The sequence below is a fragment of the Terrimonas pollutisoli genome (genome assembly GCF_029360765.1).
Lineage (GTDB): Bacteria > Bacteroidota > Bacteroidia > Chitinophagales > Chitinophagaceae > Terrimonas_B > Terrimonas_B pollutisoli.
On sequence record NZ_JARKNA010000001.1, the window covers coordinates 980,418 to 1,038,088 of the forward strand.

40 protein-coding genes and 1 tRNA gene (2 of these 41 cut by a window edge) are annotated in these 57,671 nt (G+C 41.6%); 25 read left to right on the forward strand and 16 right to left on the reverse strand.

What is annotated here, in order from left to right; genetic code table 11:
* The 12 genes from P2W73_RS03795 to P2W73_RS03850 all read left to right on the forward strand — a co-directional run.
* A protein-coding gene (locus P2W73_RS03795) for a RagB/SusD family nutrient uptake outer membrane protein (RefSeq protein WP_276500654.1) crosses the window boundary here: on the forward strand, positions 1 to 614 show its 3' portion. Its footprint begins 1,120 nt before the window's first position; the window shows 614 of its 1,734 coding nt (coding positions 1,121-1,734); its start codon lies beyond the left edge, outside the window; its stop codon occupies positions 612 to 614.
* Positions 615 to 897: 283 nt separating this feature from the next.
* Positions 898 to 6,411, forward strand: coding sequence for a CBM96 family carbohydrate-binding protein (locus P2W73_RS03800; protein WP_276500655.1), 5,514 nt, complete (start codon positions 898 to 900; stop codon positions 6,409 to 6,411).
* Positions 6,412 to 6,581: 170 nt separating this feature from the next.
* Positions 6,582 to 8,807 carry a TonB-dependent receptor plug domain-containing protein gene (locus P2W73_RS03805; protein ID WP_276500656.1) on the forward strand — a complete coding sequence of 742 codons (2,226 nt, stop codon included), beginning with the start codon at positions 6,582 to 6,584 and terminating at the stop codon, positions 8,805 to 8,807.
* 61 nt (positions 8,808 to 8,868) lie between these two features.
* Positions 8,869 to 10,806, forward strand: coding sequence for a heparinase II/III domain-containing protein (locus P2W73_RS03810; protein WP_276500657.1), 1,938 nt, complete (start codon positions 8,869 to 8,871; stop codon positions 10,804 to 10,806).
* Between the two features lie 78 nt (positions 10,807 to 10,884).
* Positions 10,885 to 12,078, forward strand: a complete 1,194-nt coding sequence (locus P2W73_RS03815) for a glycoside hydrolase family 88 protein (protein ID WP_276500658.1) — start codon at positions 10,885 to 10,887, stop codon at positions 12,076 to 12,078.
* A gap of 136 nt (positions 12,079 to 12,214) precedes the next feature.
* On the forward strand, positions 12,215 to 13,399 hold the full coding sequence (locus P2W73_RS03820; protein WP_276500659.1) for a DUF2264 domain-containing protein: 1,185 nt from the start codon (positions 12,215 to 12,217) through the stop codon (positions 13,397 to 13,399).
* Positions 13,400 to 13,668: 269 nt separating this feature from the next.
* Positions 13,669 to 14,112: a 50S ribosomal protein L11 gene (gene rplK, locus P2W73_RS03825; protein ID WP_276500660.1), complete on the forward strand. Its 444-nt coding sequence runs from the start codon at positions 13,669 to 13,671 to the stop codon at positions 14,110 to 14,112.
* A gap of 25 nt (positions 14,113 to 14,137) precedes the next feature.
* Complete coding sequence (rplA, locus tag P2W73_RS03830) at positions 14,138 to 14,833, forward strand: 50S ribosomal protein L1 (RefSeq protein ID WP_276500661.1); 696 nt, start codon at positions 14,138 to 14,140, stop codon at positions 14,831 to 14,833.
* 28 nt (positions 14,834 to 14,861) lie between these two features.
* Positions 14,862 to 15,383: a 50S ribosomal protein L10 gene (rplJ, locus tag P2W73_RS03835; protein WP_276500662.1), complete on the forward strand. Its 522-nt coding sequence runs from the start codon at positions 14,862 to 14,864 to the stop codon at positions 15,381 to 15,383.
* A 115-nt stretch (positions 15,384 to 15,498) separates the two neighbouring features.
* Positions 15,499 to 15,873, forward strand: a complete 375-nt coding sequence (gene rplL, locus P2W73_RS03840; protein WP_276500663.1) for a 50S ribosomal protein L7/L12 — start codon at positions 15,499 to 15,501, stop codon at positions 15,871 to 15,873.
* A gap of 342 nt (positions 15,874 to 16,215) precedes the next feature.
* Positions 16,216 to 19,362 (forward strand): SusC/RagA family TonB-linked outer membrane protein, encoded by a 3,147-nt coding sequence (locus tag P2W73_RS03845; protein WP_276500664.1) that lies wholly within the window; start codon positions 16,216 to 16,218, stop codon positions 19,360 to 19,362.
* A gap of 28 nt (positions 19,363 to 19,390) precedes the next feature.
* On the forward strand, positions 19,391 to 20,950 hold the full coding sequence (locus P2W73_RS03850; RefSeq protein ID WP_276500665.1) for a RagB/SusD family nutrient uptake outer membrane protein: 1,560 nt from the start codon (positions 19,391 to 19,393) through the stop codon (positions 20,948 to 20,950).
* Between the two features lie 56 nt (positions 20,951 to 21,006).
* Here the strand turns inward: P2W73_RS03850 and P2W73_RS03855 are convergent, their stop codons facing one another.
* The gene (locus P2W73_RS03855; protein ID WP_276500666.1) at positions 21,007 to 21,966 is read right to left on the reverse strand and encodes a ComEA family DNA-binding protein; all 960 of its coding nucleotides are present in this window, start codon (positions 21,964 to 21,966) and stop codon (positions 21,007 to 21,009) included.
* Positions 21,967 to 22,232: 266 nt separating this feature from the next.
* Here P2W73_RS03855 and rpoB point away from each other — a divergent pair, with 266 nt between their 5' ends.
* The 5 genes from rpoB (at position 22,233) to P2W73_RS03880 (ending at position 33,991) form a co-directional block, all read left to right on the forward strand.
* Positions 22,233 to 26,036 carry a DNA-directed RNA polymerase subunit beta gene (gene rpoB / locus P2W73_RS03860; protein WP_276500667.1) on the forward strand — a complete coding sequence of 1,268 codons (3,804 nt, stop codon included), beginning with the start codon at positions 22,233 to 22,235 and terminating at the stop codon, positions 26,034 to 26,036.
* Between the two features lie 167 nt (positions 26,037 to 26,203).
* Positions 26,204 to 30,496: a DNA-directed RNA polymerase subunit beta' gene (rpoC, locus tag P2W73_RS03865; protein WP_276500668.1), complete on the forward strand. Its 4,293-nt coding sequence runs from the start codon at positions 26,204 to 26,206 to the stop codon at positions 30,494 to 30,496.
* A 194-nt stretch (positions 30,497 to 30,690) separates the two neighbouring features.
* The gene (locus P2W73_RS03870; RefSeq protein ID WP_276500669.1) at positions 30,691 to 31,296 is read left to right on the forward strand and encodes an OmpH/Skp family outer membrane protein; all 606 of its coding nucleotides are present in this window, start codon (positions 30,691 to 30,693) and stop codon (positions 31,294 to 31,296) included.
* 113 nt (positions 31,297 to 31,409) lie between these two features.
* The gene (locus tag P2W73_RS03875) at positions 31,410 to 32,858 is read left to right on the forward strand and encodes an APC family permease (RefSeq protein WP_276500670.1); all 1,449 of its coding nucleotides are present in this window, start codon (positions 31,410 to 31,412) and stop codon (positions 32,856 to 32,858) included.
* Between the two features lie 185 nt (positions 32,859 to 33,043).
* Positions 33,044 to 33,991 (forward strand): isoaspartyl peptidase/L-asparaginase family protein, encoded by a 948-nt coding sequence (locus P2W73_RS03880; protein WP_276500671.1) that lies wholly within the window; start codon positions 33,044 to 33,046, stop codon positions 33,989 to 33,991.
* A 421-nt stretch (positions 33,992 to 34,412) separates the two neighbouring features.
* On the opposite strand, the gene P2W73_RS03885 is transcribed toward P2W73_RS03880, so the two are convergent.
* Both P2W73_RS03885 and P2W73_RS03890 read right to left on the reverse strand, forming a co-directional pair.
* A complete protein-coding gene (locus tag P2W73_RS03885) occupies positions 34,413 to 35,033 on the reverse strand; it encodes an outer membrane beta-barrel protein (RefSeq protein ID WP_276500672.1) in 621 nt (206 codons plus the stop codon).
* A 50-nt stretch (positions 35,034 to 35,083) separates the two neighbouring features.
* Positions 35,084 to 35,758 carry a DUF4136 domain-containing protein gene (locus P2W73_RS03890; protein WP_276500673.1) on the reverse strand — a complete coding sequence of 225 codons (675 nt, stop codon included), beginning with the start codon at positions 35,756 to 35,758 and terminating at the stop codon, positions 35,084 to 35,086.
* Positions 35,759 to 35,897: 139 nt separating this feature from the next.
* On the opposite strand from P2W73_RS03890, the gene P2W73_RS03895 reads away from it, so the two are divergent.
* Positions 35,898 to 36,584: a 2-C-methyl-D-erythritol 4-phosphate cytidylyltransferase gene (locus P2W73_RS03895; RefSeq protein WP_276500674.1), complete on the forward strand. Its 687-nt coding sequence runs from the start codon at positions 35,898 to 35,900 to the stop codon at positions 36,582 to 36,584.
* Between the two features lie 75 nt (positions 36,585 to 36,659).
* Here the strand turns inward: P2W73_RS03895 and P2W73_RS03900 are convergent, their stop codons facing one another.
* The 4 genes from P2W73_RS03900 to P2W73_RS03915 form a co-directional block, all read right to left on the reverse strand.
* Entirely contained in the window at positions 36,660 to 37,583 is a 924-nt protein-coding gene (locus tag P2W73_RS03900) for a GNAT family N-acetyltransferase (RefSeq protein WP_276500675.1), read from the reverse strand.
* Positions 37,583 to 40,474 carry a M1 family metallopeptidase gene (locus tag P2W73_RS03905; protein ID WP_276500676.1) on the reverse strand — a complete coding sequence of 964 codons (2,892 nt, stop codon included), beginning with the start codon at positions 40,472 to 40,474 and terminating at the stop codon, positions 37,583 to 37,585. The genes P2W73_RS03900 and P2W73_RS03905 overlap by 1 nt, the downstream gene beginning before the upstream one ends.
* An 89-nt stretch (positions 40,475 to 40,563) precedes the next feature.
* Entirely contained in the window at positions 40,564 to 41,973 is a 1,410-nt protein-coding gene (locus P2W73_RS03910) for a sugar transferase (protein WP_276500677.1), read from the reverse strand.
* Positions 41,970 to 42,947, reverse strand: a complete 978-nt coding sequence (locus P2W73_RS03915; protein WP_276500678.1) for a Gfo/Idh/MocA family oxidoreductase — start codon at positions 42,945 to 42,947, stop codon at positions 41,970 to 41,972. Before P2W73_RS03915 ends, P2W73_RS03910 begins: the two co-directional genes overlap by 4 nt.
* 171 nt (positions 42,948 to 43,118) lie before the next feature.
* Between P2W73_RS03915 and P2W73_RS03920 the strand changes: the two genes are divergently transcribed.
* The 3 genes from P2W73_RS03920 (at position 43,119) to P2W73_RS03930 (ending at position 45,617) form a co-directional block, all read left to right on the forward strand.
* Positions 43,119 to 43,192: transfer RNA gene (locus P2W73_RS03920), tRNA-Asp, on the forward strand.
* Positions 43,193 to 43,510: 318 nt separating this feature from the next.
* Positions 43,511 to 44,734: a site-specific integrase gene (locus P2W73_RS03925; protein WP_276500679.1), complete on the forward strand. Its 1,224-nt coding sequence runs from the start codon at positions 43,511 to 43,513 to the stop codon at positions 44,732 to 44,734.
* A 130-nt stretch (positions 44,735 to 44,864) separates the two neighbouring features.
* Complete coding sequence (locus P2W73_RS03930; protein ID WP_276500680.1) at positions 44,865 to 45,617, forward strand: hypothetical protein; 753 nt, start codon at positions 44,865 to 44,867, stop codon at positions 45,615 to 45,617.
* 18 nt (positions 45,618 to 45,635) lie between these two features.
* Here P2W73_RS03930 and P2W73_RS03935 read toward each other — a convergent pair whose 3' ends face one another.
* From P2W73_RS03935 to P2W73_RS03965, 7 genes are all read right to left on the reverse strand, one after another.
* Positions 45,636 to 47,057 carry a hypothetical protein gene (locus P2W73_RS03935; protein WP_276500681.1) on the reverse strand — a complete coding sequence of 474 codons (1,422 nt, stop codon included), beginning with the start codon at positions 47,055 to 47,057 and terminating at the stop codon, positions 45,636 to 45,638.
* Between the two features lie 172 nt (positions 47,058 to 47,229).
* Positions 47,230 to 48,459, reverse strand: a complete 1,230-nt coding sequence (locus P2W73_RS03940; RefSeq protein WP_276500682.1) for a HipA domain-containing protein — start codon at positions 48,457 to 48,459, stop codon at positions 47,230 to 47,232.
* A complete protein-coding gene (locus P2W73_RS03945) occupies positions 48,456 to 48,782 on the reverse strand; it encodes a HipA N-terminal domain-containing protein (protein WP_276500683.1) in 327 nt (108 codons plus the stop codon). The genes P2W73_RS03940 and P2W73_RS03945 overlap by 4 nt, the downstream gene beginning before the upstream one ends.
* Positions 48,782 to 48,991, reverse strand: coding sequence for a helix-turn-helix transcriptional regulator (locus tag P2W73_RS03950; RefSeq protein ID WP_276500684.1), 210 nt, complete (start codon positions 48,989 to 48,991; stop codon positions 48,782 to 48,784). The genes P2W73_RS03945 and P2W73_RS03950 overlap by 1 nt, the downstream gene beginning before the upstream one ends.
* A gap of 149 nt (positions 48,992 to 49,140) precedes the next feature.
* A complete protein-coding gene (locus tag P2W73_RS03955) occupies positions 49,141 to 49,803 on the reverse strand; it encodes a hypothetical protein (protein ID WP_276500685.1) in 663 nt (220 codons plus the stop codon).
* Positions 49,800 to 50,852 carry a cyclic GMP-AMP synthase DncV-like nucleotidyltransferase gene (locus tag P2W73_RS03960; RefSeq protein ID WP_276500686.1) on the reverse strand — a complete coding sequence of 351 codons (1,053 nt, stop codon included), beginning with the start codon at positions 50,850 to 50,852 and terminating at the stop codon, positions 49,800 to 49,802. The genes P2W73_RS03955 and P2W73_RS03960 overlap by 4 nt, the downstream gene beginning before the upstream one ends.
* A gap of 2 nt (positions 50,853 to 50,854) precedes the next feature.
* Positions 50,855 to 51,862, reverse strand: coding sequence for a CBASS cGAMP-activated phospholipase (locus P2W73_RS03965; protein WP_276500687.1), 1,008 nt, complete (start codon positions 51,860 to 51,862; stop codon positions 50,855 to 50,857).
* 107 nt (positions 51,863 to 51,969) lie between these two features.
* On the opposite strand from P2W73_RS03965, the gene P2W73_RS03970 reads away from it, so the two are divergent.
* From P2W73_RS03970 to P2W73_RS03985, 4 genes are read left to right on the forward strand one after another with little or no spacing between them, the layout of a single operon-like run.
* Positions 51,970 to 52,572 (forward strand): hypothetical protein, encoded by a 603-nt coding sequence (locus P2W73_RS03970; protein WP_276500688.1) that lies wholly within the window; start codon positions 51,970 to 51,972, stop codon positions 52,570 to 52,572.
* Positions 52,573 to 52,575: 3 nt separating this feature from the next.
* Complete coding sequence (locus tag P2W73_RS03975; RefSeq protein ID WP_276500689.1) at positions 52,576 to 52,977, forward strand: hypothetical protein; 402 nt, start codon at positions 52,576 to 52,578, stop codon at positions 52,975 to 52,977.
* Complete coding sequence (locus tag P2W73_RS03980) at positions 52,970 to 53,734, forward strand: ImmA/IrrE family metallo-endopeptidase (protein WP_276500690.1); 765 nt, start codon at positions 52,970 to 52,972, stop codon at positions 53,732 to 53,734. Before P2W73_RS03975 ends, P2W73_RS03980 begins: the two co-directional genes overlap by 8 nt.
* A 26-nt stretch (positions 53,735 to 53,760) precedes the next feature.
* Positions 53,761 to 54,492, forward strand: a complete 732-nt coding sequence (locus P2W73_RS03985; protein WP_276500691.1) for a hypothetical protein — start codon at positions 53,761 to 53,763, stop codon at positions 54,490 to 54,492.
* Positions 54,493 to 54,534: 42 nt separating this feature from the next.
* Here P2W73_RS03985 and P2W73_RS03990 read toward each other — a convergent pair whose 3' ends face one another.
* Positions 54,535 to 55,383, reverse strand: a complete 849-nt coding sequence (locus P2W73_RS03990) for a DUF7281 domain-containing protein (RefSeq protein ID WP_276500692.1) — start codon at positions 55,381 to 55,383, stop codon at positions 54,535 to 54,537.
* Positions 55,380 to 57,671, reverse strand: partial view of an ATP-binding protein gene (locus tag P2W73_RS03995; protein WP_276500693.1) — the 3' portion only. Its footprint extends 1,365 nt past the window's final position; 2,292 of the gene's 3,657 nt are visible here — the last part of the coding sequence; the start codon falls outside the window, past its right edge — the gene reads right to left on this strand; the stop codon is at positions 55,380 to 55,382. Before P2W73_RS03995 ends, P2W73_RS03990 begins: the two co-directional genes overlap by 4 nt.

Consider the following 57,671-nt stretch of genomic DNA (forward strand, 5'->3'; position numbering starts at 1 on the left):
CCTATGTTTCTATCAATAGCAAGAATGTTACGTATGGTAATACCTACTATTATCAGCAACAAAAATATTGGTCAGGGCCGGATGATTTTTTTAATTCAGGCAATGTATTCCTGGATTTTATAATTATCAGGTATGGTGAAGTGTTGTTGAATTATGCAGAGGCTTTATATGAGCTGAATGAATCGATCACAGACGACGACCTGAATGCAACGATAAATCTTCTACGAAAAAGAGCTACCAACAACAACACAGCCTTGCTTCCTCTTCTTACCAATGAATTTGTGACAACAAATGGTTTAGATATGAGAGAAGAAATCAGAAGGGAAAGGACTATTGAGTTGGCTTTTGAAGGTTTCAGATACTGGGATTTACTAAGATGGAAGACTGCTGAAAATGAGCTTCCCAAACCTTTGTTACAGCGTAAATATTTTCCTGCTGAAAACTATGGTACTGGCACTGCCGCGCCGAAAGTTTTATTGGATGGGTATATTGTTTTGGAACCCGCATCGGCCAGGAAGTTTGATGCAAGCAAGGATTATTTATGGCCAATTCCGACAACACAGATTGGACTTTACCCACCAGGAGTATTAACACAAAATCCCGGGTGGCAATAACAAGCATCAAAGAGACCCAGCCTTGGGGAAATGAGGAATGGGTTGATGAATGTTTTATTTAAATCAGATCCGTAATACTCATGCTTTACTTTTTAAAATTATCAATGATTGTCTCATAAGCATTCGTTAAGCAGTCAGAACCCCGGTTTGGCCGGGGTTCTTTAAAAAAAATGATACTTGCCTGGCAGGATTTTTTAAGAATCACATGGTACATCGAAGTTTTGAAAAGTGCTTACTCCGCGAAGATCATACAGCAAAAAAATTACAACTAAAACAAAAGTTTATGAAACAATTTCTACATATAGCAATGTTTCTCACCTTGATACTTTCTTCATTAGCGATGCCCGCCCAGGAAGTAGAAGATCAATTTAAACGGACAAAGACCGATCATTCCAATACGGAGTGGTACAAAGAACTTAATTCTGCACGGCCTAATTACTGGAAGGTAAAAGCGGAATATGAGCAATTCTTTTCTGCACACAAAACAGAGAGAAGCAGCCAGGAAAAGATCTGTCGCCGCTGGCTGGAAATTAATGCCGGCAATATAGATAAAGATGGTTACCTCCTGCCCCAGCCAGGCGCTGAAGAACAAGTAGCCGCTTTTACCAAGCAGCAAAAAATAAAAATGAAAGATGCCGCAAGGACCAGTGCCCGGACACCTGAAACCTTTGCTGGCGAAACTGTTGGTAGCTGGCGCATGATTGGCCCTTTTCATGCAGCAAAAACCAGATGTGGTACGAGCTCTGTATTATCAGGCGGATTTACAGACCGTGTATACATCAACCCGTATAATACCAATAATATGTTTGCCGGCACTTCTTATGGTGGTCTGTGGGTAAGCCAGGATGCCGGTACTAGCTGGCGCCTGACGGATGGCAATTTTCCCAACGGTACCAACACCTATGCTAACCGCGATTATTATTATGGAGACTTTGAAGCCTCATCACAAAACGCCCAACTTGTTTATGCCGCAACAGAAGCAGGGTTGCTGAAGTCAACGGATGGCGGAAATAACTGGGCTTATTGTAATGAACTCAACCGTACCGTTAATCCAACTACCCGACCTTATTTTATTGCAGTAGCTCACGATGATCAAACCACGGTGTTATCCAGTTTTGGTAGAAAAATATATCGATCCACCGATGGCGGAAATAGCTGGTCGGTAGCTTTTGATAACAGTGCAGGCGGGGCAAATAAAAAATTCGGGAATGTGCATTCAGCTCAGCCACTGGGCATACACGACCGTACGTATAATTTCTGGGGTCTTGACTTTCACCCTGCCGATCCCAATATCGTTTATATCGGTGTATGGAATGCGGCTAACGAGCCCTGTATTTATAAATCAACCGATAAAGGCGCCACATTTAGTTTTTTGATGAATATTATACAGGCTTCCGGCCGTACTACTGTTTACGGCAACCAGGGTCTTGAAATGATTGTAGTGCCTGCAGCGCCTGACAAGATATTTGTTCGTCCTTATTTTAACCAGGATACCATTTACCATGCAGACGTTAACGGCAGCATTGTAAATAAGATAAAGCCCGGCACACCATTGGAAGGCTTTGCAGTGGACTGGAGAAATGAAAACATTGTTTATGCGGGTTTCTATGGTAGCTCTCCTAATGGCAGTATTGTAAAAAAATCAACCAATGCCGGTGTCAGCTTTACCGACATGACCAATGGCTATGGCGGTTGCCCCAAATATGTGCACCCGGATCTTCGCGGCTTTAGTGCTGTGGGAGATACCGTGCTGGTGGCACATGATGGTGGCTTGTCGCGGTCATTCAATGGAATGACGACCATTGAAACAATCGGCTATGATATTTCTTCCATTGACCTGTGGGGATTTTCTTCTTCGTTTAAAGGAGATATCGTTGCAGCCGGTTGCGACCATGGCCCCACAAAGGTTCGTCGCTACGATGGCGACGGCGGATGGCTGGAGAAAGGTGGCGGTGATGCCAATGACTGTATGGTGAATCCCGCCAACGACAGTTTGTTTTATTATAACACCGGCTACGGATCATTTATTGGCCGGGTAAATGCTGATAATACCGTTAGCAGTTCGGCCATCACAGGCATTTATCCTAAGTTGAACCTGTTGGAAGTACATCCCAATCTTTACACAACTATTTACGGTATCAAAGGCAATGAGGTAAAAGTATCAACCGAGAACATAAATAATGCAACTGTTTTTAAGGATTTTGGCCAGGCAGTTACCCGTTTTCGTATTGCCCGCAAAGATCCCAAAACCATGTACGTGTTATTGAAGAACCAGGCTGTACAAAAATCTACAGATGGAGGCGCTACCTGGACAACCATTACTCCAACATCCGTTCAAAGCAATGGCCAAACAACTATCAGTGATATTGAACTGGGTGCGTTGCCCGGCGATATATGGTTATTATATAGCGGTGCACAAAACGCATGCAAAGTATTAACCACTACAGATGGCGGCGCCAATTGGGCCAATATCACTGGCAATCTTTCTGTGAATGCAGCCCGCCAGTGCGTTTACCAACGGGGTACCAATGGTGGGCTGTATGTGTATCTCGATGGTGCCGGCGTTTGGTATCATAATAATGCATCGGCTGCCTGGCAACAATTAGGCACAGGTTTGCCCATGCTTGGTTACTCAAGAAATTTACATACTGTTCCTGCAAAAAATAAATTCCGGATGGGTTCTTCCCGCGGCGCATGGGAACATGAGTTGATAGAAACCTCGGGCCTGGATGCGCAGATTGCATTTGATAAAAATGTATTAGACCGTTGGTCGGGCATTGTTAATTACAGGGATTTCTCTGCGTATCATGGCGCCGTAACTTTTGAATGGTCATTCCCGGGTGGGCAACCAGCCACATCTACTGCCGAATTTCCTTCTGTTAGTTATACCACGCCGGGCGTATACCCGGTTACGCTTACTATTCGTGACGCAAATGGAAATAGCAGTACACAAACAATTGACAGCGCTATTACAGTTATACAAGAAGGTGAGCCGGGATTGCAACCAATAGCGGACGCCTATGTGCGGGATGGCGGAAGCGCCTCTGCCAATTTTGGTACACTGGAACAGTTGATAGTTAAAAAAGATGCTGCCGGGTTTAACCGGGTAACTTATTTAAAATTTGATCTAAGCGATAATACAGACACGATAAACACTGCCACACTGCAATTATTCATACAGGGAGCTGGCTCAACCGTTGGCAGCACCCAATGGCAGTTATGGTATTGTACAAACGATAACTGGACAGAAACCGGTATTACCTGGAACAATAAGCCTGCAACAGTTTCTTTACTCAGTACACAGCCCGGTAAAACAAATGGTATCGCACAATGGGATATTACCAACCAGTTAAAAGCAGAAATGAATGGTGACAAGATGTTGACGTTTGCCGTTGTATCCACGGTAGCCGGAAGCTCCGCGGATATAAACTTTAATTCAAGAGAAATAGCCACAGCTTTGCTCAGGCCACAGATATTGACGAATGTTTATCCGTCATTAACTTTAACACAGCCGGCCAATGATGATATATTAGCACAGGGAAGCACGGTTAGGTTAAAAGCAACTGCAATCGATGATAATGCAGTGGATAGCGTACAATACTTTATCAATGGCCAGCATAAGGCTACGATTACACAAGCCCCTTATGAATGGGATTGGACCAACTTGCCGCCCGGTAGTTTTGGCATAAGGGCAAAAGCAACAAACAATCTTGGCTTTAACTCCCTATCAGATTCAATTACGGTAATAGTAACCGATACTGCCGGTGGAGTGCAGCCGGTTGCGGATGCATACGTACGGGATGGTGCCAGTGCTGCTTCCAACTTTGGCGCTGTGCAGCAATTAGTGGTGAAAAAAGAAGTAGCAGGATTCAACAGGGTAAGCTACCTTAAGTTTGATCTAAGCAAGTATAGTGGTACCCATAATGCAGCCAAACTGCGATTGTTCATACAGGCAGCTAATGCAAATGTTACTGCCACCCAATGGCAGTTGTGGAAATGTGATGATGATAGCTGGACAGAAACCGGCATTAACTGGAATAATAAACCGGTCACCACTACTTTGTTGGGCACACAGCCCGGCAGAAAAAGCGGTTTGGTGGAATGGGATATTGCCAGCCATGTAAATGCAGAAATAAATGGGGACAAAACATTGACACTGGCTATTGTTGGTACAGTAGCCGGCAGTACTGTAGATGTGAATTTCAATTCAAGAGAGGTAGCGAATACCGTGATGCGCCCCATGATATTAATAAATGCTTACCCGGTAATTACGCTGACACAACCATCCGACGGCGATTCGCTGATTGAGGGAAGTAGTGCGATCATACAAGCAACGGCCACAGATGATAAGGGAATAGCTAACGTTAAATTTCTTATTAACGGTGCAGTGAAGGCAACCATTAGCCAGGCACCTTATGAATGGAACTGGGCTGACCTGCTGCCAGGTACGTATGGTATAAGAGTAAAAGCAACGGATAACGCTGGTCTTAGCTCGCTGTCGGATTCCATCACAGTGATCGTGAAAGACACCACCGCACCAGTGATTGATTGTCCGGAAAATATTGTGGTTGCCTGTGATTCGTCGCAATGCGGAGCTATAATTAACTATACCGTATCCGCTACGGACAATGTTACTACTGTGCCGGCAATTATATTGACCGATGGTTTGAATAGCGGCGATGTGTTCCCAACCGGAACCACGACTGTCACACATACCGCGACAGACTTTGCCGGAAACTCCTCAAGCTGTTCATTTACTGTTACGGTGAATGATACGGAAAAACCATTGATCACTGCACCCGCCAATGTCAGCACCTATACCGATGCAGGGCAAAATGGTGCAACCGTAAGCATAGGGACTGCGACAACATCCGACAACTGTGCTGTGGCAAGTGTCACCAATGATGCTCCTTCATTCTTCCCGGTTGGTACTACTACAGTAACCTGGACTGTAACAGATATTCATGGCAACACCAATACAGCAACACAAACCGTAACCGTACAATATCGTCCAAGTTCCTTTGGGCCTGTTACCGTTTTTATGGGTGTAACCAATAGTGATAATAATGGCCGGCGCATTGACCTTTTGGCAGAATTATATCTCAACGGTTCATTGATCGGTTCCGGCGAACTGTTATACCAGCAGGTTTCAGGTAATGCATTAAACAACAGTAAAAAGTTCCTTGTGCCAATGAATGTCAGCAATGTAATTTATACACCGAATGATGTGTTGCAGTTAAAACTATTTGTACGCAGGGTTGGGGGCAGCGGCAATTTTGATGTAAGGTTATGGTACAATGCCGACTCAACAAGCAGCACCGGCAAGGGCTTCAGCAGGGTGTGGAAAACAACACCGGAAGGGCCGGCAGGCGATTTCTTCTATCTCCGGAATGGCTACCTGCTCGATCCCTCAGCAGTTAATGCAGCCACCAATATTACCTTAACGGCCACGACAACTTACCAGGAATTGGGCACATGGTCAACCTCGCCGGCATCGAAAGGTGTTGCATTCAGAAATGCACAACCCGAACCGGATGCTATTACAACAGATGATGCCTCATTAAAGGTGAACGTATCGCCGAATCCAAGTAATGCTGATTTCAAATTGTTGATACAAAGCAAAAGCGAAGAAAGAATAGAAATAAGCCTGATGGACAGTCATGGCCGCATTGTGAAAAAAACAACTGCAACTGTTGGCAAAAAGATACAGCTCGGTCATGGTATGCGGGCAGGAACTTATTTTGTAAAAGTGCAGCAGGGAGCAAAACGGGTAGTACTGAAGTTGATAAAATTATAACTATGAAAAACCGCAACATTGGAAGCGAAGAAGATGGAGGAAGTGACGGACAGGATTTTTAAATAGCAACAGGGAGCTGATCAAATAGTCAGCTCCCTGTTAATAAACAGGTGCAAACTTTTTTTATAACATAATATAAGCCTTCAAAGTTGTTTAATGAAACGGTGAACATGAAAAAGATCAGCAACATACTACTGGCAATAATTTTACCGGCATTATCAGCGCTGCCTTTAACCGGCTATACGCAAATTGAAAAAGAAACGGACACGTTAAACGCCGACCCTAAAAAGCTGGCAGAAATAATTGTGTATGCCAATAAGTTTGCCGAACCGGCAAAGTACGTGACGCAACACGCTACATTGATCAAAAACAGAACGGCGCTGAATTTACAGGCTAATGCAGCGGATGTGCTGATCAACAACGGATCAGTGTTTGTGCAAAAAAGTCAGCAAGGCGGAGGAAGTCCCGTTATCCGTGGCTTTGAAGCCAGCCGTATATTGCTGATGGTGGATGGTGTACGTTTGAACAATGCAATTTACCGGGCTGGTCATCTGCAAAATATAATCACCATCGATAATATGGTATTGAATAGAATGGAAGTGCTGTACGGGCCTTCTTCTACTATCTACGGCAGCGATGCATTGGGCGGTGTAATAAATATGTACACAAAAAATCCGGCGCTTTCCAAAACGGGCAAACCCAAAGTAAACGGTAGTGTTACTACCCGTTATGCATCGGCAACTAGCGAAGCAAGAGGCAATGCCACCGTTAATATTGGCGGCAGGCAATTTGCTTCCTTAACATCGGTTACTTATGGAAGTTTTGGCGATATGCTGCAGGGGAAAAACCGCAGTGAAAAATATCCTGATTTTGGGAAAAAATATTTTATCGTAAAACGATTTGGTAGTACCGACAGCGCACTTGTGAATCCAAACCCCGATAAGCAGGCAACATCCGGGTACAAACAAACGGATATAACTCAAAAATTTTTATACCAACCTAAAGAAAATGTAGAGCATATATTAAATCTTCAGCTTTCCAATAGCACTGATGTTCCCCGCTATGACCGCCTTTCTGAAAACAATAATGGCATACCTGCGTATGCGGAATGGTACTATGGGCCACAGCAACGCAACCTGGCTGCCTATCATTTTTCCGCTACCAAGCAAGATGGTTTTTGGGGCGATATAAAAATTACCGCCAGCTACCAGGATATTAAAGAAAGCCGTATCAGCAGGCGATTTAAGAATAACAATAAAGATTACAGGTGGGAGCAGGTGAATATTTTTGGTATCAATACTGACGTAAAACATTACAGTGGCCAACATGAAATTCATGTAGGCGCAGAAAGCTACAGCAACTTTGTCAGAAGTACGGCTGAAAAAAGAAATATAGTTTCGGGCCAGGTAAGCCGTATCAGGACCCGTTATTCAGACGGGCCCACCAGCATGGGGTATAATGCGCTGTATGCGCAACATACATTGAAACTGGATGACCGGTGGACATTGAATGACGGGCTTCGCTTAAACCTTGTTCATATTGATGCTGTATTCGCCGATAGTACGACTACAAAACTTCCATTCACCCGCATTAAGCAAAACAATATAGCGGCTACAGGAAATATTGGGCTGGTGTATGCAGATGCACGTGACTTTCGTGCTGCGTTGCTGTTAAGCAGTGGATTCAGGGCTCCTAACGTTGATGATATGAGCAAAGTATTTGAAAGCGCCGCCGGTACTTTGATAGTGCCCAATCCTGGTATTAAACCGGAGTACACTTATAATGCAGAGATGAATTTTAATAAGTACGCTACACAATTCAATATTGGAGGCTCTTTATTTTACACCTGGTTCAGGGATGTAATTGTAATGGATGCATTTTCCTTCCAGGGAAAAGATAGCGTTTTGTATAACGGCGTGTACAGCAAAGTAGTGGCGCCGCAAAATAAAGCAAATGCCCATGTTTATGGTTTTAGTGTAAACGCCGCATACCGGTTTTCGACCCATACCAGTATGGATGCTGTATTTACCTTTACCAAAGGGAGCTATTCGAATGAAGGTATTACTAAACCTTTGGATCATATCCCGCCGGCGTATGGCCGTATTTCAATGAAGCATGTGCAACAAAAATGGAATGCAGAATTTTTTACGCTATTCAATGGATGGAAACATATAGCCCGATATAACCCTGATGGAGAAGATAACCAGCAATATGCTACCGTGGATGGAATGCCTGCCTGGTTTACACTCAACCTGCAAAGTGTTGTAAACATTGGAAAAAATCTGTTGGCCGGGCTGATGATCGAAAACCTGCTGGATAAAAACTATCGTTATTTCGCCAGTGGTATTTCAGCGCCGGGAAGAAATTTTGTGTTTTCTCTAAAAAAGAGTTTCTGATTTAAGATAAAACAAAGGCGATTAGATACATCGTAACCCTGTCTCATAAATAGAACTGAATATGATAAAAAAGTTGATGATTATTGTTTTTTTTGTGCTATGCAATTTGCTTTCGGTTTTGCAAGCCAACGCTTATGAACCCCGCGATCTGTTGCAAAAAAAAGCCGGCCTTCAACATGTAAAAGGGAACCTGCTTTCCAAAGATCAATGGATAAAATATCCCGTTTATACCAACCGTGCAGCATGGGATGCATTGACCGGTTCTTTAAAGCAGGAATTGATACGAAAAGGCGAACAATTTCTAAGCCATGAATGGAAGGTTATAAAAGCAACCGATTACCTGGAATATGAACGAAGCGGCAGTCGTGTGGCAATGGAAAACCCTTTTGGCAGCAACAATACGGCGCTAAGTAATTTACTGCTTGCTGAACTGGCCGAAGGCAAAGGCCGTTTTATGGATCAGATCATCAATGGCGTATGGCAGGCCTGCGAAATGTCATCATGGGTATTATCAGCGCATTTAGGTGCGCAGAAATCCAAACGTGCATTGCCCGATTTCAATGAACAGATCATTGACCTTACATCCGGCGACCTGGGATCTTTTTTATCATGGACCTGGTATTTTTTTCATGATGAATGGGATAAAATTAATCCGATAATTTCCTCGAGGTTGCGTCATGAAATTCAACAAAGGATCCTTGAGCCGTATATGGCCCGCAGCGATTATTGGTGGCAGGCTTTCAATTACAAACCGGGTATGCTGGTGAACAACTGGAACCCCTGGTGCAATTTTAATGTACTTACCTGTTTTTTATTGATGGAAGAAGATGCGGATAAACTGGCGGCAGCTGTTCATCGTAGCATGATAAGCGTAGATAGGTTTATCAATTATACCAACGAAGATGGCGCTTGTGAAGAAGGCCCTTCGTATTGGGGACATGCCGCCGGCAAGCTATACGATTATCTGCAACTCCTAAGTTATGCCACTAATGGCCGCATAAGTATTTTTAATGAACCCATGATCAAAAACATGGGCGAATACATTGCCCGCAGTTATGTGGGCAATGGCTGGGTGATCAATTTCGCCGATGCTTCGGCAAAGGGTGGAGGAGAGCCTGGCGTTATCTATCGCTATGGCAAGGCTGTTGGGAGCAGCGACATGCAACAGTTTGCCGCTTATTTAGTGAGCAGCAGGCAGGGTAATAATGAAATCAATGCGGGAAGAGATTTTTTTAGAACGATAGAAAACTTATCAGTATATAATGAATTAATGCAGGCAAAACCGGCACTGCCCTCATCTGTTTATTCATGGTATCCGCAAACACAGTTCTGCTACATGAAAAACAAACAGGGTTTCTTCTTTGCAGCCAAAGGTGGTTATAACAACGAAAGCCATAATCATAATGATGTGGGCACATTTTCACTATATGTTGATTCAATGCCCGTGTTCATTGATGTGGGTGTAGGAACTTACACCCGGCAAACTTTTAGCAGCGAACGTTACAGCATCTGGACCATGCAAAGCAATTATCACAATCTTCCAATGATCAATGGCATGCCGCAGCAATTCGGTGCGCAATACCGGGCAAAAGAGGTTTTGTTTGATGCAAAAAAATCTTCATTGACCATGGATATCAGCAGCGCTTACAATAAAGAAGCGGCTGTCAAAAACTGGAAACGAACTTATACATTATCGCCAACCGAGGGACTTGTCATTGAAGACGCTTTTCAGTTGACTGCACTGAAAGCTGCTAACCAGATAAATTTTATGGTATGGGCCAAGCCCGACATAAGCCGTGCCGGTATCGTGTTACTGGAAAAAGATGGGCGCCGTATTAGAATGAGCTACGATGCAGCTTTATTTGATGCAAATATAGAAATCATACCACAAACTGATCCCCGCTTATCAAAGGTTTGGGGTAGCGAATTATACCGGCTATCACTTACCGCAAAAAAACAGGTATTAAAAGGGCGGTATAAATTCACTATCAATAAATAGTAAATCGAAATACACGACGATAATCAAATAATTTTTAAAAAACACTGTGACAACATACACTAAAAACACGGCAACCAGATGAAAAAAATAATATTGTTTCTTGCGGCAGCTATATCAATTTTTACAATACAGGCTCAACCCAGCGCATCAGCAGAACAGATGCAGCAACTCATCGACGAAAACTTCGCTCTGGCGGATTCGCAATACCGCTATATGATGACGCTTGCCCCTGGTGATAAAATGCCACAGAGCTACGATGAAAAAAATAAGAAGTTTCTCGCCTATGATATTACCTGGTGGTGTAGCGGCTTTTACCCCGGTTCCCTTTGGTATATTTATGAACAAACCAAAGATGAAGTTATCCGCAAAGAAGCTGAACGCTGTCTTGCTGTGCTGGAACCTAATCAAACTTTTACAGGCAATCACGATCTGGGTTTTATGATGAATTGCAGTTTTGGCAATGCCTACCGAATTACTCACAATCAAAAATATAAAGACATCCTGTTTACATCTGCTGCATCACTTGCCACACGCTACAGACCCGGTATACGAAGCATACAGTCATGGGACAAAAACAAATTATTTGACTGCCCGGTTATTATCGATAATATGATGAACCTTGAAATGTTGTATTGGGTAAGTGACAATGGCGGTAATAGAAAGTATAAGGACATTGCAATAGCCCACGCCAATACCACTATTAAAAATCATTATAGGCCAGACTACAGTTCTTTTCATATAGTGGACTATGACTTAGCCGCCGGTAAAGTAAAGCGTAAAGCCACCTGGCAGGGCGCCGCTAATTGTTCGCCCTGGTCAAGAGGACAGGGATGGGGACTTTATGGTTTTGTAACCATGTACCGGTTTTCAAAAAATAAGATATATCTCAACCAGGCTAAGCATATTGCTGATTTTATTTTAAATCATCCCAACTTGCCTGACGATAAAATTCCTTATTGGGATTTTGAAGCAACCTTTATCCCTAATGCAAAACGTGATGCGTCTGCAGGGGCTATTATCGCATCGGCGCTTTTAGAACTCGGTCAATATACAACAGGCGTTGAAAAGAACAAATATGTGGATGCAGCAACAGTTATGTTACAGTCGCTTTCAAGCGATGCATATCGGGCTAAACCGGGGGAGAACGGTGGCTTTTTATTAAAGCACAGCACAGGCGCCTTTCCTCAGGGTGGCGAAATAGATGTGCCGCTCGTATATGCAGATTATTATTTTTTGGAAGCATTGAAAAGATATAAGGATTGGTATTTGTAAAAATGAATGATTTCATGCCGGGAATTGAGTACTAACTTTCACTTTCAAAAGGGAAAATATGACAATGAGGTTTTCAATACTACTATGCTTCTTTCTGCTCTTCATTTCAGTAGAAGGGACAGCCCAAAAACAAAAAGTGAAAACAAAACCATCGGAGAAAATGGTAGCTTCCGGAGCACAAGACCGTGAGTATTGGTGCAGCTTGCTATATAAGATTTCATCTCCTGTTGTTTTAAATTTAGCTAATGGCACATTGAAAAAAAACATGCCTGTAGAAAAAGCTCCGGGTTATGGCTTGAACGCAGAAAAAGTAACTTATCTCGAAGCGGTAGGCAGAACCATGGCAGGCATAGCGCCCTGGTTAGCATTGCCGGATGATGGTACAAAAGAAGGTAAGCAACGGAAAGAGTTACGTGAGGCATTGCTGAAAGGAATTGCCAATGCGGTTGATCCCGGCAATCCTGATTATTTAAACTTTAAGACCGAGGCACAGCCCATCGTTGATGCAGCATATATGGCGCAGGCTTTCTTAAGAGCACCCAAAGCTTTATGGGAACCGTTGGATTCAGTGACAAAGAAAAGAGTAGCTGAAGAATTTAAAGCATTACGAACAAGAACAGGTGCTTATAATAACTGGCTCTTGTTTGCCGGTATCAATGAAGTATTTTTATTAAGCATCGGAGAACAGCCCGATCCTGTGCGAATTGAATTTGCCAAAAGAAAAATCATTGAATGGTACCAGGGTGATGGTTGGTACAGTGATGGGCCAAGCTTTAGCATGGATTACTATAACAGTTATGTCATTCACCCGATGCTGGTTGATTTTTTTAAAGTATTAGCCGATAAAAAAAGGATCAGGGTTGAAGATTACGAAACAGCATTGAAGCGAATGGCTCGATACGCAGAATTTTCCGAACGCTTTATTGCACCTGATGGAAGCTATCCGGCATTTGGCCGTTCCATTACTTATCGAACGGCTGCCTTCCAGGCATTGGCGCAAACAGCATTGATGGAAAAACTGCCGGAACATATTGCTCCCGCACAGGTGCGTAGTGCATTGACCGCGGTGATGCATCGCATGTACGATGGCTGTAACAATTTTGATAGCAACGGATGGCTGGTGCTTGGTTTCTGTGGTCATCAACCAATGATAGCGGACTACTACACATCCACCGGAAGCATGTATATGGCAACGCTTGGATTTCTGGACCTGGGCCTCCCGGCTGATCACAAATTCTGGACAGCCCCTGCCGCTGACTGGACGTCTAAAAAAGCATGGAGCAGTCAGCCATTTAAGAAAGATTATCATGTGGAGTATTGATCCTGCTCATCAATTTCTGATCAAGGTACATATAACGGCCTGATTAGTTGATACTTGTAAAAGGGCAGTTCGCATTTTATCTGGAATCCGGGGTATTGAAGCCAGAGGCTATTTTCGTTCTTGTTTTTTTTATAAAACCTTTCCCAATCCGATTTTTAGCCTTACCTTCGCCGCCCCAATTAGTTCTTTAGACATCCGTCAATTGGCGGAATGAGGAATTTGGGAGTTCCGATACGATCGGAACGCTTGAACCAATAAATCAAAGAAAAATGGCAAAAGAAATCTCTGGCTTTGTAAAGCTACAGTGCAAGGGTGGCCAGGCCAATCCTGCACCTCCAATCGGTCCTGCATTAGGTTCCAAAGGTGTTAACATCATGGAATTTTGTAAGCAGTTCAACGCAAGAACTCAGGACAAAATGGGAAAAGTGCTTCCCGTACTACTCACAGTTTATACTGACAAAAGTTTTGATTTTGTAATCAAAACACCTCCTGCAGCTATTCAGCTGATGGAAGCCGCAAAAATTCAAAAAGGTTCCAAAGAGAGCAACCGCAACAAAGTAGGTAAAGTAACCTGGGCCCAGGTAGAGACAATCGCAAAAGATAAAATGCCTGATCTTAACTGCTTTACTGTAGAAAGTGCCATGAAAATGGTAGCTGGTACAGCCCGCAGCATGGGACTGAATGTAGAAGGTAAAGCTCCCTGGGAAAACTAATTCAAAGAATTAAAAACGAATTACAATGGCATTCATCAGTAAAAAAAGAAAAGTTGTAAACGCAAAGGTGGATAAAAACAAAGCTTATTCATTAAAAGAAGCGTCTACTCTCGTAAAAGAAATTTCTACCTGCAAATTTGATGCATCGGTAGATCTGCATGTACGTTTGGGTGTTGACCCCAAAAAAGCTGACCAGGCTATCCGTGGTACGGTTACTCTTCCCCACGGAACTGGTAAGACAAAAAAAGTATTAGTGCTTTGCACTCCTGATAAAGAAGCTGAAGCAAAATCAGCCGGCGCTGACTTCGTTGGCCTGGATGAATTTGTAACAAAGATTGAAGGCGGTTGGGTAGATATAGATGTCATCATCGCTACTCCATCAGTAATGCCTAAGATCGGTAAGCTGGGTAAAGTGTTAGGTCCACGTAACCTGATGCCAAATCCTAAAACTGGTACAGTTACTAATGACGTAGCAAACGCAGTAAATGAAGTAAAAGGTGGTAAGATTGCTTTTAAAGTTGATAAGGTAGGTATCATCCATGCTTCAATCGGACGTGTAAGTTTCAGCCCTGAAAAGATCGCTGAAAATAGCCAAGAATTGCTGAACGCAATTATCAAAGCAAAACCTTCTACAGCGAAAGGTATTTACATGAGAGGAATCAGCATGGCCAGCTCAATGAGCCCTGGTATAGCTATCGACACAAAAGCATTTGTTCACTAATCTAAAAAGTGATTAAAAAATTACTATCATGACAAAAGATCAAAAAAATGAAGTGATTGAATTGTTGAAAGGCAAGTTCTCTCAATACAACAACTTCTATGTTACCGATACAGAATCACTGACTGTAGAACAAGTTGGCAAATTGCGCCATGCTTGTTTCGACAAGAAAGTGGAAATGAAAGTGGCTAAGAACACTTTAATCAAAAAAGCTCTTGAATCTTTAGACAGCGAGAAATACTCAGGTGTATATGACTCTCTGCATAAAGTAACAGCATTGTTATTTTCCGAAAACCCTAAAGAGCCGGCGCTAATTCTTAGTTCTTTCCGCAAAGCAAACAATGCTGAAAGGCCAGAACTGAAAGCGGCTTTTATCAACGGTGACGTATACACAGGAGATAGCAGTCTGAAAGCTCTTACCCAGATTAAAACTAAGAATGAGCTTATCGGTGAAGTTATCGGCTTGTTACAATCTCCTGCTAAACGTGTATTGGCTGCTTTGTTGCACCACCACGAGCAGAAAGCCGGTGGAGCTGACGCTACAACTGAATAATTTTATTCAAATAACTTACCCGGCCGGATGGTAAAAAACGAAAGGCAGCAACAATTTTTTTAAACGGCCGTCGGACTTGCAAAGCAGGTATGAAGACGGGAAAAATTAAAACAAAATGGCAGACGTAAAAGCATTAGCAGAAAGCCTGGTAGGCTTAACAGTAAAAGAAGTTCAGGAATTAGCTGATTTCTTAAAATCAGAATATGGCATCGAGCCGGCAGCAGCAGCAGTTGTAGTTGCAGCAGGTGGTGAAGGTGGCGCAGCAGTAGTTGAAGAAAAAACTGCATTCAATGTGATCCTGAAAAGTGCAGGTGCTTCTAAACTGAACGTGGTTAAGATCGTAAAAGATTTGACTGGTTTAGGTTTGAAAGAAGCGAAAGACCTGGTTGATGGTGCACCAAAAGCATTGAAAGAAGGTGTTTCTAAAGCAGAGGCTGATGATATCGCAGCTAAGCTGAAAGAAGCAGGTGCTGAAGTTGAAATTGCTTAATTTATTTTAAAGCATAAAACAGGGAAACCCTTAGCAATTGCTAAGGGTTTTTTCATTTCATAATATACTTCACAACTCAGTTAGCATTTCATGTAAGAAAAAAACCTGCACATTCTTGCAAACAAAAAAATAATAAAGAAAGTGTTAAGTTATTTTTTGCTAAATCGTTTTTGTTCTATAATTTGACTCCAGATTCTAGCTAGTATTACAAGCCTATCCAGGTGTATCCGGGACACCCTTCTCAACCATCATAATGAGTGCAAAGAGTCAGCAAATCATGTAACATGTGTTTTGTTGACTAAACGATTGACGTTTTTATAACACAACTAAAAAAACTTGCGTATGAAAAAAGATCTCTCTCTTTTCAAGCTGCTCCTATGCAGTTTACTCTCACTCTGTTTTGCTTATTCGGGTTATTCTCAGTCCAAAACAATTACAGGAAAAGTAACTGGTAAGGACGATTCGCCATTGGAAGGTGCTACTGTTAATGCCAAGGGATCAACTATTACCACTCAAACAAAAGACGATGGAAGTTTTAGCATTGCTGTACCCACGTCTGTTTCGGCGCTTATTTTTTCCTATGTTGGCTATAGTGACCAGGAGGTAAAGCTGGGTTCCTCAACGATTCTGAATGTCAACCTGGTCGCCGGATCTGAGTCATTACAAGATGTTGTAGTGATTGGTTACGGTACACGCCGTAAGTCAGATCTTACTGGTTCGGTGAGTACAGTTAAAGCTTCACAATTGCAGGAACGTCCTGCATCGTCCTTGAGCCAGGCTTTGGCCGGGAGGGTTACTGGGGTACAGGTCAATTCAAACTCAGGCCGGCCTGGAGGAAGAACGAATATCCGGATTCGTGGATTTAGTTCTATCAACTCTTCCAATAATCCATTATATGTTATCGATGGGGTGATGATACCTATGGGTAACCAGGCACAGGCGAGCCAGGCAATCGATTATATTAATCCAAATGATATCGTATCTGTTGAAGTTTTGAAAGATGCTTCATCTACCGCGATATATGGTGCCAGGGGGGCGAATGGGGTGATTCTCGTGACCACCAAAAGAGGTAAAGCTGGTGGCGGAAAGGTCACCTATGATGCAGATTTTAGTGTGCCAACGATCGGACCCATTAGAGCAAAAGTCTTAAATGCAAAAGAATTTTTAGCGGTTGAAGACGAAGCTTACAGGAATATGGAAAAGTTTGACCCTGCAGGCTGGGCCGCAGGTAAGTATGTTGGAAGAAACCCTGCACTTGCCAGGACGGACCCCAGGCTTTTTGATGCCAACGGCAATCCTTATTATGATACCGACTGGCTAAAGGAAGCTACCCAGAACAAACTTTCCAATAATCAACAATTAGGTTTTTCCGGGGGCAATGACCGGAGTAATTACTCTGTATCCCTCGGTTACCGCAATGACCAGGGATTGATTCTTACCTCTTACTTGAAAAGATACTCCGCGAGGTTTTCTTTTGATGATCAAATCAAGACATGGTTAAAAATAGGAGGAACCCTTAGCTATACGAATCAATCCGAAAATATAATAGATCAGAGTGACCAGGTAAACCGGAGCATCGTTGAAGATTTTCCCTTTCTTCCTGTAAAATATGCTGACGGTACCTGGGCTGATAATAGAAACTATCCTAATGCCGAGGGGCGCGACAATGTAGTGCACCGCGTAACAGATACAAGGTTTATTTTAAATACTCAAACAACATTGGGTAGCTTTTACTCGAATATTAATCTCGCCAGGGGACTGGAAATGCGAACAGTTTTAGGAGCTAATATCATAAGCCAGGAAAATAATGGATCTGAGAGCCGCACTTTGGCAAGAAACCAAAGGGGAATTGCCCTTTCGAACAACCGCAAAGAAACGTTTTGGTCGCTTGAAAACTACTTTACTTATAACAAGCACATTAACGAAATTCATTCGATCAATGCATTGTTGGGACTTTCCTGGCAGCACACGAACTTTTTCAGTAGTGGTGCGAGGATAGAAAATTTTTCAACTGATTATTTTTCTTACAATAATCTTGGAGCAGGAAGTACTAACCCCAGCGCTTTTTCCAACGCTTCAGAATTTGCATTTAACTCTTATTTCGGAAGAATCAACTACACTTTCAAAGAAAAGTATTTAGTGACCTTTACAGGTCGGGCAGATGGGTCGTCTAAATTTGGAGAAAATCATAAATATGCGTTCTTCCCTTCTGCTGCATTGGCCTGGAGAGTTTCTGAAGAAGATTTCCTGAAAGGACATCCGGTGATCTCAAGTTTGAAAGTACGTACAAGTTATGGCTTAACTGGTAACTCAGAAATACCGCCTTATTCTTCACTATCCCTGTTAAGTTCAAACTATGCCGCGGTTATTAATAATGCGCGGGTGGGAGGAACAGGTGTGAACAGGTTAGCCAACCCGAATTTAAAATGGGAAAAAACTGCTCAAACGGATTTTGGCGTAGAGCTAGGAGTATTGAAAAATCGAATAACTCTTGAAGCAGACCTATACTATAGAAAAACTACAGACATGCTGCTCGATGCGCCAGTCCCACGCACAAGCGGTTATGCTGTGATCAGGAAGAACGTAGGGTCTATGGAAAACAAGGGCCTGGAACTTGCATTAACCGGGGTTGTCATTGACAAGAAAGATTTTAGTTGGTCTTCTACACTTAATGTGTCGATGAACAGAAATAAAGTCCTTTCGCTCGCAACACCTGCCGACATTTTCAATGTAGGGGGTGCGAATTTTACCAATCCTACAAATATCATTCGAATCGGAGAGGCTGCTGGTTCTTTTTGGGGTCTTGTACGCCTGGGAACATGGAGTGAAGCCGAAGCGGCTGAAGCAGCAAAATATACAAGCTATCGGAATAATTTAACAATTCTGCCCGGTGATATAAAATACCTGGATGTTAATGGCGACAAGAAAATCACGGATGCAGACAGGATGATTATCGGAAATGGAAGTCCAAAGGCTTTCGGTGCGTTTAATAATAATTTCCGCTACCGGAATTTTGGATTGTTGTTTGAACTACAATATTCCTTCGGAAATGACATACTCGATATGACATCGCACTCAAGTGAAGACAGGGTCTCCCTTGCTAACAGTTATAAGACAGTCTTGAACGCCTGGACACCGAAAAATCAAAATACGCCAATTGCCCAATTACGTGATACAAGAGCGGGATACGTTACCAATGTAGACACACGTTGGATCAAAGACGGTTCTTTTATTCGCGGCAAAAATATTTTATTGAGTTATAACTTACCCTTAAACCTCGTCAATAAATTAAGTCTTGAGAGAGTTAGGATCTATGCATCTGTTCAAAATCTTTTCATCATCACTTATGATGACCTGAATGGGGATCCTGAAGCAACTCCCACCGGAGGTTATGCAGATGACGGAAGGAATGTCTTTTCGCAAGGTATGTTTTGGCATAGCTACCCCAAACCGACTCTTTATATGGTGGGGATTAATGTAGGATTATAATCAAGTATAAATTTTAAAGTTAGTAATTATGAAATTTAATATGATAAAATATATAAGTGCGGTTATATTGTCGGGCATGCTGTTGCTTTCATCAGGGTGTAAAAAATTCCTGGAAGAACAGGATCCATCCAATTTAACGCCGGAAAGTTTTTACACTATACCTGAACACGCAGAAGCAGCTATCGCTGCCGTTTATGCCGATATGCGATTTTATGGTGGCGGTGCGGGTATTTTCTCTTCCAACTGGCAAATGCTGGAAGCAGTGACCGGGACTTCAACGACAGAAACAGCACAAAATGCGGATCTAAACAATTTGTACGCTCTTTCGTATGATGGTAATGTAGGACATATTGTCAACTGGTGGAACGGTTTATATAAAGTGATTGCGAATGCCAATCTTGTTCTTGAGAAAGTTCCCCCCATCACACCTATGGACGAAGCGCAGAAGAAAAAGATTCTAGGTGAGGCAAAGTTTCTTCGCGCCTGGGCCTATTTTTACGCAGTTAGATTATGGGGCGACATACCTTTAATGACAACAGTACCTAAAACCGTCGAGGATGAAAATTTTTTTCCTGCCCGTGCTCCACAGGAAGAAATTTATAATTTAATTGTTGAAGACCTTTTAGCGGCAGAGGCTGCCGGCTTTCAATGGATGGATGCCACAGGCCGAATATCATTAGCTGCGGTGAAATCACAATTGGCTAAGGTATACCTGACCATGGCTGGTTTTCCACTTAACAAAGGTGCTGCATATTACAAGCTGGCAACTGATAAAGCGTACGAAGTAATTACTTATGCCAATGCCAACCCAGCTTCTATCAATTTGTTTAATACGTATGCAGAAGTGCATAGTTTAACAACAGAAAATAAGCTGGAACATATTTTTGAACTCCAGTATTTTGCAGATGTTGCTGGTAATCCGATGGAAAATATGTTACCTAACTTTAAACCAGTGACTGCTTACGGGGCAAGCGGTACCGGAAGTTCAGTTCCCACACTATCCTTCTATCAATCATACGAAGCCGGCGACTTAAGAGCAAAAAATCAGGAAGGCTATTTCTATACCAGTTATTATAAAGATGGTAAAGGGGCGCCTTATGATCTGGGAGCGCCTTATATTTTTAAACATTTCAATGTAGTGGCATTTGGAAGCCCGGGTGTGGATGGATCGAAAAGAAACGATCTGAATGTACCTATGATACGCTATGCGGAAGTGCTCTTAATGTATGCTGAGGCTAAGAATGAAGGTGGTGGTCCCGATCAAACTGCCTATGATGCTTTTAAAAGAATCAGGGACAGGGCGCAGCTTGCGACTCCTTCTCTTGGTTCGTATAACCAAGCTACTTTTCGTGAAGCTGTTTGGAAAGAACGCTGGCATGAACTGTGTTATGAGGGCATCACGTGGTTTGATATGGTACGTCTCAGGAAAGTGTTTAATGAAACAACTAAAGGTTTTGATGACTTTATAGGTCATGTCAACAAAAGTTCCAACCAGGTATTGCAGGAAAAACACTTGCTTATGCCTCTTGGCGTTCAGGAAATGTTGAACAATCCTAACTTAAAACCGCAAAATCCAGGATATAATTAATCTCGTTAAGTTATAAGTTTGTTTAAAGCCGCCTCAATCACCAATTGCAGGCGGCTTTAATTTGTGGTTGATAGGTAAGGAGAGATTTTATTATACACGTCATCAGTTATAAGCATTATTTTTTTAAGATCTGCGATAGAAGAAAAGCTCCCATGCTCATTCCGGTAAGCAATAATTGCGTTGGCGATGTTGTATCTGATATACGGGTGTAATTTCAACGCATCTATTGAAGCTGTATTGAGGTTAATTTTTTTTATGCCAACATTATCCAATTTCAAATGCGGTTTTATTTTTTGATAGGTGGAATCCGGCAAACCATATGTTTCCCGGATTTGCTCAATTGAGTTGAATCCACCAAGCTTTTCCCTGAAGTTGACAATTCTCGCAGCCAGTTTACTACCTATACCAGGCAGGCTTATAAATGCGGATGTATCAGCGATATTTATTTCAACAGGTGAGTGGCCAGCTTTTACAAAAGACTTGTTGATAACAGGAAAATTGCTTTTGTCTGAGACTTCGTTTTTCTTTTCTGCAGATTCCCCCGGAATCTGTATATACGGCTCCAGTTTTTCATATTCATTTTGGCGCAAACCGTATATCTTTTGCAGGTCTTCTTTCCTTTTGAATTGACCTCCTTTGCTTAAATAGTTTTGAATTGTACGGATCGTTTTATCACGAAGTCCCAATCTCTTCCATTCTTCAGCTGAGATCTTATTTGGATCAAAAAAGAACAGGATGCTTGAAGAAGGCTGGTAATTGTTTTCCCGCCGGTCATATTCATATCCGTAAGTGTGGCGGGTTTGATCACTGTCTTTGGGAGGCGTATTAGTTTCTTCTAATTGTTTTACTGCAGCTATCCACGAATTATCCGGTGAAATAGAATTATTTCTATTTTTTGGGCTGAAGAAGATAGGGGAAATAATTATTAGAGACAGAACTACCAGCAGTACAACGACCGCAATACTTTCTTTCCTGGAAAAAGTAAGATAGTCCCTGACTATTTCTTTCCACCTCATCGTGCCGCTTTTTAAACAATTTAGAACTTGTCGAAAAGCAGGGAAAGCGTTTTTTAACGGAATTTTTGGCGGGGTTTTTGACGGCAATTTTTTCTTGGCAGAGAAGTATAAATCCTTACCTTTGCAGTCCTTTATTTTGGCCAAAAATATTTTGACGTTCCAGATTACATTCAATTAATTGATTTTCACTGGCTTTTGTTTTGCAAAAAATAAGAGGTTGTGAGTGATTTGTACGTCCTGAATTCTTTAAAACCGGTTTTTCGCATATGTCTTCAACTAAATTGAATCAAAGGGTGGATTTTGGTAAGATTAAACACCTGGCCGAAACTCCAGACCTTCTTGAGGTGCAAATCCAGTCATTCAAAGAGTTTTTCCAGCTTGAAACAACGCCTGACAAACGTAATATCGAAGGTTTGTTCAGGGTGTTTAAGGACAATTTCCCGATTACGGATACCCGTAACATTTTCGTGCTGGAATTTCTTGACTACTTTATCGATCCGCCCCGTTACACAATTGAAGAGTGTATGGAACGTGGATTGACTTACGCCGTTCCCCTGAAAGCTAAACTGCGTTTGAGCTGTAACGACGAAGAGCACGTTGATTTCCAGACAATCGTTCAGGATGTGTTCCTGGGTAATATTCCTTACATGACTCCCCGTGGTACTTTTGTTATCAACGGCGCAGAACGTGTGGTGGTAAGCCAGTTACACCGTTCTCCTGGTGTGTTCTTTGGTCAATCCATTCACCCTAACGGAACCAAAATTTATTCCGCAAGGGTAATTCCTTTCAAGGGCGCCTGGATGGAGTTTGCAACCGACATCAACAATGTGATGTATGCTTATATCGACCGGAAGAAAAAATTCCCGGTAACTACATTGTTGCGCTCTATCGGTTACGAAACAGACAAGGATATCCTTGAACTGTTTGGTATGGCTGATGAAGTAAAAACCGATAAAAAGACCTTAGAAAAATATATAGGCAAGCGCCTTGCTGCCCGTGTGCTAAGAACATGGGTTGAAGATTTCGTAGATGAGGATACCGGCGAGGTTGTGTCAATCGAAAGAAATGAAATCGTGATGGAACGTGATACCGTTCTTGACGAAGAAGCTATTGATATCATTTCTGACATGGATTTGACTGGTGTGTTCATCCAACGTGAAGATGTAGGTGGAGATTACGCTATTATTTATAACACGTTAAATAAAGATACTTCTAACAGTGAGTTGGAGGCGGTTCAGTTTATCTATCGCCAATTGCGTGGTGCTGATGCTCCGGATAATGAAACGGCTCGTGGCATTATTGATAAATTGTTCTTTAGCGACAAGCGTTATGATTTAGGTGAAGTAGGTCGTTACAAGATCAACCGCAAGTTGAACATAAACCAGCCACTTGATAAAAAGGTATTGACGAAGGAAGATATTATTCTAATCATTAAATACCTGGTGCGCCTGACAAACGGTAAGGCAGAGATTGATGATATCGATCACCTGAGCAACCGTCGTGTACGTACAGTGGGTGAGCAATTATATGCTCAATTCGGTGTTGGTTTGGCCCGTATGGCAAGGACCATTCGTGAAAGAATGAACGTACGTGACAACGAGGTATTTACCCCGGTTGACCTTATCAATGCCAGAACGCTTTCTTCTGTGATCAATTCTTTCTTTGGGACATCACAGTTATCGCAGTTCCTGGATCAAACAAATCCCTTATCAGAGATCACTCACAAACGTCGTATTTCAGCACTTGGACCAGGTGGTTTGAGCCGTGAAAGAGCTGGTTTCGAGGTTCGTGACGTTCACTACTCACACTATGGTCGTTTGTGTACGATTGAAACACCGGAAGGTCCAAACATTGGTTTGATCTCTACGCTTTGTGTACATGCCAAGATCAATGATATGGGCTTCATTGAAACGCCTTATCGTAGAGTAAGTGAGGGCAAGGTAAACATGAAGGAATTACAATTCCTGAGTGCCGAAGAGGAAGATCTCGCAAAGATTGCACAGGCAAATACACAGTTGGATGAGAAAGGAAATTTTGTAGAAGATAAAATTGTAAGCCGTGAAACGGGCGACTTCCCGATATTAGATAAGAAGGATGTGGAGTTCATGGACGTAGCTCCAAACCAAATTGTTGGTTTGAGTGCGTCATTAATTCCTTTCCTTGAGCATGATGATGCCAACCGTGCCCTGATGGGATCAAACATGCAACGCCAGGCCGTGCCGCTTATCCGTGCTGATGTGCCTATCGTAGGTACAGGTTTGGAAGCAAAAGCTGCCCGTGATGCAAGGATCCAGATCCACGCAGAAGGCGATGGTATAGTAGAGTTCGTCGATGCCAATGAAATTCATGTTCGTTACGATCGTGATGCAGAAGAAAAACTGGTAAGCTTTGAAGAAGATCTGCGGGTATATAAATTGACCAAGTTCATTAAGACCAACCAGGAAACTTGCATTAACCTGAACCCTGCTGTGAAGAAGGGGCAGAAGGTTAAGAAAGGAGATTTCCTGACTGAAGGATATGCTACACAAAATGGTGAGCTGGCGCTAGGTAAAAACCTGAAAGTGGCCTTTATGCCATGGAAGGGTTACAACTTCGAGGATGCCATCGTTATTAGTGAAAGAGTGGTGAGAGAAGATATGTTTACTTCGGTTCACATTTCAGAATATGAGTTGGAAGTACGTGATACAAAACTGGGTGAAGAGGAATTAACACCAGATATTCCTAACGTTTCTGAAGAAGCAACTAAGGATCTGGATGAAAATGGTATTATTCGTATCGGTGCTACCATCAATGAAGGTGATATCCTGATCGGTAAAATCACACCGAAGGGTGAAAGTGATCCTACCCCGGAAGAAAAACTCTTGCGTGCCATCTTTGGTGACAAGGCCGGTGATGCAAAAGATGCTTCTTTGAAAGCACCGAATGGAGTAGAAGGTGTGGTGATCGGTAAGAAACTGTTCCAGAGAGCGAAGAAAGATAAAAACGCCAAAGTAAGAGAAAGGGCAGCTATGGATAAGTTGGAAAAAATCCATGAAAAGAACGAAGCTGACCTGATGGAAGTGCTATTGGAAAAGCTGACTACATTGTTGAAAGATCATGTTTCAGCCGGTGTGAGCAACAACTTTGGCGAAATACAGATTGGAAAAGGAGCTAAGTTCACTGCTAAAAACCTGACTGGTTTGGATTATGCCAATATCAATCCGTTGGGCTGGACAGGCGACAAGAAAGTGGACGACCAGATCAACATCCTGTTACACAACTATAACATCAAGTACAACGAGGAGCTCGGTCGTTACAAGAGAGAAAAATTCAACATCTCAATCGGTGATGAATTACCTGCCGGTGTATTGAAGCTTGCAAAAGTTTATCTCGCTGTAAAACGTAAGTTGAAAGTGGGAGATAAAATGGCCGGTCGTCACGGTAACAAAGGTATTGTTGCAAAAATCGTTCGGGCAGAAGATATGCCGTTCCTCGAGGATGGAACGCCTGTTGACGTAGTATTGAACCCCTTGGGTGTACCTAGCCGTATGAACCTGGGACAAATCTATGAAACGGTATTGGGTTGGGCCGGTGAAAAACTGGGAATGAAGTTCTCCACGCCAATTTTTGATGGTGCTACCACCGATGAAATTGCTGGTTACATTGAAAAGGCGGGGCTTCCTAAATTCGGACACACTTACTTGTATGATGGCGAAACCGGTGAACGTTTTCACCAGAAAGCAACCGTTGGTATCATCTATGTGATCAAACTGCACCACATGGTTGATGATAAGATGCATGCCCGTTCAATCGGACCATACAGCCTGATCACACAACAGCCATTGGGTGGTAAAGCTCAATTCGGTGGTCAGCGTTTTGGTGAGATGGAAGTGTGGGCACTGGAAGCTTATGGAGCATCCAACATTCTGCAGGAATTGCTGACATTGAAATCAGATGACATCATTGGTCGTGCGAAAACATATGAAGCCATTGTAAAAGGTGACAACATTCCAAGACCAGGTGTTCCTGAATCATTCAATGTATTGGTACATGAGTTAAGAGGATTGGGATTAGATCTTAAGTTCGAATAAACATAAAATTTTTCAGTTGGCAGTTTGCAATTTGCGGTTACTGCCAACTGAAAGTTCTTCTTAGCTCAGCAGAATTACCGAACGCTGAAGTGTGCGACGCAACAGGTGATGAGTAGTGTTGATGTCGCTGGTAACAAAAAACAATAACAAGAAATCAGAAATAAAACATGGCATTCAAAAAAGAAAATCGCCCCAGAGCAACATTTTCAAAGATCACCATCGGCCTGGCTTCCCCGGATACGATCCTGGAAAGAAGTTACGGTGAAGTGTTGAAGCCTGAAACTATTAACTATCGTACTTACAAACCTGAAAGGGATGGTTTGTTTTGCGAAAGAATATTTGGTCCCGTTAAGGACTATGAATGCGCCTGCGGAAAGTATAAGCGTATCCGTTACAAGGGTATCGTTTGCGACCGTTGTGGTGTAGAAGTGACTGAGAAGAAAGTTCGTCGTGAAAGAATGGGTCACATTAAACTGGTTGTACCGGTTGTTCACATCTGGTATTTCAAATCATTGCCCAATAAAATTGGTTACCTGTTGGGTGTAAGCTCTAAGAAATTAGAGACTATTGTTTATTACGAACGATTTGTGGTAATCCAATCAGGTATCCGTGCTGACAAAGGTCAAAATGTTGGAGATCTGCTTACAGAGGAAGAGTACCTGGATATCCTGGAAACATTGCCAAAAGATAACCAGTACCTGCCTGATGATGATCCAAACAAGTTCATCGCTAAGATGGGAGCAGAGGCCGTGCACGATATGTTACAACGTATCGACCTGGATCAGTTATCATTTGATCTGCGTAATGCGGCTGCTACTGAAACATCTCAGCAACGTAAAGCTGATGCATTAAAAAGGCTGAGTGTTGTAGAAGCTTTCCGTGATGCGAATACAAGAATTACCAACCGTCCTGAATGGATGGTAATGCAATACATCCCAGTTATTCCACCTGAGCTGCGTCCGTTAGTACCGCTGGATGGTGGCCGCTTTGCATCTTCTGACCTGAATGATTTGTATCGTCGTGTTATTATCCGTAATAACCGTTTGAAAAGATTGTTGGAGATCAAGGCTCCGGAGGTTATCCTTCGTAACGAAAAACGTATGTTGCAGGAAGCTATCGATAGCTTGTTTGATAACAGCCGTAAATCAAATGCTGTAAAAGCTGAAGGTGGTCGTGCTTTGAAATCGCTTTCTGATGTATTGAAAGGTAAACAAGGTCGTTTCCGTCAGAACCTGTTAGGTAAACGTGTTGACTACTCTGGTCGTTCGGTTATCGTGGTAGGTCCTGAAATGAAATTGCATGAATGTGGTCTGCCAAAAGATATGGCTGCTGAGCTCTTCAAGCCATTTATCATTCGCAAGCTGATTGAAAGAGGTATTGTGAAAACAGTAAAATCCGCCAGGAAGCTTGTTGATAAAAAAGAGGCGATCGTTTGGGATATCCTCGAAAATATTTTGAAAGGACACCCGATCTTATTAAACCGGGCCCCAACGCTGCACCGTTTGTCAATCCAGGCATTTCAGCCTAAGTTGATTGAAGGTAAAGCGATACAGCTGCACCCATTGGTAACTACAGCCTTCAACGCTGACTTTGATGGTGACCAAATGGCTGTTCACGTACCGTTGAGTAATGCTGCTGTATTGGAAGCACAATTATTGATGCTGGCATCACACAACATCCTGAACCCACAAAATGGTACACCTATTACCCTTCCTTCACAGGACATGGTACTCGGTCTGTACTATATTTCAAAAGGTAAAAGATCAACTGACACTGAAAAAGTAAGAGGAGAGGGCAAAGCCTTCTACTCAAATGAAGAAGTGATCATTGCCTACAACGAAGGTGTTGTTGATCTGCACGCATGGATCAAAGTAAAAGCAAACATCCGCAATGCTGATGGCCTGCTCGAACATAAATTAATTGAAACAACAGTAGGTCGTGTGATCTTTAACCAACACGTTCCTGCAGAAGTTGGCTTTGTAAATGCATTGCTGACAAAGAAAAATCTTCGTGACATCATTGGTGATATCATTGAAACTACCAATGTTCCGAAAACAGCGAAATTCCTTGATGATATCAAGCAGCTTGGTTTCCGTACAGCCTTCCAGGGTGGTTTGTCATTCAGTATTAATGACCTTATCATTCCAGACATTAAGGAAGAGTTGTTGGAAAATGCAAAAGGTGAAGTAGATGAGGTTTGGGATAACTACAATATGGGTCTTATCACTAACAATGAAAGATATAACCAAACGGTAGATATCTGGAGCCGTGTCGATACAAGGATTACTGAAACACTGATCCGTGAGTTGAGCAGCGATAAGCAAGGTTTCAACTCTGTTTATATGATGTTGGATTCCGGAGCCCGTGGTTCTAAACAGCAGATCAAACAGCTGGCCGGTATCAGGGGATTGATGGCGAAGCCAAGAAAATCCGGTTCTACTGGTTCTGAGATCATTGAAAACCCAATTCTTTCCAACTTTAAAGGCGGATTGAACGTATTGGATTACTTTATCTCTACACACGGTGCCCGTAAAGGTCTTGCCGATACCGCCCTTAAAACGGCGGATGCCGGTTACCTGACACGTCGTTTAGTTGACGTAGCACAGGATGTCGTTATCACCGAAGAAGATTGTGGTACACTGCGTGGTATTGCTACTACTGCATTGAAAGATAATGAGGACATCATTGAACCATTGGCAGATAGAATTGCCGGTCGTATATCATTGCATGATGTTTACGATTTACAAAATGACGTGATGATAGTTGCAGCCGGTGATGAAATTACTCCTGCTATTGCGAAGAGAATTGAAGATGCAGGTATAGAAACTGTAGAAATTCGTTCTGTACTTACCTGCGAAAGCAAGCGTGGATGTTGCGTAAGATGTTATGGTAAAAACCTTGCATCAGGTATTCGTGCACAAAAGGGAGATGCTGTTGGTATCATCGCAGCACAGTCAATCGGTGAGCCTGGTACACAGTTGACACTTCGTACATTCCACGTTGGTGGTGTGGCTGGTTCAGCTTCTGTTGAGTCTACATTGCTTGCCAAGTTCGATGGTTCCATCCAGTTTGACGGTTTGCGTACAGTAACAACTGAAAATAATGAAGGCGAAAAAGTTCAGATCGTAATTGGTCGTACAGGTGAGGTTCGTATCATCGATACCAAGAATGATCGCCTGATGATCACTAACAACATTCCTTACGGCTCTACCCTGATGGTAAAAGATGGTCAGAAAGTAAGCAAAGGTGATGTGATCTGTACATGGGATCCATTCAACAACGTTATCGTCGCAGAAGTAAACGGTGTGTTGAAATTTGAAAACGTTATCGAGGGTGTTACCTATCGTGAAGAATCTGACGAACAAACTGGTCACCGTGAGAAAGTGGTTATTGAAACCCGTGATAAAACAAAGATTCCTTCAATCGTAGTAGAAGGCAAAGAAAATAAATCTTACAACCTGCCTACCGGTAGCCATATCATTCCTGACGAAGGTGATGATGTAAAAGCCGGACAGGTAATTGTGAAAATACCCCGTGTACTTGGAAAACTGAGAGATATCACCGGAGGTCTGCCTCGTGTTACAGAGTTGTTCGAAGCAAGAAACCCAAGCAACCCTGCTGTAGTTTCTGAAATCGATGGTGTGGTAACAATGGGTGCTATCAAGCGTGGTAACCGTGAGATCATCATCGAAGCAAAAGATGGTGTTCAAAAGAAATACCTGGTTCCGTTGACAAGACAGATACTTGCACAAGATGGCGACTTCGTAAAAGCTGGCTCACCATTGAGTGATGGTCAAACATCACCGCAGGATATTCTTTCTATCCAGGGACCATTTGCGGTACAACAGTATGTGGTAAATGAGATCCAGGAAGTATATCGTTTGCAGGGTGTGAAGATCAACGATAAACACATCGAGGTGATCGTTCGCCAGATGATGCGTAAAGTAAGCATCGTTGATCCGGGTGATACACGATTCCTTGAAGATGATTCAGTAGATAAATTCGAATTCGTAGAAGAGAATGATTACATCTTTGATAAGAAGGTGGTGACCGAAATAGGAGATTCCACTAAACTCCGTGCAGGCCAAATCGTAACACTGCGTGAAGTAAGAGAAGAAAACTCTGTACTCCGCAGAAACGATAAGAAGCTGGTTGAATACCGCGACGCTCAGCCTGCGACATCTTCTCCGACATTGTTAGGTATCACAAAAGCATCTCTGGGTGTTCAAAGCTGGATATCTGCAGCATCATTCCAGGAAACAACCAAAGTATTGTCATCAGCTGCCATCCATGGTAAAACAGATGATATGCTCGGTCTGAAGGAGAATGTTATCACAGGTCATCCGATCCCTGCTGGTACTGGACTGCGTGAGTTCGAGAACATGATTGTAGGTAGCAAGGAGGAGTACGAATTGCTGCAAACAACCCGTGAGGCAATGGCCTTTGACGAAGAAGAGTAAGTCAATCGACAATATGCAATAGACAATAGGCAATAGCATTGCAAATTGATAAATAAATCAGGGAGTGAGGTAATCTTGCTCCCTTTTTTGCAATTTTACTATTGCCAATTGCTTATTTTCCCTTGCTGTTAACTGTTTCATAAAGTAACCTGAATCCTTATATTTGCCCACCTATTCATCATTAATTTGCATACATGAAAAATGGTTTGTTGGTTTGGAATATAGTATTGACGCTGCTTGTCGGTTATTTGGTATTTGCACAGTTGAACAAAAAGGGAGATGTTGTTTCCGGCAATAAAAATGCAAGCAGAGATTCAAATGTTGTTAATGCTGGTTTTCGCATCGCCTATTTTGAAATGGATTCAGTAGAAAATCATTTCAACATGGTGAAGGACATAAAAGCGGAGATAACAAAGAAAGATGAAGAATATTCCAATAGCCTGAACCAACTTGATGCTACCTATAAGAATAAAATACTGGAATATCAGCAGAAAGAAAAAAGTGGAACAATGGTGCAAGCCGATTATGAAAAGGCACAGGTAGACCTCCGGCAGTTGGAAGACAGGTTGAAAAACAGGAAACAGGAACTGGATCAGCAGTACCAGGATTTTGTGATGCGTAAAAACCTGGGTGTAAAAAAGAAAATCGAAGATTTTTTAACGGAATATAACAAGGCACAAGGTTATTCTTATATAGTCGCCTACGAGCAGGGATTGTTTTATTACAAGGACACAGCTTATAACATCACCAGCGAAGTGATAAAAGGGTTGAACGAAGAATACAAGAATAAAAAAGATTAAGCAATAATTTTTCCGGTAAAAATCCTTCCGCAGTCCGGAAGGATTTTTTTTGTTCTTGTCTTTTACAATGAAAATGAAGTGAAATACTTATCTTGATAAATAAAAAAAATTGCATGGCAGAACATTCCACTTCTTTTAAACAATCCTTAGGCCTGGTAGATGCAACGATGATTGTGGCTGGTTCAATGATTGGCTCCGGTATTTTTATCGTCAGCGCTGATATGCTGAAGGACCTCGGATCGGCAGGCTGGCTTATTGCTGCATGGTTGATCACTGGCTTTATGACGTTAACTGCTGCACTTAGTTATGGGGAATTAAGTGCTATGTTTCCAAAGGCAGGCGGCCAGTATGTGTATTTAAAAGAAGCATATAATCCTTTTATCGGGTTTCTGTATGGCTGGAGTTTTTTCGCCGTTATTCAAACAGGAACTATTGCTGCTGTTGCCGTGGCTTTTGCCAAATTCTTAGGTTACCTGGCGCCCGGTTTGGGAGATGGAAATGTTTTATGGCAGAGTTCAGGTAGTTTTAAAATAACCGCTGCGCAGTTGGTAGGAATTGCGCTGATCATTCTGCTGACCTATATAAATACAAAGGGCATTAAAACCGGTAAGATCATTCAAACAAGTTTTACAACGGCAAAGTTGCTTGCCTTGTTTGGCCTTATTGCTTTTGGTTTTTTTATAGCCGCCAACTGGGATGTATGGAATCAAAACTGGACCAACGCCTGGGAAATAAAGCAGCACGCAAGCCGCAGCAATTCACCCGGCGTCACGGACTCATGGTTGCCGCTGACAGGCGTCGTTGCCCTTGGTGCTATCGCTTCGGCAATGGTGGGAAGTATTTTCAGCAGTGATGCATGGAATAATGTGACCTTTATTGCAGGAGAAGTAAAGAACCCTAAGCGAAATATTGGTCTTAGCCTGTTTTTGGGTACATTGATCGTTACGATTATATACGTCACTACCAACCTGATGTATATTTCAGTATTACCGGTAAATGAGCTGGCTTTTGCAAAAGACAACCGCATCGCCTTATCAGTCTCTAATGAGATATTCGGCAGCAATGGTGCCATCATTCTTGCCCTGCTGATCATGGTGTCCACGTTTGGTTGTAATAATGGACTGATCCTGGCAGGGGCGAGGGTGTATTATACAATGGCAAAGGACAAATTGTTTTTTCAAAAAACCGGCCAATTGAACAAGAATGCGGTTCCCGAATATGCTTTATGGATACAATGCCTGGTGGCATGCATACTTTGCCTTAGCGGCAAATATGGCGATCTCCTTGACATGGTTTCTTTTGTTGTAGTATTATTTTATGTGCTTACTATCATTGGCATTTTTATACTGCGTAAAAAACGTCCGGATGCAGAGCGGCCTTATAAAGCTTTTGGTTATCCTGTATTGCCGGCCATCTATATTCTAATGGGAATTGCCTTTTGTTTGTTGATGATAAAATATAAACCTCAATACACCTGGCCGGGATTGATCATCGTATTGATAGGTATTCCTCTTTACTACATCGCTGTGTTCTCAAAGAAAAAGGAAGAGTTGTCTTCCTGATATGAAGGTGGTCATTCTTTTTATTTCTTACATCATCACGACAGAATTTGTAATCATTACCGATTTGCTGTTGTCAAATAAAAGCCTTCTTGTATTGGCTTTTATCTAAGCATCGTTAAAAAAACTTGGAAATTCTTCCTGTATAAAATAGCTAATTTCGGCAGCGGAAAACAGCAGTCAGTATTATGTCAAAATACACATTAGCATTACACGGCGGCGCGGGTACAATATTGAAAGAAGATATGACACCGGAGTTGGAAGCCGCTTATCTCGAAGGTTTGGAAGATGCTTTAAAAGCGGGTTATGCTGTGCTGGAAGAAGGCGGTACTGCTACAAATGCAGTGAAAGCAACTGTTGTTGTATTAGAAGACAATATGCTGTTCAATGCAGGACGCGGCTCGGTATTTACCAAAAAAGGGTTGCAGGAAATGGATGCAGCTATTATGGAAGGCCACGATTTAAATGCGGGAGCTGTAGCAGGTGTTCGCAATGTTCGCAATCCCATTGAGCTGGCCATGGAAGTAATGCGCAACAGCAACCATGTATTTCTAAGCGGTAAAGGCGCCAATGATTTCGCCATCAAGCAGGGTATCAAACTGGAGCCCGATGAATTTTTCTTCAGCCAGTTTCGTTACGACCAATGGAAAGCGATCCGGGATTCTGATACTTATTCGCTGGATCATACACACCAGGAATTGGAAGAGCTGATGCGGGATAAAAAATTTGGAACGGTTGGAGCTGTTGCCTGTGATATGGAAGGCAATATTGCAGCAGCAACAAGTACAGGTGGAATGACTAATAAAAAATATGGCCGTATTGGTGATAGTCCTTTAATTGGAGCAGGCACCTATGCCAATAATAAAACCTGTGCTATCAGTTGCACAGGCCATGGAGAACCATTTATCCGTGGGGTTGCGGCATATGATGTCAGCTGCCTGATGGAATATAAAGGAATGAATTTGCAACAGGCCATGGAGGTGGTTGTGTATGATAAACTAGTAAAGCTGGGAGGCGAAGGTGGTATGATCGGCGTGGATGCACTGGGCAATGCAGCTATGATATTTAACAGTGCAGGAATGTACAGAGCGATGATAAACAGTATTGGGGAGAAAGAAGTGGCGATATACAGGTAGATGTTTTTGTAGTCAGCTGCATAGCTACTATCATCGTCTGTTGTGTCACTTGCCGACGCTTTCGGTCGGCATCCCGACATTTATCGTCGGTGACACTTCAACGCCAGCCTACCGGCGGGCAGGTTCGGTAATTCTATTCAGCATTTTAGAAGCGTATTTTTTGTTTCGACACGGCTTCTATTCGTGCTGTTGGTGAGAAACACCAACAGCGGCGTACAAGGCTGAAAGAATAGAAATAGATATTGAAGCAGGTAAAACTTATTATATCCAACTGATTTTTCAAACGGGTATTATTAAAAATAACTTGTATTGCCAGGAGGTGACAAAAAGCTCAGCCAGAACAATGTTGGACAAATTAAGGGAAGACACTTGCCAGTAAAAAGGATTTCCCGGTAGTAATCCAATACTTTTTTAATCAAAATTAGTTCCGCATCGGAAAACCAATACCCAATGTAAATCCCAGATAACTAAGATTTGAGATATCATCCTGTTTATAAGGAATAAAAGTATAATTCACACTAAGGTTCAAACCTGTTTCTCCTCCCTTTTTAAAAGGGATATAAATACCTGCCGAAGGTCTTGCTGCAAAACTAATTTTATTGGTTTCGTTAGGGTATTCGCCAACATATTGTTTGTTGAGGACAGCCGCTCCACCAGCTCCTGCACTCACATAAGGTTGTATGGTTCCGCCCGACATGAAATTGTATCGTGCAGTTGCCAGGAAAGGAATAGTTTGAACAGAATTGGTAAGCACCGCAGAAATATCACTGCCGTCAGATAGTTTATAAAGCCCCCTTGGGAATTTTTGATAGAAGTCCTGGAAGCCTACGTTTAAACCTATGCCCAGTTGGTCGTTGACCCCGTATAAAATAGTGATATCTACTCCACGTAATGATGTCTTGTCTACAAGGTCCTTGAATTGACCCATGGGAGTAGCTCCGGCGATACTTGCAGTCATTCTCACTTCTCCCTGCTGCGCAGCTGCACTCATCACTATTAAGAATGATGCTATTAAGACAGAAAGTATTTTAAATATTTTCATTGTTATATTTTTAGTTGTGTCAGGTTCTTCTTTACCGCGGATACTAAAGCTTACTTTGCTATATAAGGGGATTGTTGAAATAAAGCCTGGGCATGTTTTGACGCCCTTGCAACCGTAAAAGTTCCGCTGCCGCGAACCAATCCACTCCATACCTGGCGCAATTGGTTATTGCTCGCAGCATTTTTTAAATCAAACATATCTACTGCCGCGCCGCCCTCGGTTACGGTATAAGTTCCGTATACCGGCGGAAAATAATAATCATAACCAGGATAGCCCCAATAATAAGGATCCCAGTAACCACCGTAGCCACCCCAATAGGTGGAGTAATCGATGATACCCGTGTAGTCATTGTATATCCTGCTTAAATTTATTCCCAGGTCAGGATTTTCACTATTTCCTACCCTCGTAAATCCGCGGCTTTGCATTTCAGCAGCAATTGCGTCAATAAACGCAGCATCATAATCCGTTCTCTCCCGGGCTACCAATTGGTTATTATCGATGACGGCGGCAGAATCTGCCAAACTAAAGGTGGCATAGGACGAAAAATCGACCGCGCCATCCTGCTTGGTAATATAGAGCGGTTTTTCGTCCGGCTCCAGGTTATCCACTACATTTTTCGTACAGGATTGCAAAACCATGAACCCTGCTAAAACATAAAGAAAATTTTTGCCCACCATGGTAGTTGTATTTATAAAAGTATTACAAACACAATGCCTTTTTTTCATGTGTATTATTTTTTATTGTTTTTTTGTCACATGGAATTCACCATAAAAATTTTCATCGCGGGTGGTATGAATTTGCTCGAAAATTTTTATGGCTCATTTCACAGGCATAATATAAAATCAGCGTTCTATCTTTGCGCCCATGTTGAAATATGCGATCATAGTGGCCGGTGGCTCAGGTACCAGGATGGGTGAAAAATTACCCAAGCAGTTTATCTTATTAAAAGACAAGCCTATTCTTTATTATACCATCAAAACTTTCCTGGAAAGCTATGAAGACCTGCAGGTAATCCTGGTGCTTCCGGTTGATTATATGGATATGGGGCAGGAGATCATCGATGCCTATTTTGATAAAGACCGGATTCGTATCACTGCAGGCGGTGATACCCGCTTTCAGTCTGTAAAAAATGGATTGAAGTTGGTAGAACAGGAGTCGATTATTTTTGTGCATGACGGGGTTCGATGCCTGTTGACTGAAAAACTAATTCACTCCTGTTATGAAAAGGCTGTAGAAACAGGTAGTGCCATTCCGGCCATTGCAAGCAAGGATAGCGTCCGTATAGTGACTGACGAGGGTAATGACGCTATGGACCGAAATAAAGTAATGATGATTCAAACGCCGCAAACTTTTCATAGCAAAATTCTTTTACCCGCTTACCAGATCGATTATAAAGACAAGTTTACCGATGAAGCAACGGTAGTTGAAGCGTTTGGGTTAAAGGTTTCGTTGGTAGAAGGTGAGGAAACGAATATCAAGATCACAAGACCGCTTGATTTGATGATAGCTGAGAGAATCATTGAGAGCAGCGGTCGGAAGCCTGAGGTTTGAGGGTCGGAAATTTCCAATTCTTAAAATATCTTTTTTTTGTACTCTAACTTCAGACTTCTTATCTCCTCTTTGACCTCATTTCTTCAGCCATTTTAGAAAAAAAGGAAGCTTGTTCAATTTTATTGTAGCATAATTTTCTTCAACGGCGCCGAAGCTGCTATAGAAAAAGGCCAGGTTTCTGATGTCAGATCCTTCGAAATCCAGCATCATTTTTTTTTCCGCATGATCTTTTATAAATGCATCGATCAGCATGTGAGAAGCGCCTATCGTTCGACCATTGGGATGATTACCTACTAGTATATAATAAGCCCGGTCATGCGAAAAAAAGAAGACGGCAGATGCGATCAATTCATTATTGTTGGAGTGAACACCATAAGTTGTAGCCTGGCCTCTTTTTTCCAGGTAATCATACAATCCGGAAAAACGTTCTATATTGTCTGCCGATTCTTTTGAGTAAGTTCTCATTTGCTCTTTTGCCAGGGCAACTACCTGCTTCACATCAAAACCTTTTACGACTTTACAACCCAACTGTTCGGCTTTTTTAATGTTGCGTTGAATATTTTCCCGATAGTTTCTATACAGTTCCTGGTAAGTTTTAGCAAGATCTAATACATAGTTCTTTCGCTGGTAAAGCGGGAAATTTTGTAACGGAAAAACATTCTGGTGGTTGAGATAAATATCCCAAAAAAGAAATGATTTAGGAATGGCATTCAGAAAAGCTTCGACTAATTGGACAGAAATAGTTGGACCAAAAATGCCCAATTGTGCCGTAATAAAAGGCTGATACAAATAGCTAATACCAAACTTACGATTCCAGGTCAATGGCATTACCACCTCATAGTCGTTTAAAACTAAAGCCGACCAATGTTTTGTCATGTGATCGAGGTAATAAGCATAGGCATATATTAATCCATTGGGCGAATGGCTAATGCAACGGTCCCACTTTTCGATATCAATTTTATCCCGTTGGATATATTGTATTGAAAGATCGTTATCCATCAAAGAATAAAATTGCGATTTAATTTTTTCAGGCTGAAACCGGAAACGTTGATGGAAAAAGAAATTGTTTTCAGAAAACGGTTTTTCTTGTCCAGTGTTGATTTGATGTAGTCTTTATAAACTTTGCTGTAAACAAGCGGAGCGTATACATTGATCAACCCCTTAAAAAGAGGCAGTTGGATACCGGCGTCAAAAAGAAATCGATCTTCCGTTGAATTTTTCTTCCAGGCATCGCTGTGCGTACCTATGTCAACAAATAGCTTTAGCGGAATTTTTATTGGCAGCACACTAAGCGGGTTAATATTGGGTGGAATGGAGGTAACCAAATTAAGGGCCATCAGCCAATCATCTGTCCTTCCAATTTTATCGGCCAATAAATCTGTTCTCACTTTGAAGGCTCCGTCCCGTATCATGATCTGTTGGCTGGCGATCCCTTCAAATTCATTACGGCCGACAAAATAATCGCTGTAGGTATAATCTTCATAGCCATTTGGTCCGGTCATGTTTAAATGGTAACTGTCGGTTTCAAATTGTTTGGTAAATGTTTTTGGAGACGTATAGAAAAACTTTCCGGCAAACAACCGGGTCTCAAGACCACCTTCCTTTGCATAGTTGAAAAAATAGTTACCAGTAAAGGCGGTTCTTACAAAATTCTTTCCCTGTTCTATTTTCAGTTCGCCGCTATATGGGTATAAGGCCCGGTTATTTTCTACAACAAAACGAAGCTGGTTTAATGTCCAGTTCTCATTTACCTTCCTGATCTTTGTTCGAATGGAGGTATCATTTGATGGGCTTATCATTGTATCACGATAAAAGTTCAACGATTGCTCATTAATAAGAAAAGTTTTAAACTGGAAAAAACGGGTAAGATCGCTTCGCGGATCTGCTTGTTTCAGCACAAATTTTATAGAAGGAACGATTTTATAAAAAGAAGAAAATGTTTTATTTCCCGCTGAATCGGTAAACCGGTTGATACTAAATGTTGATCCGCTAATACCAAGGTTTATTTTCTCAAAAACACCAGTTGGATAAAAAGAATAATTAACAAGTCCTGTTCCTGTTAAAGTCTTAGAGCCGGTCGCAAACATGGGCGAAAGAAAAAACTGAAGGCGTGAAGGCGGAAGTTTATAATTGGTTACAAAGGCGCCAATCATTAGTTTGTCATAGCTATTAAAACCAGGGAGGGGACCGAAGCCAATTATATTTTTAGACGGGTGATTAATATAATCAGCAAATGATTTAGGGCTGGCTACGAAAATCGGTTTTGCACCTGCCCGTAATTGGGAAGGCAGTGTACCTTTTTTATCCAGTAAAATAAAAAAGGTATCCAGGTTTTGCTTGCTGCTTTCTTCAAAGGTTTTTTTAAAATCAGCAGGCTGCGGATGTTTATTTTGCCATTTTGCATAATATTCCTGCATCGCCTTGTCAAATGCAGTCTTACCTAGTTTCTTTTCCATCCATTCCAACCAGGCGCCGGTTTTATAATAAGCAACTAATCCATAATTGACATGATTAAAATCTTCGCTGTTCGTGTTAATAGGCTGATCTTTTTTTACAGCTGCTTTTGTCTCAAATAAAATCCGCTCCGTACTTTTTATACTTGCACCAGATTTGCCAACATTTATCTCACCCTTGTTGCCATATTTCCATTCGCTATAGCGATTATCGTAAAAGGAATTTAAACCTTCATCAAGCCATGGATATTTTCGCTCATTGCTTCCCAAAGCGCCATAAAACCAATTGTGGCCTATTTCGTGGGCAATAGTATAGTCTAATATTTTTTCATCCGGTGTTGGAGAAATGACTGTAATGGTTGGATACTCCATCCCGCCGCCAAAGCTTTCAGGTCCCTGGACAACACTGACTACTGAATAGGGATAACTGCCGATCCATTCACTTCTTGTTTGTAAAGCGTTCTTCGCAAAGCCAACACTATTGGCCCAATATTTTTCCTGCCCGGTAGTGTAGTAGCTGTAGACGTCTATTATTTTGCCTGATTGTAAAATACAGGTGTCATGCTTTACAATAAAACGTTTATCTGCAAACCATGCAAAGTCGTGTACATTTTCCTGTTTAAACCTAAGCGTTTTTAGTTCTGCGGATGAAACTGGAAATTTTTGTATGATTGTTTTATATGTACCACCTCTTTTTATTTTTTTTCGCAACGGTTGCCAGCTAAAAGATGATCTGTTTTTCAGCCATTCTTTCTCTTCTTCGTTTTGTAATTGACCCGTAGCGGCGACAACATAATTTTCCGGCAACGTGATGCTTACATCGTAGTTGCCAAATTCGCTGTAAAACTCTCCCTGGTCCAGGTAGGGCATTGGGTGCCATCCATCTTTATCATATACCGCCGGTTTGGGATACCATTGTGTCACCTGGTAGCTGTCTCCATCATGCCCGCCTCTTGAAAAATTATAAGGAAGTTGTACATGAAAGGGGGTGGTGATCGTTATTTTTTGTCCCGGTGAAAGAGGAGAGGGGAGATTTAATTTTATGATGTCAATATGTTGCGGATGATCTTCTGTTTCTGCGGTAATATTATCTACTTTAAAATCCAGCCGGTTGATATAACCTCTTTGCTCCTTATTGGAAAAGTAAAATTTGGTATTGCCGTTTTGTAAGAGTTGATCGCTGAAGGCTGTCTTATCTGTTTTATAAGCGTTGGGCCAGATATGAAACCAGATATAATTAAGTGTGTCGGGTGAATTGTTGATATATTCAATTTTTTCAAAGCCGGTTAAAGAATGTGCTTTATCATTGAGTGAAACATTGATCTGGTAGTTGACCTGTTGTTGCCAGTAGTTTGGTTGGCAGTTGACAGTTGATCCTGAGCGGAAGACGAAGGATTGACAGGTAAGGAGAACTAAAGCAGCGAGAAGTTTTTTCACCAAGGATTGTTTTTTCAAAAATAGAATCTAAAATCTGCAATCGCAAACTATGTTCCTGACAGCTGGCTTCATACTTCCTGCCTCGTACTTTATTTACCTTTTCCTTTCAGGATAATCCGTACGGTATGTATCATGATTTTAAAATCGAGGGCCAGGGATATATTTTCTATATACAGCAGATCAAACTTGCTTCTTTCAATCATTTCTTCTACATTCTCCGCATAGCCAAATTGTACCATTCCCCAACTGGTAAGGCCAGGTTTTACTTTCAATAAATATTTGTAATACGGAAATTGTTTGACGACCTGGTCAATATAAAAGCGGCGCTCAGGTCTTGGTCCTACCAGGCTCATGTCTCCCAATAAAATATTCCATAATTGTGGAAGCTCATCCAATCGCCATTTCCGCATCACTTTGCCCCAGGGCGTTATGCGGGGATCATTGTCAGAAGAAAGTGCAGGGCCATTTTTTTCAGCATCGGCTATCATGGACCTGAACTTGTACAGGCGGAACTCTTTTCCTTTATAACCGACTCGTTGCTGGCTATAAAATATCGGACCTTTAGAGGTGAATAAAATTCTCAGTATCACATAAAGCATTAACGGTGATAATAACAGCAGCCCGGATCCCGCTGCCACTACATCGATCAATCGTTTTATGTGCTGCTGCCATTCGGGCATCAGGTTTGTTTTCAGGTCTATTAGCGGAGCTCCGAGTACATTGATCGTTTTTACAGAGCCGGAAAGAATATCCAATACGCCGGGTAGAATTTTTATTTCTACATCTTTTTCGCTCAGCCGGTTGATGGTATTTTCCAATAAAACATGATCGGATTTTTCAATGGCTAATACTACCTGGCTAATGTTGTGCTGATCGATAATATCTTCGAGCTCATTGATAGAACCCAATTTAGGCAAAACGCCATCAATACTATTTTGATTATTATTCTGCGGATTTATAAAGCCAATATACCTGTAGCCTCCATCACGCAGTTTTCTTTCTGTTTCTGAAAAAATTTTTAAAGCATTGTCCCTGCTTCCAATCATCAGGGTATTGAAAAAAACTTTTCCCGTCAGCAATTGGTCTTTTACGATATTGAGCAAAAACCATCTGCCCAGGAACGTTAACATAAAATGAATTCCAAAAAGCAAGGCAAACGCTACATAATTGTATGTGCTGTTGATATTGGGATCACTTAATACAAATACAGAGAAAAAAAGAATGCTTCCCAGTAATGTGCAGATAATGGTAAGATTAAATTCCTCCAATCTCGATTTTTTATACAGGGATGTATAGGTACCTGCCAGCGTATAAATGATAAGCCATCCAACAGGCACGATCAATAAGATATAAAGCCACGAAGTTTTGCTGATCGGAAAGGCTGCCCTGTCACTAAGCATGTTACTCCTTACCAGGTAAAGAAAGAGCCATGCTATAGCAGCCATGAAATAATCGATCGCTATATACCAGCCAACTGATATTTTTTTTCCCGAACTCATCCGTGTGTAATAACATTATGCCCGATCTTGTTGAGTATTTTGTGTGCTACATCCATCGCCATCAGGCCATCCATTTCTGACACAATGGTTTTCGTATTGTGAATAATGGCATTTACAAACTCTTCCAGTTCTTTTTTAATAGCGTTGACTTCAGGCACAGCCGGGTTGGCTACAGCAATTGTTTTTTTACCGGTTGGCGTTTCAATATCAAAAGCAAAGACATTGGAATCCTGCGGTTCTTTTAATTTAATGATCTCTGTTTTTTTGTTTAAAAAGTCAACACCGATATAGGCATCTTTTTGAAAGATGCGCATTTTTCTCATTTTTTTCATGGAGATGCGGCTACTGGTCAGGTTGGCGACACAGCCGTTGTGAAACTCTATCCTGACATTTGCTATGTCGGGGGTTTCTGTCATCACTCCTACGCCGCTTGCCGAAATGTTTTTTACATCACTCTTTACAATGCTCAGGATAATATCGATATCGTGGATCATCAGGTCGAGTATCACACTCACTTCTGTGCCACGGGGATTGAATTGTGCCAGCCGGTGCACTTCAATAAACATCGGGCTTAGCTGCATATCTTTCAGGGCAAGAAAGGCGGGGTTAAACCTCTCCACGTGTCCCACCTGGAACTTAACACCGGATTCCTGGGCTAGCTTTACAAGCAGCCGGGCTTCTTCCATCGTATTGGCCAACGGTTTCTCTACAAACACATGTTTGCTTTTTTTGATGGCCCTTTCACAGAGTTCAAAATGATAATTCGTGGGTGCCACTACATCAATGGCGTCACAGGCATCGATCAGCGTATCGGGAGCCAGGAAGCGAGGAAGCTGGTATTTTTCAGATACTTCCTTTGCGGTATCGTCGTTAGGATCATAAAAGCCAACCAGCTCAACTCCGGGTATTTCCTTCCAGTTGTTCAGGTGAAATTTTCCAAGATGCCCCACGCCCAATACGCCTATTTTTAGCATTTGTAATTGTTTTGAGCGTCAAAGATAATGAAGCGATACAGCAACCTGACTTTCAGTAGCTAATTGAATAAATGCTCGGGGAAAATTTTAGAAAAACTTTTGTTTTAGAGATATCAAATCCCCTATCTTTGCCATCCCAAAAAATGATATCGCAAGATATTATTGAGGAACGGATCGGTAGTTCAGTTGGTTAGAATGCCGCCCTGTCACGGCGGAGGTCGCGGGTTCGAGTCCCGTCCGGTCCGCAGATTGAATTCGCTGAAACACGCTCCCAGAGCGGGTTTCAGCATTTTAGGTTCATTTTCCGGGTCCGCAATTTTTTTAGTCGCTTTTTCTTCCATTTAGCTAATCATCAGTAAGCCAATTGTTTCCCATTTTTTCAATCGCCTGATTTCTTCCTTCACATTAGATACATGAGGGTGCATGTAAGGGGGCAAAAAATAATTTCGATTTTGGTATCCTTGATTCAACGAAACCTATGCCTGATAAAGGTTTTGGTAATTTTGGTTTGCTAAACTCTTTGCCAATTCTTCACTTTTTAAATGCACATAAGGAGGCAAATTATGGAGCCAAAAATGACTATCCTATTTATCGGAAAGAAATCAAGGACTACCAGGCATCAATTGCTCCCTATTTATTTACGGGTAACCATAGCAGGAAAACGTTTTGAGGTAGCCACTCACCGCCATGTTGAGCCGTTTGAATGGTCTTCTTCGGCAGGCAGGGTAATTAGCCGGTTTGAATCTGCAGTGGAAACAAATATGGCCCTTGATGAAATCAAAAGGAAAGTTTATGAGTACAGGGAACGTATCCTTTTGGAGAACAGAGATTTTACTGTTGACAGTCTTAGGGAAAAGTGGTTCGGCCAAGACCGTAATAAACGAACCTTACTGGGCGTATTCAGGTCAAGTATAATGGACCTGGAAAAATTAGTCGCTAAAGGAGTGTACCGTAAATCTACCCTGGTTAAATATAAGTCTACTGAAAAGCACCTGCTTGATTACCTGCATTGGCGCAAGAATGGCTGCGATGTCTTGCTAATCGATCTCAGGATTGAATTTGCCAGCAACTTTGAATATTATTTACAAGCAGAAAAAGGACTTTCTATAAATTCGTCGGGGAAAATGATCAAAAACCTGAAAAAGATAATTCGTGACTGTGTTGACAAGGATTGGTTGGACAAAGATCCATTTTATCGATTTAAAGTTAAACATGTTGATCCGAAAGTTCCTCATTTATCCGTTGAAGAATTGAAAGTTCTGGAAGAAAAGGAAATTACCATCCCACGCCTGGCACTGGTTCGTGATCTGTTTCTGTTCAGTTGTTACAGTGGCTTTGCTTATGTGGATGTCGCCTATCTGACCACAAGTCATATTAAAACCGGCATAGATGGTAAGAAATGGCTAATCAAGAACCGGCAAAAAACAGATATTTCAGAAAGGGTACCGGTACTACCTCCCGTTCAAAAGATATTGGATAAGTATGAATGGTATTGTCGGAAAAGCGGCGGTAAAAAATTACTTCCCGTACCCTCTAACCAAAAAGTAAACGCATATTTAAAGGAGCTGGCCGATGTATGCGGAATAGCTACGAAGATTACATTTCATATGGCCAGGCACACTTTTGCTACAACTGTGACACTTGACAATGGGGTACCCATTGATTCGGTAAGTAAAATGCTGGGGCATAGAAGTATAAAAACCACACAGATTTATGCACAGGTAACGGATAAGAAGATTAGCGATGATACGATAGCTTTATACCAGAAATTCCAAACTCAATATTGATAACTCCTTCAATCGGAGTTTGCCTTAGTGAATCTAACGAGGTAATGCCGGTGAAAACTGTCAGCATCAATAAGGTTCTGCGCACAGGATAAAGACTCGAAATTTCTGGATCTTTTTGTATGTTTAAGCTATGCGGCTATCTGAACCGGAATTTGACATTGTAAGAGGGGTTTATTTAAAACACTTTTCTATAGATATTCCCGATGAAATTTTGAAGGAGTACCAGTTTGTAGTTATGTATAAAGAATTTATCAAATCAGCGACCCCGCAAAAAAGAATCTTGAATGCTTTGTTAGATATAACATTGGATAAGATCCGACTCAACAAGAGATTTCAGAAAATTACGATGATAAGGCTCATACGAAGCCAGTCCCACCCTGAAGTCGTTGATAAAATAATTGCCGAAAAATTATTTGAGTTATTCAGAAGTCTCCTTTGGACCGTAAACGATGAAATTGCCTGGAAACTGAGTGTTTCTCTGCGAGATATTATGCTGACCAAAGAACAGCTATTCTGGTTAATAGATAACTATAAGCGATCAGTACATATTCAGAATCGTTTGTTACGGTATCCGCAGAAAAATACTATTATTTCTGAATGGGCTAAACAAGTTTATTCCAACCATGAGTTAAAGGATAGGGAAGTAGAGCTGGCAGGCTTAATTCTTAATATTGATCAAGGATTTCGATTACAGGATTCGGCCGCGTTTCTTTGGGCAATTCATTATTCCAAACTTCCTGTGAAGACGAAAAAACAATTACTATGGAAAAATCTTTCTCATGATAATTTTCTGGAATTTCTAAAGATATGCGATAGGAATGGCTATACTGATCTAATAAAGAGGTTGTATGAGACGAACAGCCGGTTAATTTTTTCTGATTAAATATCGCTGGCGAATTAACTAAGCATGTATATTGGCTTTCGGGATCAACACTTGCGTCATTGACGAAAATACATCATACGGTTGCATTCTTCCGTGTAATACTTTATCCTTTTTGTCGAAGAACATATGCGATATATCGCTGAATAATGCTGGTTCAACCGGAAACTTTGCATCCGGATTGTGATACATAATCAATCCGTCAGCCCATGCTTCTTCATAGTCAGGATCATCTAAATCAAAAACCTTTCGGATTGGTTCGGTAGCATAAGGGTCCGGATCATACATGCTGACTATTCTCAACATTTTAATATCCTTGTTTCCTAAGCCTGCCAGTTTACCCATGCGATTAAATGTGGTCAGAGTTGCGTTATTTGTGAATAATACGGCGCTTATATTTTCTGCATCAGGCAGGCCAAAAAAATTCGAGGGTATAGTTTTGCTCTTCCAGGTATGACTTTCAATTTTTTCCATCACTGGCTCTACACCATGGCCATTGTCGTGAATATGTCTAACTATATCACCATCGTCGTTAATAGTAATTTTCATTCTATAGCCGTATAGATAGTCAGCCAATGCATCTCTTGACCATGTCATTGAGCCTAAGCTATCCATTGTAGCGGGCATATGGAAATCATGGATAGCCAGAATGAAAGGCTTTCCTTTAATATGGTCCTTTACCCAATATTTCTTTTGCAGTTTAGTATAGAGCGCACTTCCAAATTTAATAGGCATGTAGTCCCTATTGAGCTTGAGCACTTCCAATGCACCCTTTGGTGCTGGTTCGTCAAATGTACTACTACGATTTACTGTCACTGCTTCGATCGCCAGTTGATCTCCAAAATACGAAATGAAATAATCCGGTGCTTGGTAACTGTTATCGATCTTAAATCCAGCCGTGTGTAGATACACATGCAGGTATAACTCCCACAGTCTGGCATCAAAACCTGTAGTTTGAAAATCCTTGATATAGTTGCCATCCACGTCGACATAGCTATACACTATTTCCTTAATCAGATTTCGGGCAGCTTCATACCCTTGCTGTTCGATCATTATTTTAAAGTAGGCATGAAGTTTTTCTGCTGGAACTTGGGGAATCAGTATCTCATTTGGTAAGGCTTTTTCATCTCCTTGTTCGTAAATTTCTTTGCCATCATTTTCGTAGGGGATTAGTGCTATTTTCAAGTAAGAAATCGCCTCCTCTGGAGTCGTATAAAATTTTCTGCAAAAGTCGATAGCACGAAATACTTTCTGTTTGTCCCTGCCAAGTATTACAAATCCGTAGTCTTCATCACTATGATCCCTTGTTACAGTTGCCATTAATTTTTTATCAAATGCCTCAAACCACGCAATTTCCGTTGCCATATACCTCAATAAAGGTGCTCTGACATAGCAGTAGGCATCAAATTGCCTTTTTGTTATTTCACGAATTTTCATGTTCATTCGAAATAATTTTTGATCTGAAATTCTTCGGCATAGTACATTTGCTCCAGATCCTGAATAGTCAATTTGGCACTTTTCCAGTTCAAAAGCAATCCAACATCCCTATAATCCTTGGCCAGAGTTACATATGTCTAGTTTTCTTGTAATTTTCTTTTGAAACCATTTTTTCATCTTAAACAGATGGATATTCCAGGTTCACCATTTGGTCTCCTTCAATAATAGTAAAGGGGTCGTTTTCATGCCTATTCTTGAATTCGATAAAGGTATATTTGTTTTCCGCTTCCAATTTATCCATATCTGGGTTATGTTGAAAATATCCCACTTTTGCACTGCCATCCCGGAAGGTAAGTTTTGTCGGCGCATTTGTAGGTGCATATACACCCGGATATTCAGGATTGATCGCCGAAGCGATCATGTCTTTCGTCATTCCCATCCGTCGTAGTTTATCCTGATGTGCATTTAAATACTTTACTTTCACCTCCTCACTTAAAAATGACTGTTGGATCATATCCGTCACTTCGCCCCTGTGGGTTAGAAGCTGCGTTAAGATTCGCCCGGTTCGTATTGGCTGGATGCTGAGTTTTTCAGCCAGTTCGCGAAAGTTAGGCTGTCCAAAGAAACCATATTCGTTATAAAAATTACTGTCTATATCTCCCTTATACATATCAAGAGCCGTATCTGTTTCATTAGGTGTATGCAGTACGGTACACATTAGGTCGTAGGCAGGGGTTAAGGTATAATCACCCATATCCGTTTGAATCAGTGAAAAATTTTTCAAGTGTGCGTCGCCGTTGGAGAAGAGATAATTGAACAAAACTAGTCTGAAATAATTCTCCAGTGCAGGAGGGTAAGCAGCCACATGCTGCCGGATAAGTTGACCGATTTCCTCGTAAGTTCCTTCGTATTTGAAGTTTTCACCGCGGCTTTGCCGGCTGCGACCACTGATCTGCGCCATATCTTCCTGCAAATACTTGTTTCCATCCGGCTTCACATCAAAGCGGCGGGTGATATAAGCAGGCGTACCGTCTTTGAAATAAATGAGCGCATTGGCCGCGGTTTTGATGCCAAACACCTGCGAAGCAATCTGCATCGTCAGGTGCTCGTTTTCCGGAGCTTGGCCTGGTTCCACGATCAGTACGGTGGGAGGGATAGGCTTTAAGATATATTGACCGCCTTTCTCAACCAGCTTCAGTTCCTTCCCTTCCAGCCGGAGAGAGTATTTGAGCTGTACTCCCGAAATGGAAAGCCGTTTGGTTTTTTCCTGGTAGAGCGGGAGGTTATCCGCTTTCGGGGTATCAAAAGGCAGGACATGCGAAACCTTAGCGCCGTCAAACAGTTGTTTGCGGCAATTCAGGCAATAGCCTTCGATATCGGGTCTGTAGCATCCGGGGCACATGGTCATTCCGTTATTTCTTTTACAGTAATAGCGCCGATAGTATCGTCTCCTGCCGTTTTCAGCAGTCGGGTAAAATCATCTTCTTCGTCAATTTTCAAAAGGCGGCACTGGATGTCTTTATTGATCCCTTCAGCCAGCAGTCCCGTAAAAAAGGAAAAGAGAACAGGGCTTCCGTGTTCCGCCTTGGTCCGGGGAAGGGTCAGGCTGATAGAGGGCAAGGTCGGATCGGCGAGATAGCTTTTAGCGTAGGTGAAGCGGTAGTCATCCGGCGCCCTTTTTTCCAGGTAGCCAGCAAGAATTCCGTTGTTATAGACCTCCGCCTTTGCCATCAATTAGGTTTTTTGACTTGAAGCACCAATTCCATCCCTAACACCGTCGCCAGCTTCTCCAGCGTTTCCACAGAAGGGTTGCCGGTTCCGCTTTCAATGAGATGAATGGTCCGGCTTGTGATCCCGCTCATTTCCGCCAGATCTTCTTGCCGGAGATTCAGGAATTCTCTCCTAAATTTCAATGCTTTTCCCATTTCATCGATAGCCATCGGAAATATATTTCTGATTTCAGCAAAAATAAGAGAAAAATTCCTAAATGGAGGTAAAACAGGAAATATATTTCTGATTTTATTGAATGAGGAGTATTTCCCCAATCTTTTAGGTAAAACCAGAAATATAATTCTGGCAATGTTAAAAATTAAATCAGTTTGGCTGCTTTCGCTATGTTATAAGCATGGCTCATTATTATATCATCGCCGATACTTTTGAGTTTATCAAAAGCATCACGATGGCAATAGCGGAATTTCTCTTTTTGCCCGCAAAAACAGGTACTGGTCCGGCTCGGCCGCTCATGTGTTGCGATATAATTCATAAACTGTAAAGTGAGCTGAATGTCAGTACCGGTCTTTAGTTCATCAGAATAAAACTCATAAATCCCTCTAGCGCCGTGAGAATATTCACCGTTTACATAATAACCTTCCATCCGGCGATGAGTTTGGTTGAATAAATAGGGCAACACTTCTTCCCGTATATATTCCGTTAGCGTAATCCCTTTTTTACAGCGCAGTATTTCTTCGGGCTGCACCTTCACACAGCAGGAAAGTGTGTCTTCATAAACATGCCAGTCAGCGATCTTGGGGATTTTACCGGAGGTTTCAAAAAGCACGGGAAACTCATTCGGGAAATTTTCCGAACAATGAATTTCTATACCATAATCTTCCCAATGCTTTCCTTCTTTATCCACGACAGGCAAAGTTCCCTTTAAGATTTTTTCATCGCCTGCAACGGCTATCGATAAAGAAGGAAATGCAGCAGTAACTACTTCCAGTTGATTAACAAATTGCTCATATCCCTTACTCATAATTCAATTCCCCATGGTCTGGATGAGTATGCGCCCGCTGCCAGTGCTGATGTGGAAGCAGTAGATACTCTGGGTTGTGATGGAGCAAAGTGACAGGGGAACCGATCACCCAAACTTTTTTGCCAATATTTACAAGCCTTTTGCGGGTCAGTTTCCAACAGCGTTTGCTTAGCGTTTTCCACGAATTGTCCCAGGTAATTCATAAAAACATCCTTGTTTTTATAGGACGCAAGTAAATCTTCGCCTACCGGCGTGGTTGGCCGCTCGCACGTAAACGATTTCTTTAACGCAGCATGTATTAACACCAGGGTTTCTTTCAGGGCAATATCATCTCGCTCATGTTCATAGTAATTATTGGCAGCAAGTATGGTCATGATCAGGCCGCAGGGCATCTCTTCTCTTCTCAGATCGCCCCATGCTTTCAGGTAGCGTACAATGCGGCGCAACTGGACGTCTTGTTTTCGGATATCCGTAAGCCACCGCTCGTATTTATCATACATTGCTGCTTCATACAGAAAGGCTTTTTGAAATCCTGAGCGTGTTTTTTCTTCAAACCAGGCAATGAATTCAACAGGGTTACTGAGTATCCATTTTTTTACCTTGTCCGCCAGGTCGGGGCATTCTTTATTGTCTGCATAATAGATGGGCAGGTCAATATGAAATCCACTTTTGTATAACACCCGCACACAGGTGGATTTATCAATCACCTTCTCCACGTCGTCATAATTTGATCCGATTGCTTCGACGACCATTTTATGAAAGACGGCCGGCTCCGGTCTTTTTTCACGAGATAATCTCCCGATAAAATAGATGCCGTCATCTAAGTCATAGTCATTATGCACCGGCGTGATAATGGTGTCCATGACAAACGAACCCTGGCTTTGGAATTCGAGGCTGTCATAAGGTTTGATGATACCTGCAAATTGTTCATGCCGGTTCTGAACTCTTGTACGAAGATTGTTCCTTACAAGAATAAGCTCTCCTCTTTTCGGATCAGAGAGCCGGATAATTTTGTTGTATTCACTGAATACGTTGTGAAGATTTGCCATTGCTATTGAATTTTATATTGTTTTTGATATTTAAAAAATGCCTCGATTGCGGGATCTTTTTTGGTCAGCAGACCACGATCATTTCCTTTCCCACTTATAAATTGGATAGCTTTCTTACTGGCACAATCCAGCCTGACAAGATGTTGCTGTTCGGCGGAAATTTGTTCGGATGGGATTCTTTCATACCGGATTTTTATATCATTCATTTCGCACAGTTTGTTCATAAAATAATCCGTGAAGTGGCTCTGGCCGATAAGCGATGTGTCAAACAGGTCATTTCTCCAATTGATAAAAGAACGCTGCCTTTTCAGGCCAATTGGTTTGCCAGCAGTATTATTCAGGCTGCTGACAGAAAGTATTTCGACTGACGAAAACTCCTTGTCTTTGCCAACGAAATAAGTCAGAGCTTCAATCACACCGACGAGGGTGGGATTATTGGCCCAGACACCACCATCAATGAACTGTTTATGGTTGTAAGCTGGAATCTCGCAGAGCGGGAAATAAGTAGGCGCGGCAGAGGTTGCCAAGGCCACATCCACCAGTAAGGTGTTGTTATCTCTGTCCAGTTTACCATGATCCCGCTTGAATACCCAGGGCCGGGCATCGGTCAGTGAATAGGACGGAACGCAGATCAGGTTATGCAGGTCGGCTATTGTTTTCTTTTCAAAAACGACCTGTAATACTTCTTTCAGGAGCTTATCCGAATACTTACCCCTCCACAGGGTCTGACGGATTATACCTCCAAGCCGGGTGCTTTTGGGAAATATCTTGTCCCCCTGTTCTACATAAATCTTGCTGATATCCTTTGCTGGCATTCTCAGGGCAAGGCAGAGTGCAATCAACCCTCCGGTGGAAGTGCCACATATCATGTCAAAATAGTCCGACAGGGATCCAAACCGTTGTTCCAGGTGTTCCAGTATAGTGGAGGAGTAAAGTCCCTTAATCCCACCACCATCCACGGAAAGAATCTTAAATGCCTTATTTTCAGTGTCGTGTAAATTTTTATCCATTTGTTGCTACTTTTGATCAGGAAACCATCCCTTCTATAAAGCACATTAACCGAATCCCGGAAAAAGTTCCCCATTGGGGTAAAAAAATTTTTTCCGGTTAATAAATAGTGGAAAGAGGAAAACATTTAGAACGCAACCTGAAGAAGCTCGAATCTGTTTCAGAAACAGATTGGGTTAGTGCTTTAAAGATGTGCAAAAGGCATGTAATTACCCGGTTGCGGAAACGAACACTTTTTGGCGCCCATACCGAAGAAAGACTGGGAATGGAACCGGTGGACTATTACGTGAGTTTTGCCTATGATGCCATATTGGATGGCTATTGGGAGTGGAAGGATGGGCGGACGCTGGGACAGCAAATGGTCCGGATTGCTGAGAATCGCATCGGTAAAGAGGTGGAGAAATACAAGGTGGAACATAATGGCCAGTTTGCCATGGCTGGGGACGACATAGATGAATTCTTTTATTCTGAGGACCCGCCACCGGGCGAGCCTACACTGGTACAGGAAGCGGTGTTCAGTAAAAAAATTACCATCATTGAAGAAGTGGTTAAAGGAGATGAAAATCTGGAAATGTTTTGGGAATGTGTGAAAGATGGCATGAAGCGGGATGCCATCGCAGTGTTTATGGAAAAGCAGCCGAAACAAATTGACAAGCTGCGGGAGAAACTGATCAATAAAATTAAAAGCTCTCCTCATTTTCAACTCGGATAACGTATGCAAAAAACAAATGCAGAAATATTACATCATTTCTACAGTTTGCTATTGGAAATGAATTTTCGTGAGGAGAATGAAGCGCCGACGGCGGATGACTTTGCAGATCCCTTTATACAAAAGCATCTTCGTCAAATAAAGCTTAAAATAGCAAAGAATAAGGCTGAACTGAAGAGAAGTACTTACCAATCCATTCTTCAGGAAATTGACCGTTTAAGAAAGATTGGGACAGACGAGCTAAAGAAATTATTAACGCCAAAAGAAGTTTTACAATTACAACCCCTGTTTAGCAAGTTTGAATCCTTGAGTAAAAAGGACCAAGAGTCCATTGCAGAAGACCAGGAATTGCTGCAGCTTATTAGTGCTTTGAAGGATAAGCTCGATAAATCCAATCCCGATGAGTAATCCCGTACACGCAGCCGTTACTCTTTTGAATGAACTCGGTTGGTCAGATCCCTCCGATATGACAATGGAGGACATTGCCTGGGCCAAAGGGTTAATTGTCAGGTACAGTGAAATGGATGGATCGCAAGGAAGGATTTTGATGACTAAGGATGAGGCTATCATTACAATTAATAGCGCTATCACTTACCAGCCTAAAATTAATTACATTATTGCGCATGAAATCGGTCATTCACAGTTGCATCGGCAGCTTTCACTCTTTAATGATAGTGATAAAACCTTGTCTGAATGGTATGCGCAAGGTCGCCACGAAAACGAAGCAAATACATTTGCCGCAGAGTTATTAATGCCCCGTGATTTGTTTGTTAGGAAAGTCAAGAAAAAAAAGCTCGAAGTGCAGCTCATTGAAGGAGTGGCCGAATATTTCAAGGCATCCAAGACAGCAGCATTTCTTCGGTATCGCGATTTGGGAGATTTTCCAGTAATGATCATTTTTATTGAAGATGGAATTATAAAATGGAAAAGTTGTTCGGAAGACTTTCCATACAAATGGCTGACTATAGGAAGCAAATTGCCTGCCTATACAGTAGCTGGTGACTGTTATTACAGGCAGGTTGAGGAAAAAAAGCCTGCAAAGGTGGATGCGCTTGAATGGTTTCCTGAAGACTATGCCTGCCAAAGAGCCGAAAGAGCAAAATTATGGGAGCAATGTTTTCCCAGCACAAAGGACAGTATTGTAACCTGTCTTTGGACTGCGTAAATAAACTGAATTTATTTAATTAACGTATGAATAAAATGGTTATTACCAGGAAGCACAAAAAGGAATTTGAACTTCACATGCTCCGCAAATTCATATCGCATGAATCTCATGGTCTGAGAGTTAAAACAATTGACGAAGGAGAAACACCGGATTTTATCATACGTGAGCTCACAAAAAGTATAAGCATTGAATTAACCCGGCTTATTCTGCCTGATTTAATGAAAGAGGAACAATTTCAGGAAAAGCTGGTTAATCTTGCCTGGAAAAAGTTCAAGTCCAAGTACCCGGACAAATTGCAGGTTCTCGTAAACTTTTCGAATGAAGTGATCAGATGCTCAGCCAATGAAATCGATATGTATGTGGATCAGTTATTGAAAATAGTTGAGCCCCTGTTTTTGGCCAACAGGAAATTTGAGTTCCATCTTACTTCGGTGGGAAGGGGAAGGAGGTTCAATAAATTCGTAGACTCCATCTCTATTGGGAATAATCTGGATCTTGATAACTGGCAGCCCTTCGGAGCCTTCCGGGTAAACCAGGTAGATCAGCAGTGGGTTCGGGATGTAGTAAAGTCAAAGGAAGACAAGATTTCCCAATACTCCGAAAAGTGTGAAGAAAACTGGCTTTTACTCCTCGCCAATTTCGGCCATGAATCATCTACTCACGAGTATGATTATATGGTATTGAACGATTTTCAATCCGCCTTTGATCGCATCTATCTTTATAAATACATGGATAATTCTTATGCAAGGATTTTATGACAATGGGGAAGCGGTAATTGAAATGGCGTAGGTGAAAATTTTTCATTTCGCATATATTTCTTGTTCCAATCCTTTCTTGTATTTCTCAATCAGGTCCAGTAAGAAGAGGACACTTTCCTCCTTAACCGTATTTCTGTCAAATTGAATGGTTTGTTTGTTATAGTTCTCGCGATTGCCTTTTGCAGCAAGTATTTTCTCAATGTCTGGAGGCACAAAGAAACTCGCTTTTTCATGCAAATATTTCTTAAACTCATTGACGTAAATATTAAGCCCTGCAAAGTCAAAGTCCCCAAAATGTAAATAGCCGTTGGGAATTTTTTGCAACCACCTCACTAAATCTTTGCTCTGCGGATACCGCGAAACGAAAAGCGGTTGAATTTTATCAAAGAGTTTACTATGCTTTTGAATATGCCGGAAGTTCTCAGGATTTTCTATCCCAACGATTGTGATGTCATAACAAGGGAGGAAGTTTTCAAAATCATATATGAATGTAAAAACTCCTTCTTGTGGTTGAATAATGATTTGTTTGCTGTTTAATATGCATTCAACAGGATGATAACTGTTGACCAAAAAACCTTTAAAGGTTCTTATGCTCTTAACCTTCGAGTTTGAGGAAATATCAACAGCCTCCGAACGGCTTAGATCTGTCCGTTGCAACCCGGCAATATAGTTCTCCAGGTTGTCTATCCCGAAGTGATTTTGAAGATAAGCGATAAGCTTATTCCTGTCTGTGAGATAGACCAGCGTTTTGCTTCTTCCTTGAATTTGTTTCTTTAGAATCCCGTTTTCGATCATTGAATCAAAAATGACATGCTTCAATTTGCTGAATGGAATTTTCTCTCCAGTCTGCATCAAAATAAGCTTTTCTGCTATGGAGACGGGTAGCTTCATGATTCTGAATATTGTGTGAGGATTCGTTTAACTCTTGTGATGCTTTTCTCGTCTTTGCTTAATTTATAAATGTGATCAAAAGCAAGTGCATCATTTTCTATTGGTGAGCCGCTTATCAGGCGAATGTTCCTGTCTCTGGCAAATTGCAAAATGCCTCTCACATTGTTCGGGTGAAGTTTGCCAATCTCATCCATCATGCAATGCAATTGAAAATCTTTAAACTTTTTTGATGCTCCTTCTTTGAAAACATTCAGCAGCATGATATTCAACATCGCTTTTACCAATACATCCGTTCCGTCTGAACCAACATTTGCAAGCTTTTCAACCCAACCTGAATCATTATCATTCTCAATAATCCGGAACTTCAGTTCAAACGAATCGGAAAGCAAAATGAAATCCCGTTTCAACTCGCCTATTTTCTTTGCGAATTGCTTCAGCAAATCAACTGCATCCTTATTTTTCTTTTCCTGATTTTCTCCCGAAAACAAGTTGGCCTGGCCTAACTCCATTACATTGTCGTCATTGTAGTTTTTGATCATGAGGAGCAACTGTACTATTTCATTTTTGCTGTCGTCAACTTTCAATTCAATTTTCTTGATTACTCCTGCAAAATTCTTTTTGTCAAAGTCGTCATTGATTTTCACGATTACTTTTTGAATCTCCCCCGAATTTGAAACCAGGCTGGTTGTTTGTGTCGCAATAGTTGAAACAATTAAGGCAAATCTTTCATTGACTTCTTTTTCTATCCTGTCAATTTTCTTTTCCTCAATAAAGTCGGATAGCATCAATGCAAAATAGAGGAATGATTTATCATCTGTCAATTGTTTTTTGAACTTGAAAACATTATCGTCATTAAACTTTCCTAAGAAGTCGGTGGTGGTTGATCTTAAATCATCCTTTTTCGTTCTTAGTTTCTGATTTTCTAAATCATTGATCTCGTCAATTAAAATCTTTACTCGCTTGCCTGTTTCGTTTTCATCGGCTATACTGGAAAAATACTCTTGAATAGTTTTGAAGAATGAAAGCTCCTTGAAATTGCTGAAAGCTTCGTTATCTTCTTTAATTAAGTCCAAATCTTTCTGTAAGCTCCTAATCATTTCCAGAACTACTTCCAGCTCCTTGTCAATATTTTCTTTTTGTTGTTTGTATTTCTGTTCTTCTTGTTCTAGTTGCTTTTCAAATTTGTGCTTCTCGTTTTTAAACTCATCAACTCTATCAAGATAATCTCTCTTATCCTTTTTGTAATCTGAAACAGTGTCTCGGTTATCCTCTATGAATTGAAGTTCGGCGCTAATCGTTTCCAGCTTTTTATCAATCTCTGCCAATCGCTGCGTGTCTGCGCCCTTCTTTGAAAACTCTGTTTGCTTTTGAGATAGTATTTCTTCTTTCCTCTTGGAAGATGCGTCGCTTTCTATTTTTATTTCTGCTTCAATATTTATTAGAAGCTCTTTAACTCTTTGTTCTTCGTTTTTAATCTTCTTATCTCTTTCTGCTTCTTTTCCTTTGATTGATTTTGTTAAGTCGCCTTCAAATCTGGCCACTTCATCTTTCGCTTGCAACTCTGATGTTGTAGCTTCTCCAATAGCCAACTCATATTTTTCAAGTTGAAGTTTCTTTTCGATTTCTGCCTTTTGGGAAAGTTCGTTTCGATTTACTGTTGCTTTATCTTTCTTGGTTTGGTTTTGACCAATTAAATATTCATTTTCCTTTATAGAATCTTTCCTCTCCCTGATTTTTGGCTGATATTTTCTTTTCAGATTTTCTTTATCCCTTTCAAGTTTCTGAGTGAGTTCAGAAATCCCTTTACTGATGTTTTCAATCTTTTCTTTCAGCCCATCTTTTTCTCTTTCGTAATCAGCAACGGTCTTTACAGTTTTGATAATTTCATTAAGGTCAATTTCAACTCCGTAAAAATTGCCGGTCTTGCCGATCAATTTTGGCGAGAGGGAAGTGTGGAACAGAACATTCTTTTCGTCAATCACTTTACCGATTGTGGTTTCCCAACCAGGATAGTGTTCGGTAAGCCACCCATACAATGAACTCTTACTATTTTCAATGTAGGTTTCAATTTCAGAAATCTTGGCATTTGCTTCAGCAATTTGTCCGTCTAACTTTTCTTTCTCTCTCTCAACTGTTTTCTGCAATTCCTTTTCATCAAGTTCCCAATTTTTCTGAATAGTGTCAATTTCCCTTTTTGAATGTTCATTTTGTGAAGACAGTTCCCTCACCGCATTTCCGAATGTTTTTATTTCTGAATCCAGCTTAGTGATTTCTTCTTCAAAGAATCT

Excerpts from the sequence above, each read along its gene's own strand:
- P2W73_RS03960 (WP_276500686.1), bottom strand. The coding sequence starts at position 50,852 with ATGGCAAATCTTCACAACGTATTCAGTGAATACAACAAAATTATCCGG.
- P2W73_RS03845 (WP_276500664.1), top strand. The coding sequence starts at position 16,216 with ATGAAAAAAGATCTCTCTCTTTTCAAGCTGCTCCTATGCAGTTTACTC.
- P2W73_RS03805 (WP_276500656.1), top strand. The coding sequence starts at position 6,582 with ATGAAAAAGATCAGCAACATACTACTGGCAATAATTTTACCGGCATTA.
- P2W73_RS03915 (WP_276500678.1), bottom strand. The coding sequence starts at position 42,947 with ATGCTAAAAATAGGCGTATTGGGCGTGGGGCATCTTGGAAAATTTCAC.
- rpoB (WP_276500667.1), top strand. The coding sequence starts at position 22,233 with ATGTCTTCAACTAAATTGAATCAAAGGGTGGATTTTGGTAAGATTAAA.
- rplL (WP_276500663.1), top strand. The coding sequence starts at position 15,499 with ATGGCAGACGTAAAAGCATTAGCAGAAAGCCTGGTAGGCTTAACAGTA.
- P2W73_RS03955 (WP_276500685.1), bottom strand. The coding sequence starts at position 49,803 with ATGAGTAAGGGATATGAGCAATTTGTTAATCAACTGGAAGTAGTTACT.
- P2W73_RS03910 (WP_276500677.1), bottom strand. The coding sequence starts at position 41,973 with ATGAGTTCGGGAAAAAAAATATCAGTTGGCTGGTATATAGCGATCGAT.
- P2W73_RS03940 (WP_276500682.1), bottom strand. The coding sequence starts at position 48,459 with ATGACCATGTGCCCCGGATGCTACAGACCCGATATCGAAGGCTATTGC.
- P2W73_RS03850 (WP_276500665.1), top strand. The coding sequence starts at position 19,391 with ATGAAATTTAATATGATAAAATATATAAGTGCGGTTATATTGTCGGGC.
- P2W73_RS03925 (WP_276500679.1), top strand. The coding sequence starts at position 43,511 with ATGGAGCCAAAAATGACTATCCTATTTATCGGAAAGAAATCAAGGACT.
- P2W73_RS03975 (WP_276500689.1), top strand. The coding sequence starts at position 52,576 with ATGCAAAAAACAAATGCAGAAATATTACATCATTTCTACAGTTTGCTA.
- P2W73_RS03945 (WP_276500683.1), bottom strand. The coding sequence starts at position 48,782 with ATGGCAAAGGCGGAGGTCTATAACAACGGAATTCTTGCTGGCTACCTG.
- rpoC (WP_276500668.1), top strand. The coding sequence starts at position 26,204 with ATGGCATTCAAAAAAGAAAATCGCCCCAGAGCAACATTTTCAAAGATC.
- P2W73_RS03965 (WP_276500687.1), bottom strand. The coding sequence starts at position 51,862 with ATGGATAAAAATTTACACGACACTGAAAATAAGGCATTTAAGATTCTT.
- P2W73_RS03930 (WP_276500680.1), top strand. The coding sequence starts at position 44,865 with ATGCGGCTATCTGAACCGGAATTTGACATTGTAAGAGGGGTTTATTTA.
- P2W73_RS03950 (WP_276500684.1), bottom strand. The coding sequence starts at position 48,991 with ATGGCTATCGATGAAATGGGAAAAGCATTGAAATTTAGGAGAGAATTC.
- P2W73_RS03980 (WP_276500690.1), top strand. The coding sequence starts at position 52,970 with ATGAGTAATCCCGTACACGCAGCCGTTACTCTTTTGAATGAACTCGGT.
- P2W73_RS03990 (WP_276500692.1), bottom strand. The coding sequence starts at position 55,383 with ATGAAGCTACCCGTCTCCATAGCAGAAAAGCTTATTTTGATGCAGACT.
- P2W73_RS03895 (WP_276500674.1), top strand. The coding sequence starts at position 35,898 with ATGTTGAAATATGCGATCATAGTGGCCGGTGGCTCAGGTACCAGGATG.
- P2W73_RS03810 (WP_276500657.1), top strand. The coding sequence starts at position 8,869 with ATGATAAAAAAGTTGATGATTATTGTTTTTTTTGTGCTATGCAATTTG.
- P2W73_RS03815 (WP_276500658.1), top strand. The coding sequence starts at position 10,885 with ATGAAAAAAATAATATTGTTTCTTGCGGCAGCTATATCAATTTTTACA.
- rplA (WP_276500661.1), top strand. The coding sequence starts at position 14,138 with ATGGCATTCATCAGTAAAAAAAGAAAAGTTGTAAACGCAAAGGTGGAT.
- P2W73_RS03885 (WP_276500672.1), bottom strand. The coding sequence starts at position 35,033 with ATGAAAATATTTAAAATACTTTCTGTCTTAATAGCATCATTCTTAATA.
- P2W73_RS03800 (WP_276500655.1), top strand. The coding sequence starts at position 898 with ATGAAACAATTTCTACATATAGCAATGTTTCTCACCTTGATACTTTCT.
- P2W73_RS03875 (WP_276500670.1), top strand. The coding sequence starts at position 31,410 with ATGGCAGAACATTCCACTTCTTTTAAACAATCCTTAGGCCTGGTAGAT.
- P2W73_RS03880 (WP_276500671.1), top strand. The coding sequence starts at position 33,044 with ATGTCAAAATACACATTAGCATTACACGGCGGCGCGGGTACAATATTG.
- P2W73_RS03935 (WP_276500681.1), bottom strand. The coding sequence starts at position 47,057 with ATGAACATGAAAATTCGTGAAATAACAAAAAGGCAATTTGATGCCTAC.
- rplJ (WP_276500662.1), top strand. The coding sequence starts at position 14,862 with ATGACAAAAGATCAAAAAAATGAAGTGATTGAATTGTTGAAAGGCAAG.
- P2W73_RS03900 (WP_276500675.1), bottom strand. The coding sequence starts at position 37,583 with ATGGATAACGATCTTTCAATACAATATATCCAACGGGATAAAATTGAT.
- P2W73_RS03870 (WP_276500669.1), top strand. The coding sequence starts at position 30,691 with ATGAAAAATGGTTTGTTGGTTTGGAATATAGTATTGACGCTGCTTGTC.
- P2W73_RS03855 (WP_276500666.1), bottom strand. The coding sequence starts at position 21,966 with ATGAGGTGGAAAGAAATAGTCAGGGACTATCTTACTTTTTCCAGGAAA.
- P2W73_RS03890 (WP_276500673.1), bottom strand. The coding sequence starts at position 35,758 with ATGAAAAAAAGGCATTGTGTTTGTAATACTTTTATAAATACAACTACC.
- P2W73_RS03985 (WP_276500691.1), top strand. The coding sequence starts at position 53,761 with ATGAATAAAATGGTTATTACCAGGAAGCACAAAAAGGAATTTGAACTT.
- rplK (WP_276500660.1), top strand. The coding sequence starts at position 13,669 with ATGGCAAAAGAAATCTCTGGCTTTGTAAAGCTACAGTGCAAGGGTGGC.